The 57,671-nt window shown below is 61.8% G+C and carries 44 protein-coding genes and 1 pseudogene (1 of these 45 only partly in view); 32 read left to right on the top strand and 13 right to left on the bottom strand.

Annotated elements, in window-relative coordinates:
* Positions 1-992, top strand: partial view of a methyl-accepting chemotaxis protein gene (locus ABNT42_RS05305; RefSeq protein ID WP_348694994.1) — the 3' portion only. 556 nt of this gene lie to the left of the window's left edge; 992 of the gene's 1,548 nt are visible here — the last part of the coding sequence; its start codon lies off the left edge, out of view; the stop codon is at positions 990-992.
* A gap of 55 nt (positions 993-1,047) precedes the next feature.
* Here ABNT42_RS05305 and ABNT42_RS05300 read toward each other — a convergent pair whose 3' ends face one another.
* Positions 1,048-1,875: a response regulator gene (locus ABNT42_RS05300; protein ID WP_348694991.1), complete on the bottom strand. Its 828-nt coding sequence runs from the start codon at positions 1,873-1,875 to the stop codon at positions 1,048-1,050.
* A 315-nt stretch (positions 1,876-2,190) separates the two neighbouring features.
* On the opposite strand from ABNT42_RS05300, the gene ABNT42_RS05295 reads away from it, so the two are divergent.
* The 7 genes from ABNT42_RS05295 (at position 2,191) to ABNT42_RS05265 (ending at position 10,918) form a co-directional block, all read left to right on the top strand.
* Entirely contained in the window at positions 2,191-2,682 is a 492-nt protein-coding gene (locus ABNT42_RS05295; RefSeq protein WP_348694988.1) for a helix-turn-helix domain-containing protein, read from the top strand.
* A gap of 188 nt (positions 2,683-2,870) precedes the next feature.
* Entirely contained in the window at positions 2,871-5,732 is a 2,862-nt protein-coding gene (locus ABNT42_RS05290; RefSeq protein WP_348694985.1) for a sensor domain-containing diguanylate cyclase, read from the top strand.
* A 48-nt stretch (positions 5,733-5,780) separates the two neighbouring features.
* Entirely contained in the window at positions 5,781-6,344 is a 564-nt protein-coding gene (locus ABNT42_RS05285) for a DNA-3-methyladenine glycosylase I (RefSeq protein WP_348694982.1), read from the top strand.
* On the top strand, positions 6,341-8,047 hold the full coding sequence (gene mnmC / locus ABNT42_RS05280; protein WP_348694979.1) for an FAD-dependent 5-carboxymethylaminomethyl-2-thiouridine(34) oxidoreductase MnmC: 1,707 nt from the start codon (positions 6,341-6,343) through the stop codon (positions 8,045-8,047). The genes ABNT42_RS05285 and mnmC overlap by 4 nt, the downstream gene beginning before the upstream one ends.
* A 79-nt stretch (positions 8,048-8,126) precedes the next feature.
* On the top strand, positions 8,127-8,873 hold the full coding sequence (locus tag ABNT42_RS05275; RefSeq protein ID WP_348694976.1) for a HAMP domain-containing sensor histidine kinase: 747 nt from the start codon (positions 8,127-8,129) through the stop codon (positions 8,871-8,873).
* Complete coding sequence (locus tag ABNT42_RS05270; protein WP_348694973.1) at positions 8,870-10,573, top strand: response regulator; 1,704 nt, start codon at positions 8,870-8,872, stop codon at positions 10,571-10,573. The genes ABNT42_RS05275 and ABNT42_RS05270 overlap by 4 nt, the downstream gene beginning before the upstream one ends.
* A gap of 129 nt (positions 10,574-10,702) precedes the next feature.
* On the top strand, positions 10,703-10,918 hold the full coding sequence (locus tag ABNT42_RS05265) for a hypothetical protein (RefSeq protein ID WP_348694971.1): 216 nt from the start codon (positions 10,703-10,705) through the stop codon (positions 10,916-10,918).
* Between the two features lie 24 nt (positions 10,919-10,942).
* Here the strand turns inward: ABNT42_RS05265 and ABNT42_RS05260 are convergent, their stop codons facing one another.
* Positions 10,943-11,647: a PhaM family polyhydroxyalkanoate granule multifunctional regulatory protein gene (locus tag ABNT42_RS05260; protein ID WP_348694968.1), complete on the bottom strand. Its 705-nt coding sequence runs from the start codon at positions 11,645-11,647 to the stop codon at positions 10,943-10,945.
* A 116-nt stretch (positions 11,648-11,763) separates the two neighbouring features.
* Here ABNT42_RS05260 and ABNT42_RS05255 point away from each other — a divergent pair, with 116 nt between their 5' ends.
* The 5 genes from ABNT42_RS05255 to ABNT42_RS05235 all read left to right on the top strand — a co-directional run bounded on the left by ABNT42_RS05255 (position 11,764) and on the right by ABNT42_RS05235 (position 18,742).
* Entirely contained in the window at positions 11,764-12,930 is a 1,167-nt protein-coding gene (locus ABNT42_RS05255) for a DUF3108 domain-containing protein (protein WP_348694966.1), read from the top strand.
* 1 nt (position 12,931) lies between these two features.
* Positions 12,932-13,693 carry a DUF3108 domain-containing protein gene (locus ABNT42_RS05250; protein WP_348694963.1) on the top strand — a complete coding sequence of 254 codons (762 nt, stop codon included), beginning with the start codon at positions 12,932-12,934 and terminating at the stop codon, positions 13,691-13,693.
* 101 nt (positions 13,694-13,794) lie between these two features.
* Entirely contained in the window at positions 13,795-15,186 is a 1,392-nt protein-coding gene (locus tag ABNT42_RS05245; protein WP_348694960.1) for a hypothetical protein, read from the top strand.
* A complete protein-coding gene (locus tag ABNT42_RS05240; protein WP_348694958.1) occupies positions 15,179-15,907 on the top strand; it encodes a hypothetical protein in 729 nt (242 codons plus the stop codon). The genes ABNT42_RS05245 and ABNT42_RS05240 overlap by 8 nt, the downstream gene beginning before the upstream one ends.
* 3 nt (positions 15,908-15,910) lie before the next feature.
* Positions 15,911-18,742 carry an ATP-binding protein gene (locus ABNT42_RS05235; RefSeq protein ID WP_348694956.1) on the top strand — a complete coding sequence of 944 codons (2,832 nt, stop codon included), beginning with the start codon at positions 15,911-15,913 and terminating at the stop codon, positions 18,740-18,742.
* Positions 18,743-18,822: 80 nt separating this feature from the next.
* Here the strand turns inward: ABNT42_RS05235 and ABNT42_RS05230 are convergent, their stop codons facing one another.
* Entirely contained in the window at positions 18,823-19,362 is a 540-nt protein-coding gene (locus tag ABNT42_RS05230) for a hypothetical protein (RefSeq protein WP_348694954.1), read from the bottom strand.
* Positions 19,363-19,510: 148 nt separating this feature from the next.
* On the opposite strand from ABNT42_RS05230, the gene ABNT42_RS05225 reads away from it, so the two are divergent.
* On the top strand, positions 19,511-21,967 hold the full coding sequence (locus ABNT42_RS05225; protein ID WP_348694951.1) for a prolyl oligopeptidase family serine peptidase: 2,457 nt from the start codon (positions 19,511-19,513) through the stop codon (positions 21,965-21,967).
* Positions 21,968-22,016: 49 nt separating this feature from the next.
* The gene (locus ABNT42_RS05220; RefSeq protein ID WP_348694949.1) at positions 22,017-22,175 is read left to right on the top strand and encodes a hypothetical protein; all 159 of its coding nucleotides are present in this window, start codon (positions 22,017-22,019) and stop codon (positions 22,173-22,175) included.
* A 9-nt stretch (positions 22,176-22,184) separates the two neighbouring features.
* Here the strand turns inward: ABNT42_RS05220 and ABNT42_RS05215 are convergent, their stop codons facing one another.
* Positions 22,185-26,603: a translocation/assembly module TamB domain-containing protein gene (locus tag ABNT42_RS05215; RefSeq protein ID WP_348694946.1), complete on the bottom strand. Its 4,419-nt coding sequence runs from the start codon at positions 26,601-26,603 to the stop codon at positions 22,185-22,187.
* Positions 26,604-26,613: 10 nt separating this feature from the next.
* Complete coding sequence (locus tag ABNT42_RS05210) at positions 26,614-28,446, bottom strand: autotransporter assembly complex family protein (protein WP_348694943.1); 1,833 nt, start codon at positions 28,444-28,446, stop codon at positions 26,614-26,616.
* 163 nt (positions 28,447-28,609) lie between these two features.
* Here ABNT42_RS05210 and queC point away from each other — a divergent pair, with 163 nt between their 5' ends.
* Entirely contained in the window at positions 28,610-29,317 is a 708-nt protein-coding gene (gene queC, locus ABNT42_RS05205; protein WP_348694941.1) for a 7-cyano-7-deazaguanine synthase QueC, read from the top strand.
* Positions 29,318-32,305: a CHASE domain-containing protein gene (locus ABNT42_RS05200; protein ID WP_348694939.1), complete on the top strand. Its 2,988-nt coding sequence runs from the start codon at positions 29,318-29,320 to the stop codon at positions 32,303-32,305.
* A 106-nt stretch (positions 32,306-32,411) separates the two neighbouring features.
* Here the strand turns inward: ABNT42_RS05200 and ABNT42_RS05195 are convergent, their stop codons facing one another.
* Positions 32,412-32,801: a hypothetical protein gene (locus tag ABNT42_RS05195; protein ID WP_348694936.1), complete on the bottom strand. Its 390-nt coding sequence runs from the start codon at positions 32,799-32,801 to the stop codon at positions 32,412-32,414.
* A gap of 206 nt (positions 32,802-33,007) precedes the next feature.
* On the opposite strand from ABNT42_RS05195, the gene ABNT42_RS05190 reads away from it, so the two are divergent.
* Positions 33,008-33,217 carry a hypothetical protein gene (locus tag ABNT42_RS05190; RefSeq protein ID WP_348694934.1) on the top strand — a complete coding sequence of 70 codons (210 nt, stop codon included), beginning with the start codon at positions 33,008-33,010 and terminating at the stop codon, positions 33,215-33,217.
* A 136-nt stretch (positions 33,218-33,353) separates the two neighbouring features.
* Here ABNT42_RS05190 and ABNT42_RS05185 read toward each other — a convergent pair whose 3' ends face one another.
* Positions 33,354-34,013, bottom strand: a complete 660-nt coding sequence (locus tag ABNT42_RS05185) for a PEPxxWA-CTERM sorting domain-containing protein (RefSeq protein ID WP_348694931.1) — start codon at positions 34,011-34,013, stop codon at positions 33,354-33,356.
* A gap of 394 nt (positions 34,014-34,407) precedes the next feature.
* Between ABNT42_RS05185 and ABNT42_RS05180 the strand changes: the two genes are divergently transcribed.
* A complete protein-coding gene (locus ABNT42_RS05180; protein WP_348694928.1) occupies positions 34,408-34,890 on the top strand; it encodes a hypothetical protein in 483 nt (160 codons plus the stop codon).
* 114 nt (positions 34,891-35,004) lie between these two features.
* Positions 35,005-36,957 (top strand): GAF domain-containing sensor histidine kinase, encoded by a 1,953-nt coding sequence (locus ABNT42_RS05175; RefSeq protein ID WP_348694926.1) that lies wholly within the window; start codon positions 35,005-35,007, stop codon positions 36,955-36,957.
* Here the strand turns inward: ABNT42_RS05175 and ABNT42_RS05170 are convergent.
* Complete coding sequence (locus ABNT42_RS05170) at positions 36,954-38,459, bottom strand: HD domain-containing phosphohydrolase (protein ID WP_348694924.1); 1,506 nt, start codon at positions 38,457-38,459, stop codon at positions 36,954-36,956. The two genes, ABNT42_RS05175 and ABNT42_RS05170, sit on opposite strands and share 4 nt — an antisense overlap.
* 254 nt (positions 38,460-38,713) lie before the next feature.
* Positions 38,714-40,636 carry an alkaline phosphatase PhoX gene (locus tag ABNT42_RS05165; RefSeq protein WP_348694921.1) on the bottom strand — a complete coding sequence of 641 codons (1,923 nt, stop codon included), beginning with the start codon at positions 40,634-40,636 and terminating at the stop codon, positions 38,714-38,716.
* A gap of 261 nt (positions 40,637-40,897) precedes the next feature.
* On the opposite strand from ABNT42_RS05165, the gene ABNT42_RS05160 reads away from it, so the two are divergent.
* Positions 40,898-41,386, top strand: coding sequence for a DUF3016 domain-containing protein (locus tag ABNT42_RS05160; protein ID WP_348694919.1), 489 nt, complete (start codon positions 40,898-40,900; stop codon positions 41,384-41,386).
* Between the two features lie 6 nt (positions 41,387-41,392).
* Here ABNT42_RS05160 and ABNT42_RS05155 read toward each other — a convergent pair whose 3' ends face one another.
* From ABNT42_RS05155 to ABNT42_RS05145, 3 genes are all read right to left on the bottom strand, one after another.
* Positions 41,393-41,836, bottom strand: a complete 444-nt coding sequence (locus tag ABNT42_RS05155) for a thioesterase family protein (protein WP_348694917.1) — start codon at positions 41,834-41,836, stop codon at positions 41,393-41,395.
* 61 nt (positions 41,837-41,897) lie between these two features.
* Positions 41,898-42,593: a dienelactone hydrolase family protein gene (locus ABNT42_RS05150; RefSeq protein ID WP_348694914.1), complete on the bottom strand. Its 696-nt coding sequence runs from the start codon at positions 42,591-42,593 to the stop codon at positions 41,898-41,900.
* A 23-nt stretch (positions 42,594-42,616) separates the two neighbouring features.
* On the bottom strand, positions 42,617-44,248 hold the full coding sequence (locus tag ABNT42_RS05145) for a M28 family peptidase (protein ID WP_348694911.1): 1,632 nt from the start codon (positions 44,246-44,248) through the stop codon (positions 42,617-42,619).
* Positions 44,249-44,369: 121 nt separating this feature from the next.
* On the opposite strand from ABNT42_RS05145, the gene ABNT42_RS05140 reads away from it, so the two are divergent.
* From ABNT42_RS05140 to ABNT42_RS05090, 11 genes and pseudogenes are all read left to right on the top strand, one after another.
* The gene (locus ABNT42_RS05140; RefSeq protein WP_348694908.1) at positions 44,370-45,176 is read left to right on the top strand and encodes an SDR family oxidoreductase; all 807 of its coding nucleotides are present in this window, start codon (positions 44,370-44,372) and stop codon (positions 45,174-45,176) included.
* Between the two features lie 164 nt (positions 45,177-45,340).
* Entirely contained in the window at positions 45,341-45,748 is a 408-nt protein-coding gene (locus ABNT42_RS05135) for a hypothetical protein (RefSeq protein ID WP_348694905.1), read from the top strand.
* A 62-nt stretch (positions 45,749-45,810) separates the two neighbouring features.
* Positions 45,811-46,080 carry a hypothetical protein gene (locus ABNT42_RS05130; RefSeq protein WP_348694902.1) on the top strand — a complete coding sequence of 90 codons (270 nt, stop codon included), beginning with the start codon at positions 45,811-45,813 and terminating at the stop codon, positions 46,078-46,080.
* A 333-nt stretch (positions 46,081-46,413) separates the two neighbouring features.
* A complete protein-coding gene (locus tag ABNT42_RS05125) occupies positions 46,414-48,615 on the top strand; it encodes a DEAD/DEAH box helicase (protein ID WP_348694900.1) in 2,202 nt (733 codons plus the stop codon).
* Between the two features lie 243 nt (positions 48,616-48,858).
* Positions 48,859-50,709 (top strand): Mu transposase C-terminal domain-containing protein, encoded by a 1,851-nt coding sequence (locus ABNT42_RS05120; RefSeq protein ID WP_348694897.1) that lies wholly within the window; start codon positions 48,859-48,861, stop codon positions 50,707-50,709.
* A 363-nt stretch (positions 50,710-51,072) separates the two neighbouring features.
* Positions 51,073-51,138, top strand: a pseudogene (locus ABNT42_RS05115) (hypothetical protein); the annotation flags it as partial.
* 1 nt (position 51,139) lies between these two features.
* Entirely contained in the window at positions 51,140-52,639 is a 1,500-nt protein-coding gene (locus tag ABNT42_RS05110; protein WP_348694895.1) for a flavin monoamine oxidase family protein, read from the top strand.
* The gene (locus tag ABNT42_RS05105; protein WP_348694892.1) at positions 52,636-53,049 is read left to right on the top strand and encodes a cytochrome c; all 414 of its coding nucleotides are present in this window, start codon (positions 52,636-52,638) and stop codon (positions 53,047-53,049) included. Before ABNT42_RS05110 ends, ABNT42_RS05105 begins: the two co-directional genes overlap by 4 nt.
* A gap of 14 nt (positions 53,050-53,063) precedes the next feature.
* Positions 53,064-53,591: a RidA family protein gene (locus tag ABNT42_RS05100; protein WP_348694889.1), complete on the top strand. Its 528-nt coding sequence runs from the start codon at positions 53,064-53,066 to the stop codon at positions 53,589-53,591.
* Between the two features lie 43 nt (positions 53,592-53,634).
* Entirely contained in the window at positions 53,635-56,106 is a 2,472-nt protein-coding gene (locus ABNT42_RS05095; protein WP_348694886.1) for a TonB-dependent receptor, read from the top strand.
* Positions 56,107-56,204: 98 nt separating this feature from the next.
* Positions 56,205-57,116: an alpha/beta hydrolase gene (locus tag ABNT42_RS05090; RefSeq protein WP_348694883.1), complete on the top strand. Its 912-nt coding sequence runs from the start codon at positions 56,205-56,207 to the stop codon at positions 57,114-57,116.
* On the opposite strand, the gene ABNT42_RS05085 is transcribed toward ABNT42_RS05090, so the two are convergent.
* Positions 57,113-57,481: a nucleotide pyrophosphohydrolase gene (locus tag ABNT42_RS05085; RefSeq protein WP_348694881.1), complete on the bottom strand. Its 369-nt coding sequence runs from the start codon at positions 57,479-57,481 to the stop codon at positions 57,113-57,115. The two genes, ABNT42_RS05090 and ABNT42_RS05085, sit on opposite strands and share 4 nt — an antisense overlap.
* Positions 57,482-57,671 lie beyond the last annotated feature (190 nt).

Below are 57,671 nucleotides of genomic sequence, written 5' to 3'. Positions count from 1 at the left end.
ACGACAGTTCTCGGAACACCATCATCGGCGTGCTGGCGCTGCTGGTGGTCGTTAGTATGGCGCTGGCCATGTATGTGGCGCGCATCGTCGCCACGCCGCTGGAAGAGGCGGTAGGCATTGCCGGCCGCGTGGCCGAGGGTGATCTGAGCAATGTGATTGTGGCCAGCACGCGCGATGAAACTGGGCAGCTGATGGACTCGCTGCGGGCCATGAATGACAGTCTGCTGAAAGTGGTGGGCGAAGTGCGCAATGGCACGGATGCGATCGCTACTGCCTCGGCCGAAATTGCCAGTGGCAATATGGATCTGTCGCGCCGCACGGAAGGGCAGGCCAGTTCGCTGGAAGAGACTGCCTCGGCCATGGAAGAGCTGACCTCGACCGTGCAGCAGAATGCCGATAATGCCCGTCAGGCCAACCAACTGGCGCAGTCCGCATCGGGCATTGCGGCCGATGGCGGCAAGGTGGTGGATGAGGTGATTGCCACCATGGATTCCATCAGCGCCTCGTCGCGCAAGATCGTCGACATCATCAGCGTGATCGACGGCATCGCCTTCCAGACCAATATTCTGGCGCTGAACGCGGCGGTGGAAGCGGCCCGTGCCGGCGAGCAGGGCCGCGGCTTTGCCGTGGTGGCCACCGAGGTGCGTAATCTGGCCCAGCGTTCCGCGGCAGCGGCCAAGGAAATCAAGGAACTGATCGACGACTCGGTGGTGCAGGTGGCAAGCGGCACGGCGCTGGTGCAGAAGGCCGGCGCCACCATGACGGAAGTGGTATCCAGCGTACGCCGCGTGAGTGATGTGGTGGCGGAAATTAGCGCCGCGACTGGCGAGCAGAGCACGGGCATCGGCGAAGTCAATCGCGCCATCACCCAGATGGATGAAGTGACCCAGCAGAATGCTGCGCTGGTCGAACAGGCGGCCGCAGCGGCGGGCGCCATGCAGGAGCAGGCTGCCAATCTGGCCGAGGTGGTCAGCAAGTTCCGTTTGCGTTGAAACCGGGCGGAGTACACAGATGCTCCGCTAGCGATGCAGGGGCGCCAGCCCCTGTCTAGCGCGGGCTGGCGCTTTCTGCTGGCAGGGCCGGCGCAGCGGTGTTCTGGCTGGCCCGATAGGCGCTGGGCGTCAGTCCCGTGCTTTCGCGGAAGGCCGTGGCGAAGTTGCCGGCATTGTTAAAGCCCACCATCAGGGCAATATCCTGCACTTCGATCTCGGTTTCGCGTAGCAGATTCATGCCGCACTCGATGCGGGCGGCACGGATGTAGGCGAACACGGTCATGCCCGTGTGGGCGCGGAACAGTTGCGACAGCTTCTCGCGGTAGGTGCCTACTTTGCTGGCAATCTCCGTCAGGCTGGGTGGCGCTGCCAGATTATTCGAGATCAGCCGCTTGGTGGCGTTGACGATCACCACCTCGGGATCCGTCACCGCCACGATGGTGTCGGCAATCGCGCTGTCGGGCCGCGGCGCCTGCTGCTGGCGTGCACGCAGCGCCAGATTCAGGTGCACCTGTATGCGGGCGGCCAGTTCGCCCGGCGAGAACGGCTTGCCGACAAAATCCACCCCGCCCAGCGACAGGCCGAGTATGCGCTCTTCCGTGTTGTCGTTACCGCTGAGGAAAATGATGGGGATGTCCTGGGTGGCCGGATTGGCCTTGAGCAGACGGCAGGCCGCATAGCCATCCATGCCCGGCATACGCACATCGAGCAGGATCAGGTCCGGTTGCTGGGCCAGTGCCAGCTGGTAGCCCTGCATGCCATTAAAGGCCACCGAAACGGAATACGGCAGTTCGCTCAGCAGATCGACCAGCATGCGCTGTTCGAATGCTGAGTCGTCTACGACCAGTATCTTGCTCGATGGTGCAGGGCGGGCGGTTGGCATGGCCTCGGCAGGGTTGGCTTGGTTCGGGTTAGTTATACAGGCTTTGTCACTGCAAGTTGCATAGTAGCGCTTACCGCTGAAAAAGTTGAATAGTTTCTGTTTTCATTAGCCTTATGCTACCACTGGCTTGCAAGATTGTTGTAAATACCCCCTAGCCGGCACTATTTTTCGCACTTTTCTCCGCCAGCAAAACTGCTCTCGCTTATGGCAAAAGCAGGCATTTTTCGGATCGTCAATAATGAACTCGCCAGGCAACAATGCCGGGCTAGCCATATTGCATGTGCGATAACGAACTAGCAGACCAAGGAGTAAAGCATGAAACACACTGATTTTGGCAGCATGGCCTGCCCGATAGCCCGCAGTCTGGGCAAAGTGGGCGAATGGTGGAGCATCCTGATTCTGCGTGATGCTTTCTATGGCCTGACCCGTTTCGACGAATTCGAGAAAAGTCTCAAAATTGCCCCGAATATGCTGACGCGCCGCCTGTCCGGTCTGGTGGAAGGGGGGCTGATGGAACGCCGCCAGTACAGCACCCGGCCGCCACGCTTCGAGTACATCCTGACGGAAAAAGGGCGTGCCTTCAAACCCGTACTGCTGGCATTCATCGCCTGGGGTAACGACCATCTGGCCCCCGAAGGCGCCAGCCTGCTGGTGGTCAGCCGCGAGACTGGCAAGCCGGCCGATCAGGTGCTGGTGGATGCGAATAGCGGTCTGGCCATCAACGATGAAGACTATATGTTTGCGCCCGGCCCCGCTGCCACTGAAGGCATGCGTAGCCGCCTGATGGAAATCAGCAAAATGGCCTGAGCCAGCAAGCGACACTTGTAGGGAAGTGGTGCGGCGCGACCCGGCAGGGCAGCGCCGCTTTTTTATGCTCATTAGAAATGTTGTGGCGCCGTCTGAGGCGGCAAATTTGTGGAATAATGTGTGGCGCGCATACCTGCGCAGCGGCCATGGCTCCCGACCGGGGAGTGCACAGTAAAGGAAAGCATTGAGTGAATCTGTTTGCGCGTGACGAGGAACTGGCGCAGTGGCAGGCCGCGCTGGCCGATGCGCAAGGCGCCCAACGCTGGCCGTTACTGGAGCTGCTGGCCTGGCATCTGCGCCAGCGCGATCCCCAGCAGGCACGCCGCCTGTGCGCCGAACTGACTCCGCTACTCCCTTTGCTGCCCGCACCGCAGGCGGCGCTGGCACGCTGCCGCGTATTGCTGATCGATGCCGAGGCGGAAGGTCTGCATGGCCGGCTCGATGCAGCCCAGTTGCTGTGCCTGCAGGCGCAGCAGCAACTGGAACTGGCTAGCGCGAGCCTGCCGCGCGAAGCGGCACTGGCCTGCGCCGATCTGGAATGGCTGCAGTCCGGCATCGCCATCGACCGCGGCGACAGCCGTGCCGCCGATCAGGCGCTGGCCGCCGCCGCAGCCGCAGCGCGTCGTGCGGGCGATGCCGTGCGCATCGATGTGATCGATGCCGCCTCGGGCATCTTCGATACCTTTATCGACTGGCAGGCAGCGCAGCAACGCTGGGGTCAGCGCTTCAACACCGACTTGACGGGCGTGGCGCCCATCGCGGCCGGCTGGATCAGCGATTTTTTCGGCACCTGTGCGTTCCAGCGCAGCGAATACGGACGCGCCATCGGCCATCTGATGCTGAGTTTCGAGACGGCGCTGGCTACGGGGCAGATTCGCCGTGCGGTGGTCATCGCGACCAATATCGGCAATGCCTTCACCAGCCTGAATGCGCATGAAGCGGCATTGGACTGGATGCAGCGCGGGCTGGATCTGGCGCGGCCGACCGGCTGGCCACTGAGCATAGGCATGGGCCTGATGCAGACCGCCGAAACCTTGCGCCAGCTGGGCCAGCGCGAAGCGGCGCAGACCCTGCTGCGGGAAGCGCTGAATACTTTGCAAGCCTTGTCCGGTTCACGCGCGTATGCCGTGGCACTCGAGTATCAGGGCGATCTGGCCCTGGATCTGGGTCATCATGAAGCGGCACTGGACAGCTTTACCCAGCTAGCGGCACGCGGTGATGCATTGCGCCAGTCGGATTTTCGCAGCAGTGCACGGCGTGGTCAGGCGCACGCCCTGTCCCATCTGGGACGGGCCGACCAGGCACTGACTGCCGCGCAGGCAGCGCTGCAACTGGCGCGCGAACATGTCGATGCCTCGGCCCAGATTGCGGCGCTGAATGTACTGGCCGAGATCCATGCCCAGCATACTCTACCGCCACCACCGGCCATGCAGGCTGCCAGCCCCGTGCTGCACTACCTGCTGCTGGCGCTGGAAGTGGCCGGCACCATCGATGGTTACACGGTCTCCGGCGCGCTGCTCGACGCCATCGCGCGTGAATACGCGGCCGTGGGCAATTACGAGCGGGCCTATGCCATTTCGCTGCAGGCTGGCACGGCACGCGACCAGATCCACAGTCAGCAGGCCACCAACCGCGCCATCGCCATGCAGGTGCAGTACCAGACCGAGCGGGCGCAGACGGAAGGCGAACACCATCGCCAGCTGGCAGCCGCCGAAGCCCAGCGCGCCGAAGTGCTGCAACAGACCAGTGCTACGCTGACCCACCTGAGCGCCATCGGGCAGGAGATCACCGCCCATCTGGATGCGGCCGCCGTGTTCCGTGCGCTGGACCGGCACGTACATGGTCTGCTCGATGCTACCCACTTCTCCATCTTCCTGCTCGATGCCGAAGGCGACTGGCTGACCTGCGCCTTTGGCACGGAAGCCGGCAATCAGGTGCCTGCCGTGCGGGTGGCGCTGTCCGATCCGCAGGCTAACTCGGCCCGCTGCGTGCGCGAGCGGCGCGAGATCCTGGTGGAGCTGGGCGCGGCGGATCTGACGCCGAATCTGATACCGGGCACGCTGCCTACACTGAGCCTGCTGTTTGCGCCGCTGCGCGTGGGTGAACGGGTGCTGGGCGCGATGACCGTGCAATCGCTGCAGGCCAGTGCCTACGGCGAACGCGAGCGGCTGATCTTCCGCACCCTGTGTGCCTATGGCGCGATTGCGCTCGATAACGCCAGCGCCTACCGGCAGGTGGCGGCCACGCTGAAGGCGCTGAGCGCGACCCAGGAACAGCTGCTGGAAAAAAATCTGGAGCTGGAACGGGCCTACAAGGCGCTGGAAGAAGTCAGCCTGACCGACCAGCTGACGGGGCTGCGCAACCGCCGCTTCTTCCTGCAGAATGTAGATGCCGACGTGGCGCTCAGTCTGCGCGCGCACGATGCGGGCCAGCACCGCGAGCTGACTATCTGCGATCTCACGGCGGCCAAGGATCTGGTGTTCTTCATGGTCGATCTGGATCACTTCAAGCAAGTCAACGACCGTTATGGTCATGCGGCCGGCGATTCTATCCTCGTGCAGATGCGCGAGCGGCTGCGCGAAGTGTTCCGCGAATCCGATTATGTGATTCGCTGGGGTGGCGAAGAATTTCTGGTGCTGGCGCGCGCGACCCACCGCGAGGAAGCCCATGTGGTGGCTGAACGGATGCGCCGTGCCGTGGCCGAACGCGAATTCATTCTGCCCGATGGCGCTACGCTGGCGAAAACCTGCTCGATCGGCTTTGCCTGCTTCCCCTTCATGCCGGAGCAGCCCCGTTTGCTGTCGTGGTCGCAGGTGGTGGAGCTGGCCGATCAGGGGCTGTATATCGCCAAGCGTTCCGGCCGCAATGCGTGGGCCGCGCTGTACAGCACCGCTGCTACGCGCGGCGAAGGCATCTTCCCGCGCCTGATGCAGCAACTGGAACAGACGGTGACGGCGGGCGAGGTGCGGCTGGTGACGAATCTGCAAGGTCCGCTCAATCTGGTTGGCGAACGGCGCCGCACCGGCCTGTCGAGCGATCTGGAAAACTGAAGTGCCTGCTCCTGAGAGCCGGCCGCAACTCACGCTGTCTTTTGCATCATGACTGAAAATCTTATCCGCTGCCGCTGGGCTAATCCGGCCAATCCCCTGTATCTGGCCTACCACGACCAGGAGTGGGGCGTACCCTGCCACGATGAACGGCGCCTGTTCGAGATGCTGAATCTGGAAGGGGCACAGGCGGGGCTGAGCTGGGAAACGATATTGAACAAGCGCGCCAATTACCGCGCAGCGTTTGACCAGTGGGATGCTGAAAAAATCGCCGCGTATGATGCCGATAAAGTGGCGCAGTTGCTGGCCAATCCCGGGATAGTGCGCAACCGCCTGAAAGTGGCGGCGGCCATCACCAATGCGCAAGCCTATCTGCGTCTGCGTGCCAGTGGCACCACGCTCGATGCATGGCTGTGGGCCTATGTCGATGGCAAGCCGCTGGCACCGGAAGCCGGACCGCGTCCGGCCAAGACGGCATTGTCAGACCGGATTTCCAAAGACCTCGCCAAGCTGGGATTCAAGTTTGTCGGCTCTACCATCGTGTACGCGTATATGCAGGGTATAGGCATGGTGAACGACCATGACCCGGCCTGTTTCTGCCGCCATCAGCCATGAGTGATGATGCTATCGCGGGCGACCGCGCTGCCCGCCCGCGGGTCATCCTCGATACCAACTTCGAGGACGGCGCTCGCTTCATGGCCGCATGGGGTGTGCTGGCGCCAGATGAATCGCTGTTTTATCTGGCGCTGACGGCACAGGTGCCGCCGGCGGAACAGATCGGCGATGCACAACTGCGCGCGCTGTGGCCACTGGATTTGCCGGGCTTCCACCGCATTGTGCTTGATGAGGGACGGGTGACGCTGGATCTGCTGGTGGGCACGCCGGAGGCGGTGCTGCCGGAGATCGAAGCGCGGGTAGACCAGATCCATCTGCGCGCCGGTGTGCCGCCCATGCTGGCACGCCAGCTAGCCAGGCTGGCGCAGCCGGAAGCCGAACTACTGGCCGATGTGCCGGACGAGGCGATGAAGCTGGCCTTGCGCAAGCAGGGCTTTGTCGAACAGCCTGATGCTGTCAGTTATCGGGCGCTGTACCAGAGCCGCAAGCCACGTCTGCCCGCGCCGCCATTGCCGGCCGTACGGCAGGCCATTGTGATCGGGGCCGGCATCGCCGGTGCCTCGGCCTGCCACCGCCTGTGCGCGGCGGGCTGGCAAGTCACGCTGATCGAGCGCCATGCGCTGCCTGCGCAGGAAGCTTCGGGCAATGTGGCCGGTATCTTTATGCCGCTGCTGTCCAAGGATGACAATATACCCACCCGTCTGACTCGTGCCGCCTTCCTGTTTGGCTTGCGCGAATGGCAGCGCTTGGGCGGCGTCGGCCATGTATTCGAAGGTGCTAGCTGCGGTGTGCTGCAACTGGCGCGCGACGCCGAGCACGCGCAGGTGCAACAGGATGTGGTGGCGACGTGGAACTACCCGCAGCAGTACGTGCGCTGGCTCGACGCCGTTGCTGCCGGCGCCTTGCTGGGCGGGCCCACGCCCCATGGCGGCTGGCTGTTCGGGCAGGGCGGCTGGGCGCGTCCCGCTTCGCTGTGCGCAGCGCTGCTGGCGGCTTGCGGCACACGCTTGCGGCAGTGCTTTCACGAGGAAGCGCTGCGGCTTGAGCGTCAGGGGGATAACTGGCAGGTGTTCGATGGCAGCGGCGCGCTGCTGGGCGAAGCGCCGACGGTCATCCTTGCCAATGGCGCCGGTGCGGTGGGTATTGCGCAGGCGGCGCAATTGCCGCTGGCGCGGTTGCGCGGGCAGGTTACCCATCTGGCGCAGGAGTTGGGGCCGCGTCTGTCGCTGGCGGTGTGTCGCGAAGCCTATGTAACGCCGCCCAATCAGGGCGTGATCTGCGCCGGTGCCACCTATAGCAGCGACGATGAGCGCGAACTGCGCGCCAGCTGCCAGCAGGAGAATCTGGCACGTCTGGCGGAAATCATTCCGGGCGAGGCGGTGGCGGCGCTGGCCGAAACTGCCCCGCTGGCAGGGCGGGTGGGCTTCCGCTGCGCTGCGCCGGACCGGCTGCCGCTGGTGGGCGCTTTGCCTGACTACGATAGCAGTGGACGGATCGAACGGTTGCGCGATATGCCCGTCCATGCGGGGCTGTATAGTCTGCTGGGCTACGCTTCGCGCGGCATCATCTGGTCTACCCTGATGGCGGAACTGCTGGTATCGCAACTGGAGCAGCGCCCCTTGCCGCTGGAGGCCACGCTGGTCGATGCGCTGGTGCCGGGGCGTTTTATGCTCAAGCAGCGCCGTCGCGCTGGTGGCGGATAATGCTTGCCGCTATAATCAGAGAGCTGGCTGCGGCCAGTGCCTTTTTCCCTGTACCGCGTTGTCCATGGAGGCTGTGACGATGGATGAACACGAAGCGCCCCAGTATCAGGGTTCGCCGGAACTGTATATGTTTCTGGCGTCCACTGCACACGATATGAAAAACTCCATCAGCGTGCTGAGTGGCACGCTGGAGAATCTGCTGGCCGGTGCCATGGCCGATAGTGCTAGTGTGCCGCGCGAGCAATCCGGCCCCGATTACACCCAGCTGGCACAGATGCTGTACCAGACCAAGCGCCTGAACGATAATCTGATGCAGCTGCTGGCGCTGTACAAGGACGTGGGCAAACCGGGCTACCCGTTCGAACCGGTGGCTAACAGCATCGAGGAACTGGTGCAGCAGGTTGCGAGTCAGGCGCGCATACTGCTGCAGTCGCGCGGCATCACGCTGGAACTCGATTATCCCGAGAACGCACTGTGGACGCTGGATGAAGATCTGATCATCGGCGTGCTGGTACACGCCATCAACAATGCCATCCGCTATACGCGCGACCGGCTACGACTGGCCATCCGCATCGATGGCGACTATCTGGAAATCCGCGTGGAAGATAACGGTACGGGCTTCCCCGCCGTGATGCTGGAAGCGGGTGTCAACGCCATGAACAGCCAGCGCAGCGCGGTCAATTTCCTTAACAATAGCAGTGGTCTGGGTCTGTATTTTTCCAGTGAGGTGGCCAAGATGCACACGCATCGGCAGCGCCACGGCAGCATCGCGCTGGAAAATGGCGGCACTCTGGGCGGCGGCTGCTTCGTACTGCGACTGCCATGACGGCCACCCATCAGCTGGTAGCCAGCAATGACGTGGACTGGGCAGAGAAGCGCTATCTGCTGGTAGATGATTTCGTCGGCATCCGCCAGTTGCTGCGCGAATCGCTGCGCAACCTCGGCGCCAAACATATCGATCAGGCGGCCAGTGGCGGCGAAGCCATGGTCCTGCTGGGCAAACACCGCTACGACGTGGTGCTGTGCGATTACAACCTGGGCGATGGCAAGAACGGCCAGCAGGTACTGGAAGAAGCCCGTCTGCGTAATCTGCTGATGCCCAGCAGCGTGTGGCTGATGGTGTCGGCTGAAAAAAGTGTGGAATCCGTGATGGGGGCAGCCGAACACCAGCCCGATGCCTACATTATCAAGCCGATTACGGAAGGCGTGCTGCTGACCCGCCTGAACCGGGTGTGGAACAAGAAGCAGATCTTCAAGGAGATCGATCACGCCTATGCCGACAAGGATTTCCTGCGCGCGGCCAAACTATGCGACGAGCAGATCGCCAGCAACCCGCTGCATGAAATCGAACTGCTGCGCATGAAGGCGACCCTGCTGCTGAAAAGCGGCGAGCCGGAGAAAGCCCGCCGCGTCTACGAGAAAGTGCTGGAAGAACGCGATTACAACTGGGCCCGCTGCGGACTGGCCAAGATCATGATGAATAACGGCGAGGTAGCGGCTTCGCAGGCGATGTTCCAGTCGGTGATCACGGCCAACCGTTTCTACATCGATGCCTACGACCAGCTGGCCACCTCCTATCTGCTGCAGGGGAATACCGAGGAAGCTTTCGGCGTGCTGGAAAAAGCCACCAAGATGTCGCCTAACTCGGTGCTGCGGCAAGTCACATACGGCCACAGTGCCCTCAAGCTGGGGAATATTCCCGTGGCCGAAAAGGCCTTCCGCAAGTGCATAGATATCGGCGAATACTCGGTGCGCAAAACGCCGGAAGCCTTTTTCGGACTGGCGCGCGTGTGCGGCCAGAAGAACGATATCAAGGAAGCCCAACGCCTGCTTAACGCCGCCATCCACCAGTTCGGTGGTGATCAGGTGGTGTTGCGCGCCAAGATCACGGAAGGGCTGGTGTACCACGAAAGCGGTGACTACCGGCGCGCCCGAAAATCTGGCGAAGAACTGGAAGCCATGCTGGCGGACGAGAACAAGCAGCGTCCCGGCACGGACACCTGCATGGAAATGGCCACGCTGCTATTTGCGGTGGGCGTGAAGGAAGCTGGTACTTCGCTGCTGTGTTTTGTCGCCCGTAATAACCACGACAACCTGCCCTTACTCGATCAGGTGCAGGCGATTTTCGACAAGGCGCGCATGAGCGAAGAGGGCGCCGAGCATATCAAGACGGCGCGCAAGGAAGCCACCGATATGATGAATACCGGCGTGCTGCTCTGGAAGACGGGCAAGCTGGAAGAGGCGGTGGAATGGATGCGGGTGGCGCGCAAGGCGCTGCCGAACAATCTGCGCATACTGTTCAACGCAGCGCAGATTCTGATCTCGTTTATGCAGCAGAATGGACACGATGCGGCGCTGGCCGACGAAGCGGTGACGGTGCTGATGCATGTCGATGCACTGGCACCCGGCCAGCAGCGTTTTGCCCAGCTAATGGAGCAGCTGACCCAGCTCGCCCCCATGCAGGGCGTGGTGGCGGCGGCGGCGGCCAGCGAGTTTGAGGCGGAAAACGGCCCCCTGCCGGAATGACGATGGCACGCAACAGGCGCGCCGCTGCGCTTGTCCGCGCAGGTTCAAATGTTTACACTGAAATGCGGTGCACACCGTTCTGCGGCTTGATCTGCTGTCAATATTGAGGGCAAATAAAGGGCATAAGCTATGCGCGATATCGCTAAGGAAGTCTATTCGAAAATGAAAGTGGGCAGCGTGGCGTGGATACGCCCCGTCGCGGCCAAGGGCGATACACTGGAGACTTTCCAGACTGCCCACAGCAGCGCGCAGGCGCTGGAACAGGAAGGCCTGATCGATATCGAAAAAGTGCAGCGGCAGGCCGATGGCCTGATCGACGCGATCCGCATACAGCGGCTGGCCTGAATCCCCTCAGGCCAGAACCTCCCTTTAAGCTTTGCCGCTGGCCGTTTTCGGCTTGGCCGGCGCGCGCTTGGCTGCCGGCTTGCGGGCGGTGCTGCTGGTGCTACCAGTCGCCGCTTTGGTCTTGGCTTTGGCCGGTGCCGCCTTCGCCGATGGTTTGGCCGACGGCGGCGGCACGGTGCTGGCTACGGCCTGCTTGAACTGCTCCTGCAGCATATTCCACCACGCAGCCGGATTGGCCATCGGTGCGGCTGCCGCATCGGCGCTGGCGGCCGGTTTGCCGCTGGCAGCGTGGGCTGCACTGGCGCTATCAGGTGCCGGCTGGGCGGCTGCCGGTTTGGGGGCCTCGGCTGGCGCCGGCTTGTCCTTGTCGGCATTGCGCGCATGGTGGAAGAAGGCCGAAACGTAAGGGTTGGCGTCGAAGATGGATTTGTCGCTGCTGGCCGGCTGCTGCGCTGCCGAAGCCAGACTGGCGCCGACGGATTTCAGCGTGGCGATGGTGCCGCGCTGGACTTCCAGCGCCTGTATGCTTCCGCGCAGCATATTCATGTTCACGCCTAGCCATGCTTCCACAGCTTTCAGGTCATTGATCTTCTTATCCAGTTCTTCTACGGACAGCGTGGGTGCCGTGAGGCCGGGCACGCTCATGCTGCCCCACAGGTTTTTAACGAAATCGAGCGTATCGTGCATGACATTGGCGCCGGGGATGTTCGGCATTTGCGGATGGGTCATCGAATTCTCCAGTGGGTTTAGCGTTTAGCGTAGCAGATTACGGCAGGGCCTTCAAAAGATTTTGACAACATTTCCACAGGGGCGCGCAGGCGCGCCGAACCAGTTAAACTAGCGCCATGAGCCTTGCCACCTTCCTACGTCAACGTCGCCGCCTGCTGCTATTCTGTGTGGCCACGCTGGTGCTACATGGCGTGGCGATCGACTGGGCCAGCAACCATCTGGCGGGCGTGACGCCACGCTCGTCGCCACTGCCGCCATCGCTGATGACGGCACAGCTAAAACTGAGTCTGCCCAAACACGTGGAGACGCCGGAGCCGGCGCAGCCGCAGGCTTTACCGGCCCGCCAGCTAGCGGTGCGGCCGCCGTCCGTCGCAGCCGCCAGTAGCGCTATCGCGCCGCTCGCGCCAGCACCGGCCAGCGAGACCTCTGCCGCGGTAGAAGGCGTGCTGGCCGATGCGGCTAGTCTGCCCACGTTGACGCCGCCGGCTGTGGCCGAGCAGGTTGGCGCCAGTGCAGCGCAGACGGGAACCCCCGTGCCTACCCCGGCACGGGCCGACGGGGCCACCCCGCTGGATGCACAGGTGCCGGAACAGCTGTCGATGCGGCGCTACAAAGTGAATCTGCCCCCCTCGGCCAATTTTGATATGGATGTGGCAAGGGTGGATGCCGACGGCACGCGCTGGAGCGGTTCCGCCGATATGCGCTGGCATACGGATGGCAGCCATTACCGCGCCTCGGTACGGGCCGGCATCAACCTGCTGGTAACCCGCCTGAATCTGCTGGTGATGCATAGCCGCGGCAGTATCGACGATTATGGTATCGCGCCGGAAAACAGCACGCAGAAGCGCGCCCGCCGTGCCGAAACGGCCACCCATTTCAATCGCGAGAACGGTACTATCACCTTTTCCGCTTCCGAGCGCAGCTTCCCCTTGCTGGTGGGGGCGCAGGATATGACGACGGTGCCTTTCCAGCTAGGCGGCATAGGCCGTGCCGACCCTAACCAGTTCGCCACCGATATCGATATGCAGGTGGGCGAGGATCGCACGGCGAATATTTTCCGCTTCCGGCTAGTGGGGGAGGAAGAACTAGTGACGGGACTGGGCAAGCTGAAAACCTGGCATCTGACCCGTCCACCCCGTCCCGGCAGCTATACTTCAACTCTGGATATCTGGCTGGCGCCGGAACTGAACTGGCTGCCCGTCCAGTTGCGCAATACCGAGGCGAGTGGCGCGCTGACTACCCAGACGGTTAACCGTATCAGGACTAACGTAACGGAAGAATAATATGCATCCATCGTTCCACCGTCGTCTGCTCATTCTTTGTGCAAGTGCGCTATTGGCCGCTGTATCGCTGGCCCGCGCTGCCGAAGGCGAGCATCCTAGCGTCAAGCGCCCCTTCAATCTGGCGCCATCGGCAGACCTGAGCTACAGCATCAAGGCCAAACAGCGCGGCATTGGCCTGAATGGCACGGCTACCGTGCAGTGGCGCGCAGCCGATGGCAGCTATTCCGTGGCGACGGAGAGCCGCGTCAGCCTGCTGGGCAAAATACTGGAAAACCGTAGCGAGGGCAGTGTCGACGATTACGGACTGGCGCCCGTGCAGTTCTATGAAAAGCGCTTCCGCAAGGACCCTAGCCACACCAGCTTTAAACGTGATGTCAAAACCATCACATTCAGCGAAAGCGACGACAGTTACCCGATCAAGGGCGGTGAACAGGATCGCACCAGCATTCAGTGGCAGCTGGCTGCGCAAGCGCGTGCCACGCCGGACAAGTTCAAGGCGGGCAGCGAATGGGCATTTTTTGTGGCTGGCCGGCGCGATGCCGAGGTGTGGCGCTTCAAGGTGATGAAAAATGAGGCAGTCCAGATCGGCACGGGCGAGGTCAATGCCGTCCATCTGGTGAAGGCGCCGCCACCCGACGCGCAGGGCCAGCAGGTGGATCTGTGGCTGGCACCTTCGATGGAATGGTATCCGGTGCGGGTACGCTTCAATGACGACGATGGCGACTTCGTTGACCAGACGCTGGAAAAGGTCGTGCGCAAGTAAGCTCCTGCTATACTGACGCCCCCGCAATCGGGACGGGTCTGGCCATGGAGTTGTCGCCTGAGGCACTGTTCCGGTGTGTGTTGCGTACCAATTGATAAACAATGATAGAACCTATAACAAGCGAGACCACGCCTGACGGGGCGCTGGATCAGCAGCAGGATGGCCTGCAAGCTCACTTCAAACCGAATGTGTCGGTGGACGAGATCGAACAGGTCTACCACCTGAAACGCGCGCAGCCGCTACTGCAGGTGTTTACTGCCCTGTTCCACGGCGGGTTTGATGGCGTGCTGGTACGTCTGCTGGTGCTGCGCGAGCTGGCCTCGGATACCAGCTCGTCTACCTTCTCGCGTGCCGATATCAATACCCGGCTGGCTTATCTGCTGCCGGAAAGTCTGGAAACGGTGCTGATGCGCCTGCGTAGCAACCAGTTGCTGGCGTGGGATGCGCAGCAGGCCGTTTACCGCGTCACGCCTATGGCGCGCAATGTGCTGTCGGCCATCGATGGCCTGCTGGCGCTGGGTAACGATGAAGATGAAGCCGATATGGGTTTCCTGCTGTCGCAGGTAGCCGGTGCGCAGGTGATGGGCGGCGTGACGGTAGAACAGTTGCAGCATTTGCTCGGTCGTCTGGTCGATCTGACGGAAGAATTCTCCGACGCGATTGCCTCCGGTTCGGAATTCCGCCTGCGCGCTTCGCAGGCCAAATGGCATATGGCGTGCGACTGGGTGGAAAAAGGCTCGGAAATCCTGCGTGCCATTACCTCCGATGAAAATGCCGATGCGGCCACCCACCGTGCGGCGCAGGCCATCGGCCGCGCCCAGTCGGCGCTGCTGAATATGCAGGGCATGTTCTCGCGTGCGCTGAACCAGATCGAGCGTCAGCGCGTGCATCTGGGCCAGTCCGGCCTGTCCACTACGGACATCAAGCGCTGGCTGCTGCTGCACGAAGATCTGGCTTCGCTGGCGATCGATGCGATCGATCAGCCGGTGGTGCCGCTGTTTATTACGCCAGCCGAAATGATCGACGTGGCGGAAACCGAACTGCTGGCCGACCGTGCTACCAGTGCTGTCAGTGGCGGCCTGCCGGCTGGTACCGACGCCCCGACCACCGTGAGCGACGCGCCGCAGATGCAGCGCGAACTGGACGACTGGCTGGAGCGCCTGTCCGACTTCGCCGCCTTCGGCAAACAGGCCACGCAGAATCTGCCGACAGGAGTCGATGCATCGGAAGCCGCGCCGGAAACCATGCCGGTACACGAGACTCTGCTGCCAGCCACCTTTGCCGTAGCCTCCTACCGCGCGTCGCTGCTGCCGCTGCTGGGTGATGCCGATGAAGCACGCCTGCAGGGCGCGACCGCCGAACTGGCACGCTTGCCGGTGAAATTTGCACCGACTGATGAAATGGTCGAGCTGCCCGATTTGCATGTGGCAGCAATGTCCATGGCCTCCCTCTCACTTATTCTGAATCCGGAAGGCGACAAGTCCGATGAATGACGATTCCCAAATTCTGATCGCGCGCCTGCTCACGCACCAGAGCCTGCGCCGCGATGACAAACTGGTTAAACGCGTGCTGTCGGACGAGCAGTTCCGCGCCGAAGTCGATGCGCGTCTGCTGGCCACGGGCCTGAAACTGCTGGATAACGTGTACGCCGATCATGTGACGCTGGCGCTGCACCGCGCTATCGAGCCGAAGATTTTCGGCGCGCGCGATATCTGGCAAAACAATAATTTCGGTCTGTCACGCGACGGCGTGGCCTTGCTGGTGGTGCTGTGGGCGCAGATTATTCTGCCCAAGCGCGAGCGGCAGGAAAGCCACGTTCACGCAGACGATGACCAGAACGATATGTTCGGGGTAGAGAAACCGCTGCCACGGGCAGAGGATACTTCCATCGGCATCGCCTACAAGGCGCTGCTGGCCGACTTCGGCGACAAGCTGGGCAAGAAAACCCGTCTTGATATGAATCTCGGTATCCTCGCCAAGCTAGGCTTCATCGAACGGCGCGGCGACGTGATCGTGGAAGGCCCGCTGCTGGACCTGATGATGGATACCGACCTGCTGAAAGAGCGCATCATCAATGGCGCGCTGGCCGATGTGTTCAAGCGTTCGCCCGCGCAGATGATTCCTGTGCCGCGTCAGGCCGCCGCGCCGGAACCGGAGCACGAACCTGAAGCTGCCGATAGCGCTGCCGATACCGAACTTCCCGACGAGAGCTAAGCCATGTTTCACATTAAATCGTTAGAGCTGGTCCACTGGGATTACTGGCAACGTATCAAGAATATTCCGCTGGACGCGAAGATCATCACTATCGCGGGCCAGAACGGTTCCGGCAAAACCACGCTGCTTGATGCGCTGCGCACGCTGTTCGGCCTCGATTGCTCGATGGGCCGCACGTATAAGCACTATGCCCGCCACAGCGGCCAGCAGACCGCATGGCTGCGCGCCGTGGTGGATAACCGCGCCGTCGGCAAGCAGCTATCCAACCGTCCGTTTCGTAGCTCGGGCTTCTTCAGCGACGATGAAGTGACGCTGTTCTGCCAGATCCAGAAAAACGGTGGCGACTGGAAGCGTCAGTACCTGATGCGTCCGGGGAACGTGCAGATCGAAGACATCGGCGAAGTCGGCAACGACTGGCTCGGGGTGGAAAACTACCGCAAGCGTCTGGCCAGTGCCGGCCTGTCGCCCGCCATGGCCAAAGTGCTGGCGCTAGAGCAGGGCGAAACGGACAAGCTGTGCGAATACGCGCCGCGCCAGCTGCTCGATCTGGTATTCCAGGTATTCGGCGACAAGGAAGTGCTGGACGCTTACGACGAAGCCAAACGTCACCAGCGCGACACGGAAACGGAGCTGAAACGCTTCGAGGCCGAACTGGAATCGTCCAAGACCAATCTGGAAGGGTTGCGCCTGCGCGTGGCCAATTACCACCAGTGGGAGTCGCTTAACAAGGAACGCCGCAATCTGCAGGAAGAAGTGCTGCCGACGCTGGAATACCACGAAGCACGCGAGAAGCACGGCACCATCAGCCGTCAGCTGCGCGATGCGCGCAAGCCGCTGATGCAGGCTGACCAGCAGCTGTCGGACAAGCGCAATGCGCTGGCTGCACAAGCCAAGGCACTCAGCGATGCACAGCAGACGGAAACCGTGCTGGAACAGGAATCGACCGCGCTGCAAAGCCGTTTGTCGCTGATTAACGGCAAACTCAAGCCGCTCGACTCGCTGCTGGAGCAGAAGGCCCGCTTGCAGAAGCTGGCCGCCGATGCCGGTGCCGATCTGGCCGAAGTGGCGCAGCAGTTGCAGGAAAAGGAAATCGAACTGGCACGCCAGCGTCTGGCGCGCGATGCCATCGCCAGCAAGATCGCCAGCGAGCAGGCCACCATCGCGGCGCTGCAGGGCAAGACCGCCATGCCGGAGCCGGAAGTGCAGCGCGCCATGCGCCGCGCGCTGAACGACGCTGGTATCGGCCACGCCATGCTGTCCGACATCGTCGAGGTGACGGATGCACGCTGGCAGGGCGCTATCGAAGGTGTGCTGGGCGGCTATGCGTCCGTAGTGCTGCTGGATAAAGCTTCCGATGCGTCGGCGGCTTATCGTCTGGCGGAGAAGGAACGCTATCGCCACTTCATCGTGCCCGATCTGGTACACGCACCGACCGTCAAGGATGACAGCCTGATGTCGGTGGTGAAGTTCTCGGCCAAGGTGCCCGCATGGCTGGTGGAACAGCTGACCCGCATTACCCGCGTTGATTCGGTCGATGCAGGCGCCAAGCTGGGCAGCCATGAAGAATGGATTACGCCGGACGCCTACCACCGCGAGCGTCGCGGTGGCCGTTCGCTGTTCGTGGAAGCTTCGCGTTACCGCTTCGGTTCCGCTGGCCGTACCCAGCGTATGGAAGCCATCCAGAAAGGCCTGCCTGCGCTGGAAGCGCAGGAAGACGCGCTGACGCTGGTGGTCTCCAAGCTGGCCTCGGAAATCAGCGCGCTCAAGACCCGCCTGGCCGGTGTCGATGCGGCCAAGGAGCTGGCAGCACGGCAGGAAGAATTCGATGAAGCGGCGCGCAACGCCGTACCGCTGCGTGCCGAGCGTACGGAAGTGGGTGCACGTCTGGGCGAACTGCAGACCCTGATCAAGAACGCTGTGGTAACGCGCACCCGTGCCGATACCACGTGGCAGAACGCCCGCTTTGCGCTGTCCGAAGCGGAAGCCGGTATGCGTCTGAACCATCGCCGCCAGCTGGAACAGCGTAGTGACCATGCGCGCGCGCTGCTGGCGCTGCGCAAGAGCTGGCGCCATCTGCCGAAAGGCTGGAAGCGTGCGGCCCGCCGTCTGGCGCTGGCTGACGAGCATCAGAACACCCATCAGGTGCACCTGCGTATTCACAGTCTGGAAACCAGTCTGGCGCGCAGTGACTGGGAACTCGATGCTACCGTGATCGACCAGTACCAGCGCCTCAATGACCAGCTGCATGGCCGTCAGGCCGAGACGGAAGAGCGCCGCTATCAGAACAACCGCGCCATCGAAGCCACCGGCAACGCCCGTGGTGCCTACATGGAGCGGCTGCGTTACACCATCAAGACCTACGCCAAGAACATCAAGGAACTGGGCGAACTGGCCGGCATCGAAGTCCATGCCGATCCGGTACGTCTGGAGAACGACGACATGCTGCTGGCGCAGGCCGGCCTGCATGTGCGCTTCAAGTTCGACGGCAAGGGCATCATCGGCATGAACGACGGTGAAGCGTCGGGCGGCCAGCAGGTGATGAAATCGCTGGTGCTGCTGATTGGTCTGCTGAAATCGGAAGATGGTTCGGGCGGTTTCGTGTTCATCGATGAACCGTTTGCTCACCTGGATATCCGTAACATCCAGCTGGTGGGCGAGTTCCTCAAGAATACCGATGCCCAGTACCTGATGACGACGCCGCTGACCCACAACACCGACGTGTATGATCCTTCCGAACTGACGCTGATCACCAGCAAAAAGAAGAAGGATACGGAGTGGGCCCAGCCTATCTTCGTGCTGCAGCGCCGGACGGCCGAGGCCACACAGGCTGCCTGATAGCAGCCCCGCCGCAAAGCAAAACGCCCGGAGCAGCAATGCATCCGGGCGTTTTGTTTTGGCGATCTAGTCCAGCGGACTTACTTGATATCGAAGATGTCGATCGGGCGCGGCACCGGCTTGGTGTTACGGCGCCAGCGGATCAGATGGACCGAGAAGTACAGGTAGAACCCGCCCAGCAGGCCAAACAGCGCGGCGGTGACGGGCTGGCCGAGGAAGTCCGGATCAAGCGGCAACTGGTTATGCATGTGCAGATAGGCTTCGAACAGGCGGTAGATCAGGCGGCTGATGAACAGCATCAGGATCAGCAGGCTGAGACGGCGGTTCGGCGTGTAGAAGAAGCCCTCCGCGGTGTTTGTCAGCCGCGTGGTGCGCACGTTGTGGCGACCCAGCAGCACGCCGACGGCAGCACCGGCCGCCAGTGCGCCTAGAGCTTCCCATTTGCCCAGCAGGGTAGCGGCAATCACGCCCAGACTACCGGCGCTGATCACGGCCGTGCTGTAGTGGCGCCACAGTTCCGAGCGGGTGCGCCCCAGCAGCGTCTTCAGACGGGAATAGATGCGCCACACGGCCAGAGGCACGAGCAGCAGCAGGGTGAGGGTGGTCATTTCGATATTCATTGCAACAGCGTCTTGAGTCAGTCGAGAAGCGCGATTGTACGCCAGTCCGGCCGGCTATTGCCTTGACAATCAATTCTGCCGTCAGCAAACTGGGCTTTAAGCTCTGCCGTTGCAGCCCCGCCGCGTTATCGCGGTGATAAGGAAAACCATGAATCAAGCTTTATCCAAGCTGCCGTTGACGGCAGACCTGCTGGCCCCTGCACCGCATACGGCAGCTGCCGCCGATGGCTATGGTCTGCCGCCACTGGCGCTACAGCAGATTGTCGATGCGCCGCGCGCGCCGTCCATGAGTCTGAGCCCCCAGCGTGATCTGCTGGCTGTGGTGCAGACGCCGGCCTTGCCCGGCATTGCCGAAGTGGCGCAGCCGGAACTCAAACTGGCCGGCTTACGCATCAATCCCCGTATCTATGCGCAGTCGCGTTTCTCGTTCGGCACCGACCTGTCGCTGCTGGAAGTGGCCACGCAGAAGCCGCGCCGCGTACGTGGTTTGCCGCGCAAGCTGCGGCTGGCCGATATGAGCTGGTCGCCCGACCAGCGCTATCTGGCGTTTTCCCATGTGGCTTTCAAGGGCGATAAGGGCGCAGTGGAACTGTGGCTGCTCGATATTGCAGCGGGCAAGGCGGCGCGTCTGTCGGCCCAGCCCCTATCGGCCGTGTTGACGCGCGGTTTCAGCTGGCTGCCCGATAGCAGCGGTCTGCTGGTGCACTGGCGTCCGGCCGGGAGTGGCAAGGCGCCCGTGTCAGACGGCATACCGCGCGGCCCCGTCATGCAGGATAGCGAGGCGGCGGCCGGTGTGCGCCAGTTGCGCACCTATCAGGATCTGCTCAAGAACGAACATGATGCGCGCCTGTTCGAGCACTACATCACCGTGCAGCTGGTGCGGCTGGATCTGTATGGCAAAGCCCAGCCTATCGGTGCACCGGCCGCCTATGCGCGCACGGCGATTGCGCCCGATGGCCAGCACATCCTGAGCCAGTGTGTAACGCGGCCATATTCCTATCTGGTGCCGGCATCAAATTTCGGCGAGCGTATCGATGTGCTGGATCTGGCTGGCCGCGTGCTGCATACGGTGGCCGATCTGCCGCTGGAAGAAGGTCTGCCGCCGGGAAACGATGCCGTTTCGGCCGGTGTGCGCAATGTGGGCTGGCGTGCCGATGCCGAGGCCACGCTGGTCTGGGTGGAAGCGCAGGATGGCGGCGATCCGGCGCGTGCCGTGGCCGATGGGGTGCGCGATGTGGTGTACTGCCATGCGGCGCCGTTTGCTGCACCAGCGCAGGTGCTGGCGCGCTTGCAGATGCGCTATGCCGGTGTGGCGTGGGGACGCGGCGATGTGGCGCTGATCAACGAACGCTGGCACAAGACGCGCGATTTTCGCCAGTGGCGCATCCAGCCCGATCATGCGGACGTGGCTGCGCAGCAGGTGTATGCCGGTTCCTATGAAGACCGCTACAACAGTCCCGGCTCGCCCGTGCTGCGCGCCGATGCGCGCGGCTTTGCGCGCCTGCTGATAGGCGAGAACAACAGCATACTGCTCGATGGTGCGGGTGCCACGCCGGAAGGCGACCGGCCTTTCCTCGACCGGCTGTATCTGGATACGCTACACAAGCAGCGCCTATTCCAGAGTGCCGCGCCGTATTTCGAGAATGTAGCTGCGGTGCTGAATCAGGACGGTACGCTGATCCTGACCTCGCGCGAAACCCCGACCGAGCGGCCCAATTACTATCTGCGCGATCTGCGCAAGCCGGAGGGCCAGCAGTTACTGGCGCTGACGCATTATCCTCATCCGACGCCGCAATTGCGCGACGTGCAGAAGGAGCAGATTCGCTACCAGCGGGCCGACGGCGTGGAGCTGACGGCCACGCTGATGCTGCCGCCCTACTATGACGTGCAGCGCGATGGCCCGCTACCGCTGCTGATGTGGGCCTATCCGCAGGAGTTCAAATCTACCGGTGCGGCCAGTCAGACTACCGGCTCGCCGTACCGCTTTAATGCCGTAAGCTACTGGGGGCCGGCGGCGTTTCTGGCCATGGGTTACGCGGTGCTGGATAACCCGTCCTTCCCTATCGTGGGTAGTGGCGATGCAGAACCCAACGACAGCTATCTGCCGCAACTGGTGGCCGATGCCGAAGCGGCGGTGGAGGAGGTGGTGCGGCGAGGTGTGGCCGAGCGCCACCGGATTGCCATCGGCGGCCATTCGTACGGCGCTTTCATGACGGCCAATCTACTGGCGCATACCCGTCTGTTCCGCGCCGGCATAGCCCGCAGCGGTGCCTACAACCGCACGCTGACGCCGTTCGGCTTCCAGTCGGAAGAGCGGCCTTACTGGAAGGCGCCCGAGGTGTATCAGGCCATGTCGCCGTTTAACTATGCGGATCGCATCAAGGATGCGCTGCTACTGATCCACGGCGCCGAAGATGCCAATTCCGGCACCTTCCCCGTGCAGAGCGAACGCATGTTTCAGGCCATCAAAGGGCTGGGTGGTACGGCACGGCTGGTGATGCTGCCCAATGAGGCGCACGCCTATCGGGCGCGCGAATCCATTCTGCACATGCTGTACGAGACCCATCTTTGGCTGGAAAAATACGTCAAACACGCGCAGCCCTGAAACGCAGCAGGCGTACAATCAAGGCTACCCTGATGTGAGGAGAGAATTCATGCTGACGTCTGCTGCCATGCCTGCATCCGTATCCCATGCGGCTGCGCTGTACCTGCACCGCGCGCCGGACCCTGTGCCGGCCGATGATCCGGCGCCGCCAGCCGTGCCGCATCCGGTGCCGCAAGATGATCCTGTGCCGGATCACCATCCCAGCTAGCCGGAAGCCTTAGTCGAAGGCCCAGTTGTACAGCACGTCCAGCGCATTGTTGGTGCCGGTCTGGAACTGCAGGGTAATGCGCGGGTTCAGCTTGTATTTGAGTTTGACCAGACTGGTCGCCGTGCCCGCGCCCTGTTCGAAGCTCAGATAAGCCCGTGCCGAAAGCCGTTTGCCCACAGTGACCACGGTCGATTGCAGCCCTGTGGCCGAACCAGCCGCCGTGCCGGCCGCTTGTTTGACGCCCAGTTCGTCCACGCCTAGTGCATTGGCCAGTCGCCCTTGTCCGCCGCCGAACAGCGCGCCGGCAGCGGTACTGAGCAGCGCCATATCGTTACCGCCCGTGCTGTCGATGCCGTGCCCGAGCACCAGCCACGCCAGTTTGTCGCTATCGGGCACACTGGGAGTGGATACCAGCTTGGCGACGGGAGCCAGCGCGGTGCCGCGCACTTCCACGCCGGCTTCCACATTGGTTTCGCTGACAGCTTCGCCCTCCGGGCCATGGCGCACGGCTAGTATGTTGAGACCCGGATTATCGTAAGCGCCGCTGAAGTTGATCACGCCCCGTTCGATGCTTAGTTGTTTGCCGTAGGCGGCATACGTGCCGTTGACGACACGGATGCTGCCTTGCACACGCGGTGCGCGCCGCTCGCTGACGCGGATGCGCAGCGTGCCCGCCAGCTGGGCATTCAGACCTTTGCCTTTCAGGTTGAAGGCGTCGCCGAGGTCGGCTTCCAGATCAATATTCAGCGGCATGCCTTGCGGTGCTTTGCCCGCTGCCGTGCCACGGCCAAGGATGATCACGTCGTCACTGAGCGTCGGCGTGTTTTCATTCGCCAGTTCGATGCTGGCGCGTTCGGCGCGGTATTTGCCGTTCAGCTGGAACTGTTTGGCGTCGCGCGTCAGGCTGCTGCTACCGCTGACCACCAGTATGCGGTCGGGGCGGGCCAGTACTTCCAGCTTATCGGCCACCAGCTTGAGGTTCATGCTGGCCTGATTGTCGGCATAGCGCATCCAGCCGTCCGCACTGGCGCGGCCTTCCGCACCGTCGAAGCTGAGGTTCTGCAGGGTCAGCTGGTCGCCATTGATGCGCGCTTGTAGCTGGCCGTTACGCAGCTTGATGCCTTGTTCGGGTAGCGTCAGCAGCAGCTTTTCGCCAGTCAGATCGCCGTTCAGCTGCGGTGCTGCGAAGCTGCCGCTGCCGGCCACATTCAGTTTCAGCACGCCGTCCACTTCCATGCCCGGCTGGCCGGCCAGTGGGGCCAGCCATGCGATCGAGCCCATGTTCGCACTGCCCGTCAGCGTAAAGGGGCTGTTCTGGTTCAGGTGGCCGTCCACCAGCCGCGTGCTGGCGTCGAAGCGTGCCTGACCGGCGCGGCTGCCATCGAGATTAAGCTGCAGGCGCAGATTGCCGTCCGTGAGGTCGGCGCGGGCATCGAGCATGCGCAGGCCTAGCGGCTGGGGCAGATCGGCGCCCGTGATGGTCAGATCGCCCGACTCGCGGTACACCCGTAGCATGCCATTCAGTGCCGGTGCGGCGCCGTTGCTGGCCGCTTGCAGATCGAGCGCCCATTCGGCGCCGATAGTCAGCGTGCTGCGCACGAACTCATGCCACGTCGGCGAGAGCTGGGCCAGATAATTGACGGGGATGCTTTGTGCCTGTCCCTTGCTGCGCCAGCTGGCGCCGTTCTTTTCCAGCTGGTCGAGCCGGATGCTGCCTTCCGGTAGTTGCAGGCTGGCGCTGCCCACGCTGATCTGCTGCGGATGCAGCAGGCCGGCCACGCCGCTATCGCGTTCTGCCACCACCTTGAGCGCGGCAGGAGCGGCCAGCGTGAAGGCGTAGCGGCCGCGGTTCTGCAGGGTGCTCAGGGAGCCGCTCCAGCTATCATTGGCCCAGCTCCCGGCCAGTTTGATGCTGGCGTCGAAGTCGCCATTGCTGGCGCTGAGCTGCAAGGTGTGGGCACTGCGGCTGCCGCTGGTCTGTACGCGTAGCCGGTTCAGGTTGAGCGAAGGGGAACCGTAGCGGTTAATGTCGATATCGGCCACCATCGGCACGTCGCTGGTGCTCTCCGTGCTACCTAGCGTGGCGCTGCCGCGGATGCTGGCGATCTGGCGCGCACCGGGCAGGTGCAGGTTGCTGCCGTCGAGGGTAAAACTCAAAGCCGGTTTGGCGGCGGTACCGGCCAGTACGCCAGCGGCCTGCAGTGCGCCGCCGAATTGCGGGCCGAGCGGGGCCAGCTGCGGTGCTGCCAGCTTCCATTCGAGCCGGTCGCCAGTCTTGCCGAAGCTGCCCTTGGCACTGAGCGCCATGCTGGCCAGATGCAGATCAATATCGGCATTGCTGATGCGCTGGCGGTCGGCCTGCAGTGTCGCGCGGCCAGTCAGGGGCGAGGTGCCCAGTGTCGATGGTTGCAGGGTCAGGCTGAGGGCCGCACGCCAGTCCTGCGCCAGTCTGGCATCGGCGCGGAAGTCGGCCTGTATGTTGCCGCTCTGGGTGCTGCCGAAAGCGGCCGGATCGAACTTCTGCAACGTGCCTTGCAGATTCAGTTCGGGACGTTTGCCCGCGCCGGCCAGCGTGAGTTCGCCGCTGGCACGCAGACGGCTATCGGGATTCGGACGCTTGCTGGCATTCAGCATCAGGCCCCGTGCATCGAGTTCGAAACTGCTGCGCGGTGCTGCCATGCTGCCGCTGACGGTGCCACTGGCGCTGGCCGCGCCGCCGATGTCGGCATGGAAGGCGTTCAGTTGTGGCGCATCTACCAGCCAGCGCAGTTGTTCGCCTGCGGCGCCGAAGCTGCCTTTGAGGCTGGCGCTGTTCTGTGCTAGTTGCATGCGCAGGTCGACATCGCTCAGGTGGCGCGCGTCGGCACGCAGTTTGCCGCTGGCCGTGAGCGGGTGGCCGGCCAGCTTACTGGCTTGTAGGTCGAGCGTGGCGCTGGCCTGCCACGCTGGTGCCAGCTTGCCATCCACGCTGATGCTGCCATTCAGGTCCCCTTGCGGCAGTTGCGGGCCGAGGGCAGCCGGATCGAGATGTTGACTGCGCAGGGTCAGGGTGAAATCGCGCTGGCCTTGCAGGCTGGCCTGTCCGTTAATGGCGAGGCTGCCTTGGCGTGCCTGCAGGCGCGCCTGCTGTAGTACGAATTTGCTGGGGTTAAGCAGCGCTTGCAGTTCCAGTTGCAAGTCTTTCTGTACCAGTCTGGCCGAAAAGGTCTGTTGTTTTGCCTTCCCTAGCAGGCCGATGTCGCCTGCGAGGCTGGTGGCGTGCAGGCTGCTGTGTAACTGGCGCAGATTGAGTTTGTCCGTGTGCAGGGCAAACTGCACGCTCTCCATGTCGCCATCGAGATTCTTGCTCGCTAGCTTGCCGCTGCCTGTGAAGCGGCCTGCGCCACCGAGGTCGATGACCACGTCGTCCAGACTGGCCGTGTTGCGGCGGTTTTTCAGGCTGCCATTCAGTCGTGCTGCCAGTGCTTGCAGAGGCAGCGCCTGCTGATCGATGGCGCCGACTTTGCCGCGGTTATGCAGTGACAGGCGACCACTCAGCTGCTGCTGCGCCGAGATACTGGCTTGTAGGTCCAGATCCAGCAGGGCGGGCGGTAGACCAGCCTGCAGGGCGGCGGGATTGATGGCGCGCGCCTGTAAGGTCAGGCTGCGCAGGGGCAGGGTGTCGAACGGCGTGGTGACGGCGCTGGCCGTGGCAGTGGCGTCTTGCAGGCTGGCTTGCGCCTGCAGTTTGATGGCGGCCAAGCTGCCACTGGCATCGAGTTTTCCGCTGGCGCCGCTGGCATGGACCAGCGTGGCGCGGCCCTGCAAGGAGAAGGGGGCGCTGGCATCCAGCTTCAGTTGCGCGCCGATGTCGCCGTAGTCAGTGCTGGCGCTGGCCTGATGCAGCTGCCACTGCTGCGGGCCGGCATCGAGTTGCAGGCGCAGCTTGCGGATCACGTCCTTGCTGGCGGGGTTGGTGCCGATGAGGGTGAGGAGTTCGATGCGGGCATCGGCCAGATGCAGTTCGAATGGCAAAGCCAGTGACGCCGGCAGGCTTGCTGGCGCGGACTCTTTCAGGCTCTGTACCGTCAGCGCCGCCACCCGCAGTTCGCTGACCGACAGGCCGGCCGAAAAATACTGCAGTGGCGACCAGTTGATATCGATCTGGTCGGCCGTGATGACACTGTCCTCGCTGCGGTACACCAGATGGCCGATGTGCATGCGATGGTACAGCGAACCGGAAACCTCGCTAACGGTGATCTGGCCGCCGCTCGCACTAGCGATGCGCTGTACCAGTTGCTGCAAGGTGGATTCGCGACCCAATAGCCAGAAGACGCCAGCCAGCGTGACGACCAGCAGCAAACTGCCGATCAGCAGGCGGCGCGGCCAGCGTCGCTGGCGCGGTACTGGCTGGGGGCTATCGGGCGAGGTCGGAGGCGTAGCGCTCATTGGAAAATCATCAGAAAGTGAAGCCCAGCGAGAAGTGCAGGCGGTACTTGTGCACAGCGTGGCCGTACGCCATGTCGACATTGATCGGGCCGACGGGACTCTTCCAGCGCGCGCCGATGCCGTAGCCGGACTTCGGTCGCAGCGTGCTGAAGGTATCGCTGGCATTGCCCGCATCGTAGAACAGTGCTGCACCCCAGCTAGGACGGAACCAGTGCTGGTATTCGGCACTGGCGGTGGTCAGGTAGCGCCCGCCCGTGATGGCATCGCCCACCCGTACGCCCAGTTCCTGAAACGCGTAGCCGCGCACCGATTGGTCGCCACCAGCGCGGAACAGGTACACCGCCGGCACGCCGTTCTTGCTACGCGAGGCCAGCGCGCCCGCTTCCGCACGCAGGATCAGGTTGTCGCTGCTGCCTAGCGGTGCATACAGCACGCCGCGCGCATAGCCGCGCACAAAGGCCTCGTCTGTCAGCAGCGGCAGCAGGGCGCCGCCCAGCTGGGCGTTCAGGGCATAGCCCTTGGTGGGGAACAGCAGATTATCCAGCTTGCGCCAGGTGACGCCGTAGGTGAGCGGCAGGCTTTTGCTGGTGCTGGACGGGATGCCGTCCAGCGTTTTGGTTTCCGTCAGCAGTTCGACCGACAGATTGCGCTCCAGTAGTGGCGTGCCCCAGCTGCGTTTGGCCGCCACGCTGGCCACACTGGTGACTTCGCCCGAAATGTCGCTGCGCTCGAAGGCGGCACCGATGCTGTCGTTATAGCCTTGCGCAGTCGTGGGGAAATACAGCGTGCTGTGGGCTGACTGTTTTTTGGTTTCCAGCGTCATTGCGCTTTTCATACGCAGGCCGAATACGGAGAGATCGTCATAAGTCAGCGAAGCACGGTTACCCGTATTGGTACTGAAACCCAGACCAGCGCTGACGTTGCGCTGCTTGTTTTCCACCACACGTACCAGCAGGGGCAAAGGCGCCATGCTGGCTGCGCGGCTGGCCGGTGCTTCCGCTGCGGCCAGCTGTTCGTTCAGCAGGGCGCTGCTATCTGCGCTCACTTCCACGCTGCTGAAGTAGCCGCTATCCTGCAAACGGGTCTGGTAGGCCTGCAGGGCCGCCTCGTTGTAATAGTCGCCGGGTTGAATCTGGTTCAAGTTGGCCACTACCGACAGCGGGTAGCGCTGCAATCCTTCCACCCGCAGGGCGCCGAAGCGCAGTTCTGGCCCGCTGTCGAGTACTACGCGCAGCAAGGCAATGTGCTGGTCCGGATCGACGGTGGCACTGCTTTCGGCAATCTGGGCACGTGGATAGCGGCTCTGTACCACCTGCCGCAGCAACCCGCGCTTGGCCTGCTCCCAGTCGTTCTGGCGGAAGATGGCCCCCTGTTTGAGCGACCAGCTAGCCTTGAGCGCAGCCGGATCGAACTGCAGCGCTGGTGCCAGCCCCGCGACGTTGTCGAAGCCCTGCAGTTCCAGTTCGACCTCGCCCACCCGCACCGGCTCGCCCGGGCTGACGCGGATCTGTACGGTGGGACGCTCGCCATCGCGTTCCAGCGTGGCGCTGATTTCGGGCGAGTAATAGCCTTCCGTGGCCACCAGTGTACGGATTTGCTCGGGCGCTACCCGCACCAGCCGCTGTAACTGCTCCAGATCCATGCGCGGGCTATCGCGGAAACGTTGCAGATCGAGATTCTGTTCCAGCAGGGCGTCCAGCGGTGCCGGTGCGCTGATGCGCAGAGCATAATCGAGCTGGGCCTGTGCCGGCGCCGCAGCAATCACCAGCACCGTGGCAGCCAGCAGCCGGCCAGACGCGGTTGGCGTTACACTAGGCGCGACATTCGCCACTACTTTTGCCACAACTTGTGCCAAAATTCGTGATCCTGCTGATAATTTTGCGGGCAATGCCGGTAGCATGAGATTCCATTAGGGGTAAAGCAGATTGCCATGTTACCGGATTGCCCCAGATGATGGCGTACTAATAACGTTGCATACCCTTGCAAGCACTTGAAAGAACACTGTAATGCTGCCTACCGATTCCGCCCTGGTCCTGTTTAGTGGGGGCCAGGATTCCACCACCTGTCTGGCCTGGGCGCTGAAACACTACGCCCGCGTGGAGACCATAGGCTTCGACTATGGCCAGCGCCATGCCATCGAGCTGACGGTGCGGCCGGCTGTGCGCGAGCAGTTGCGCGCCTTTTCGCCCGAGTGGGCGGCGCGGCTGGGGGAAGATCACATGATCGACCTGTCGCTGTTGAAGGACATCGCGCAGACGGCGATGACCCACGATATCGCCATCGAAACCCAGGCCAATGGCTTGCCGAATACCTTTGTCCCCGGCCGCAATCTGCTGTTCATGACGGTGGCGGCCACGGTGGCTTACCGGCGCGGCCTGTCGGTGCTGGTGGGCGGCATGTGCGAGACGGACTTCTCCGGCTATCCGGACTGCCGTGACGACACCATGAAGGCGCTGCAGGTGGCGCTGAATCTGGGTATGGATAGCCGCTTCAAGCTGGAAACTCCGCTGATGTGGCGCGACAAGGCGCAGACCTGGGAGCTGGCACAGGAACTGGGCGGCAGCGCGCTGGTGGACTTGATCCGCAGTGGCACCCATACCTGCTATCTGGGCGAGCGCGGCGCTTTGCATGACTGGGGCTACGGCTGCGGCACCTGTCCGGCTTGCGAGCTGCGCGCCCGTGGTTACCAGCAGTTTGCCGGTGGCGGGGTGTAGATGAAGACGCGGCCAGGCCAGCGTTTGCAGAGCGTGCTGTCACCGCACATTCTGTCCTCGCTGGTACTGGCCATTTGCGTTGCTGCCACCGCCGTGCTGTGGCAGGGCGCACGCGCCGATGCCGAGCGCGATGCGCGCAGCGAATTCGAGATGCAGGTGCGGGTGCTGTTGAATAATCTGGATCAGCGCATGCGTATCTACGCGCAGGTGCTATATGGTGTGCAGGGCCTGTTCACCAGTTCGGAGCAGGTTAGCCGCGACGAATTCCATACCTACCTCGCTGGCCAGCAACTGCAACAGCATTTCCCCGGCATACAGGGTATAGGCTATATGGCCCTTCTGGTGCCAGAACAGCTCGACGCGTATGTCGAGCGCGTGCGCCGCAACGGCGTGGCCGGCTACCGCGTGCATCCGGCCGGCCTGCGCGACTGGTATGCCGCTATCACCTATCTGGAACCAGCGACGGTGGCCAATGCCCGCGCCATCGGTTTCGATTCGGCCTCCGAACCAGTGCGCCGTGCTGCGCTGGAGCAGGCGCGCGATACCGGCCTGCCGGCACTCACGGCGCGCATCCGGCTGATACAGGAACTGGAACAGGAAGCTCCCGTGCAGGCCGGGTTCCTGATGGCGTTGCCGCTCTACCGTCACGGCGCGCCTGTGGCGACGGTGGCGCAGCGCAGGGCGGCACTGACGGGCTGGGTGTATGCGCCGTTCCGCATGGATGATCTGATGGCAGGGCTGGGTGGACCGAGTGTCAGCAGGCTGGATGTAGAGATCTACGATGGCAGCAGCATCAGCGCCGCCACCCGCATGTATGACAGTCTGCCCGATAGTCTGCAGCGCAGCCGCGTCAGCCAGCGCCAGTTCGCGATAGGGGGACGGGTCTGGACCTTGCAGATTAGTAGCGCCGACAGCAATGTCGCTGGCGAGCGCAAGGCTACCTTGCTGGGCCTGGCGGGGCTGCTGTTCAGTGCTTTGCTGGCCGGCTTGACTTTCCAGCTGGCCCAGAGCCGGGTCAGAGCGCGCACCGCCCAGAACTATGCGGAAGCTCTGACTGGCGACCTGCGCGAGCGCGAAACGCTGCTGCTGGACCTGGCCAGCGAGGAGCAGCGCAGTCAGGCCACGATCCGCAGCATCCTCGATGCCACCATGGACGGCATACTGGTAGAGGACCCGCAAGGGGAAGTGCTGAACGTGAACCGGCGTCTGCGCGAAATGTGGCATTTGCCCGAACATCTGGACTGGCAGAGCGATGGTGCGGCGCTGCGTGCCCATATGGCGCAGCAGTTGCGCCCGCCCGTACAGGCAGCCTTGCTGGTATCGGTGCCGGATTGCACGGCAGGCTGGCCGGCCGAAGGAGAACTCAGTGTGCTGTATCTGCGTGACGGGCGGGTTGTCGAGCAGCACACCCGCCAGCTGCAACTGGGCAGCACGGCGGCGCGGCTGCATTCCTTCCATGATATTACCGAGCGTACCCGTGCGATCCAGCGCGAGCAGACTCGCCGCCAGGTGCTGGAGCTGCTGGCCACGGGCGCGCCGCTACAGTCTATTCTGGAAAGTGTGGTGCGCGGCGTGGAAGCGGGCAACGAGGACATGCTGTGCAGCGTGCTGCTGCGCGAAGGCGACGGCAACCACCTGCTGGTGGGCGCGGCGCCCAGCCTGCCCGTATTCTTCAACGCGGCCGTGCACGGGCAGGCACTGAGCGATATGCCGGGGCCCTGCAGTCAGGCGGTGCAACTGGGGCGGCGCGTGATCGTGGCCGACATCGCCAACACGCCGGCGCTGGGCGAATACCGTCAGCAGGCCATGCAGGCGGGGCTAGGTTCGTGCTGGGCCGATCCTATTTTCGGTGCCAGCGGCAATGTGCTGGGCGCGTTCGCCATCTACCATCGCAGCGCGCGCCTGCCTTCCATGGCCCACATCACCCTGATCGAACAGGCGGCGCAACTGGCCGGTATCGCCATCGAACAGGCACGCGCAGCGCAGGCGCTGCGGGCTGGTGAAGCGCGCTTCCGCAGTCTGTACGACCATGCGCCGGTGGCACTGTGGGAGCAGGACTGGTCGGGCGTACGGCAGGCGCTGCACGAACTTGATCTGGCCGGCATCGACGATCTGGCCGGCTACCTGCAAGCCCATCCTGCCCAGCTGGAGTATCTGGCAGCGCAGGTGCACATCGTCGACGTCAATGCGGCCGGTCTGGCACAGGTGGGGGCACGGGCCGACCGGCAGGATCTGGCGCAGCTGACGCTGGCGCAAATTTTCGATAGCAGCGCCATGCCGAATTTTGCCCTGGCACTGGCGGCGCTGGTGCAGGGCCAGTCCATCTTCAGCTGCGAAGCCAGCTTCCGCCGCCTCGACGGGGTGGCGCGGCATAACGAACTGACCTTGCTGGTGATGCCCGGCCATGGCCACAGTCTGGATTTCCTGATTGTCTCCACGGTCGATACCACCGAGCGGCGTCGCATGCATGACGAACTGCATCAGCTGGCGACGACCGATGCGCTAACGGGCTTGCCGAACCGGCGCGAATTCATGCACCAGCTGGAACTGGAGCATAGCCGATTGCAGCGTGCCCCCGAGTCGCCAGCCAGTGTGCTGCTGCTCGACGTCGATCATTTCAAACGCATCAATGACGAATATGGCCATGCTGCGGGCGACCGCGTGCTGCAGCAACTGGCCGAGCGCATGAATGCAGGGCGGCGCAAGATCGATATGCTGGGCCGTATCGGTGGCGAAGAATTTGCCATGCTGCTGCCTGCGACGGCGCTGCCGGCCGCCGAGTTGATGGCGGAGCGGCTGCGGGCGCGGGTGGCGGAGCGGCCTATGCAGCTGGAGGATGGCGTGGAAATAACCGTGACGGTGAGTATCGGACTGGCACGGCTGGATGCCGCCGAGGCACAGGGCGCCCATGCACTGAGCCGCGCTGATCAGGCACTGTATGCAGCCAAGCGGGCTGGCCGTAACCGGGTGTTGCTGGCGCAGGATTGAGTGGCGTGGTGCAGGAGGCGGATCGGCCGGGAGTGTTAGTCCCGGCCGCTTCCGGTTGAAACTGGGGAGAGTGCAGCAGCCTTGCCGGTGCTGTCTGGCCGTGTGATTAGACGGCCTGATTCAGCGCCACATGCTGGCGGCGTTGTTGACGTTTGCGGATGTAGTAGTAGATCCCGATCACCACCAGCAGGGGCAGCAGCAGTGGCGATACGGCCATGATGCAGATGAAGGCCAGCAGTGCCATGCCACCTACCATCAGTACCCCCAGACCGGCGAACAGCACACCCAGGAAGATCGCTACACCGACGCAGACTACGGCGGCGATGGCCATGCCGCCGCTGGCAAACAGCACACCCAGCACGGCGCCCAGCGGGCCATCGATCTGATCGCCATCGATGTTGACGTTGATGCCGTCGCCAAACATTACCTGCCACGCGGAAATGGTCAGGAAAGCGAGCAGCGTTGCGATGAACAGATATTTGGCAGTGCGTTTCATGATGGACCCCGATTCTGGTTAAGTTCTTATGTGCCGTCTGGCATGGTTGAACTGTACGCGCCGGGTCTTTGTCCAGCCAGCGATGTGCGACAAACTGGCGTTTTGACGGGATGGAATGCATGCAGGCGGCACCGGATGGTCATGCCTTGCAATAGACCGGGGCCGGCCTATACTGAAAGTTCGAGTTCTGTCAGGAGGGTCGTATCATGGTTGCTGTAGAGCGTGTGCGGGCGGTCTGGCGGCGTCTGCGCCTGTCCGGTGGCGGGCCGAAAAGTCCCCCTTCGGCACCCCCAGCCATCCCGCCCATCATCATCAACCCTTATACGTACCAGATGCCGCAACCGGCCATCGATCCGCGCAGCACGCCGCTGCGTCCGCCACCACTGCCGCCAGCGCGGCCCTGCATCGCCCTGTAGGGCAAAAAAAATCGGGGCCGGTAAGGCTATCCCTGACGGGAGAGCTTACCGGCCCCTAAGCGCTATGCTTGCTCAGCTCTATGGCCAGGCTTGCTGCTCCGGCTGAGGCCGGAGCGGGTCTGTCATACGCTATTGATTAATAGAAGCATTCTTCGCTGCTTGGGCGGCGACGACGGCTGGCAAAGCCTACCAGACCCAGACCCGTCAGCAGCATGGCATAGGTTTCCGGTTCCGGTACGGCTGCTGCAAAGGCGTGGTTATCCGATTCGAAGGCATTGGCGCTGGACGCAAAGGTTACGCGCGAGATGGTGGTGCCCTGATCGGTGAAGAAATTCATGTAGAAGCCGTGGCTCTGGTTGCCGTCGGCCAGCAGCGAGGCTGCTTGCGCCATATTGCTGCCGTTGATCTGCAGGATGGCAGTATTGCCGCTGTACACGGTCACCACGTTATAGTTGTCTGGCGAACCCATGTAGTAGCCGAAGTAGCTGGCACCGTTGCCGCTAAAGTTGACGCTGGACGAAGACACTTGACCATGGCTGACGCCTACCGAGAAATATCCCGTGCTGTCGTTGGGTGGCGGAGCCGATTCGCCGGGATAGCCGCCGGCCGGGATGATGGCATTGATCGAATCGTAGCTGGCGAAGCCGGTAGGCAACTGGCCGTCGTCGAAGGTGATGGTGGTTACGCCGGAAACTGCCGAGGTGTTGCCGCTGGTGGCGGTGTAGCTGATACCAGCGTGGGCGCTCAGAGCGGCGCCAGTGAGAGCGATGGCCAGCAGGGTTTTGGACAGAGACATGATCGGTTCCTTATCTATCGGCTAGCTAATTCGGGGCTAGCAACATTCGCAGTAATTATTAATATTAACAACTGGAAACTGGTGATTCTGTAATGATAATAAAGATATTCGTACGGCAATGTCCAGTGCTTTTTTGGCAGCAAAGTGTGGTTTGTAGGCTGGCTGGAAGCTTAAGTTTCACTTAAGTACATGATTTCAGGAAGTTTTTAGGTTTTTTTATCTGCTGCAAAAATTTCCAAATATTATTTTATTTCAGCAACTTTTGTTGCGTTTACGGCCTTATAGTTGTCGTATATTTCACAAACTGCTGATCTGAGTCAGGCCTGCAGCAGCATTGTTGATCTGGCGCACAGCGCGTATCATTTCGCTCCCCAACGATCAGACAGGACCGCCCATGGAACAGCCATTACAGGATGACGATAGCCCCGTACAGGAAGCCCGACTGTGGCAGGGCAATGGCTGGACCGCCCGCGTCATCAAGAACGAGGATGATGATGGCTGGGCCGTGGCCATGATCAAGGATGGCGAGCCGGAACCGGCACTGGTGGGGCCATGGACCATGGGGCGCGACAAGAAGAATCCCAAGCCGCTCGATCTGCCAGCCTTTCATACGCTGGTGAAGACGGCCAATGAAGTGCTGCGCCGGCATGAACAGCAACTGCATGCGCAACTGCACAAGCAGGTGCTGGTGAACGAGGAAGCAGGCCAGATCAAGGTGCTGCTCGATATCGTGCCGGACGAGGATGACCCGTATGCCATGCTGAGCGCGATCGATGCCGATGGCGAACAGTTGGCGCAGGTCCGGGTCGCACCCGATTTCAAACTGAGCGTGAGTAGCGCTGCCGCGTGGATCGCTGGCGGATACCGTCGTCCCTGAACCACGCCAGCCTGCGCAAGCGCGCCTGCGCAGGGCATAGCGTCCCTGCGCTATGGTCGCGAGCGTGGGGAACTGCTAGTATTTTCCTGTTCACAGACCGATTCAGGAAAATCGATGGAAAGTCGTCTCGCCCGCCTCGAAGCAGTACAAGCGATGTTGCTGGAAATTGGCCAGAAGGCCAGTAGCTGTACCGATATCAGCGAATTCCTGCAATCCGTGCACGCGGGGCTGGGGCGCATCATGTATGCGGCGAACTTCTTCGTGGCGCTGAGCGATCCCGATGGCCCCGTCAATCAGGTACGCTTTGTCTACTTCGTCGATGAACTTGATGATGCACCGGAGCGTGAACAACTGTTCGAACTGGTGGCCGGCGAATCGCCCACGGCGGCGGTGATCATCCATGACCGCAGCATGGTGATGACGGCGGCCGAACATCAGGCGCGGCGCGAGCACAATGCCAGTTTCGGCATAGGCACCATCGCCGAGCACTGGATGGGCTGCCCGCTGCATGATCTCAACCATCAGGTGCTGGGCGCGATGGTGATGCAGAGCTACGATAAGGAACACACTTACAGCGACGAAGATCAGGCGCTGTTCGCCCAGATCGCCAACCATGTGTCGAGTGCGCTGCAGGGCTTGCGCAGCATGGACCGGCTGGAACGCGCCGTGCAGGAGCGCACCGCGCTGCTGGCGCATGAAGTGGCCGAGCGGCGCCGTGCCGAAAACATCCAGCGCGCGCTGTACGAGCTGGCCAATCTGTCGGCCACGGCTACCGGCGGCAGCCGCCTGAATATGCGGCTGCACCAGATCATCAGCGAGCTGGTACCGGCACAGAACTTCCTGATGGCGCTGTACCATCCCGATACGCAGGAAATCAGCATTCCCTATTTTGTCGACGAGAAGGACGAGCAGGCGCCCGTCAAGCGCTTCGATTTCGGGCTGGGTATGTCGTCCTACATCCTGCAGCGCAAGCAGGCGCAGATGCTCGATAGAGCCGGTCTGGAAGCGCTGATCGCCAGCGGCGAACTGCAACAGCCGCTGGGCAGCATCGAGATCGCCAGCTGGATGGGCGCGCCCATGCTGCTGGGGGATACGGCCTACGGCGTGATCATCGTGCAAAGCTACGATGACAAGGTGCTCTACACGCAGGCCGATCTGGACATCCTCGCCTTCATGGCCAGCCATGTGGCCGTGGCGATTGCGCGCATGCGGGCCGACCGCGAAATCCGTCGCGCCAAGGAAGCGCTGGAAGAACAGAACGCTGCGCTGGAAGACGCGCTGGAGTCGCTCAAGGAAGCGCAGGGCGAACTGGTGCGGCAGGAAAAGCTGGCCTCGCTGGGCCGGCTGGTGGCCGGCGTGGCACACGAAATCAATACTCCACTGGGGATCTGCGTGACGGCGACCAGCCATCTGGTGGAAGAACTGCGCCTGACCCGCGCGGAACTGGCCGAGGGCACGCTGGACGAAGAAGGCCTGCAGCAGTTCTTCGGCATCGTCGATCAGTCACTGCGCATCATGACGACCAACACCCAGCGCGCGGCGGCCCTCGTGCGCAGTTTCAAGCAGGTGGCCGTGGACCAGTCGGCCGACGATATCCGCAGCTTCAATCTGCGCCGCTATCTGGATGAAGTGCTGCTGTCGCTGCAGCCCAAGCTGAAAGGCAAGCCCGTCACGCTGGAAATCGACTGCCCCGAGCAGATCAATATGGCCAGCTTCCCCGGCGCGCTGTCGCAGGTGGTGACGAATATGGTGGTGAACTCGCTGGTGCACGGCTTCGAGCAGGGCGAGCCCGGGGTTATTCGCATCAACGTGGTAGTGGATGGCGATCTGGTCGAACTCAATTACAGCGATGACGGCATCGGCATGGATAGTGCGGGGCTGGCCCAGTTATTCGATCCGTTCTACACCACCAAACGGGGCACGGGCGGCAGCGGGCTGGGCGCGCATATTCTGTACAACCTCGTCACGGGCGCGCTGGGCGGCACCGTCAAGGTACTCAGTTCGCCGGGACTGGGGCTGCACTACAAGCTGCGCTTCCCCAAGATCCAGCGCAAGGTCGCAGCCTAGTCAGGGAAGCGCTGGTTGATGGCCAGTGCTTTATCGATGTTCTGCACCAGCAGATCGACATAGTGCGGGTCGAGGTGCTGGCCCGCCACCGAGCGCAGGTGAGCAATCACCTGTTCCAGCGGCCACGCTTCCTTGTAGCAGCGCTTGTGCATCAGCGCGTCGAACACATCGGCCACGGCCACGATACGGGCGTACAGGTGAATCTCCTCACCCTTCAGACCTTGCGGATAGCCGCTGCCGTCATATTTCTCGTGGTGCTGGTGGGCGATCACCGCAGCGGCCTTGAGGATGGGGCGCTGCGAACCGTTCAATATCGACAGACCCACGCTCGGGTGCTGCTTCATGATTTCCCATTCGTCCGCATCGAGCTTGCCCGGTTTGAGCAGCACCGCATCGGGCGTGGCGATCTTGCCGATATCGTGCATCGGCGCCGCATGCTGCAGCACCGCCGTCTCTTCTTCGCTCATGCCGCTGGCGCTGGCCAGCAGGTGGCATACTTCGGCCATGCGGCGTACGTGGTTGCCCGCTTCGTTGGAGCGCGATTCCACCACATCACCGAGACGCAAGATCAGCTCTGCCTGAGTATCGGTGATTTCCTGCGTCAGCAGGATGTTATCGAAAGCGATGGCCACGCCCGAGCAGAACACTTCCAGCAGCTTGGTATCGAGCTCGGAGATTTCTTCCACCCCTTTCAGGATCAGCAGCGAATGCTTGCCGCTACTGTTGGGGAAGTAGCCGATATAGGTATCACCTTCGATATGGGTAATCTTGTTGACCTTGGATTGATCGAGTCGTGCCAGCAGCTCGGGGCTGAGCAGGGGGCCATCGATGTCGCCGATCTGGGCCAGAATTTCGTAGGCGTTTTCGCCGCTGATGGCGGTGGCTGCGCGCAGGCGCAGCAGCATGCTCTGTTCCAGTCGCAGTAGTGCCACCACTTGCTGCAGCAGGCCGTTGGCGAAATCCTGCAGATTGCGCTGCTGGAAAATATGCGCCGAAGCAGCGATCACCCGCTCCAGACCTTCGCGGTAATGCACCTGCTGCTGGCGCGCTTCTTCCACTTTCATGATGTCGCGGTAGGCGCGCAGGGCGGCGAAAGTGGTGGTGAACAGCTTGGTGCGATCGAGTTCGGTCTTTTCCTTGTAGTCGTTGATGTCGTAGTTGACGATCACGCGTTCTTCCGGCGCCTGACCCGGCTGGCCCGTGCGCAGCACGATGCGGGTGAACTGGTTGTCCAGATCTTCGCGCATCCAGCGCGCCACTTCGAGGCCGCTGTCTTCTGCTTCCATCACCACATCGAGAAACACCAGCGCGATATCGGACTCGCGTGCCAGCACTTCTTTGGCTTCTGCGCCGCTATAAGCATGCACGAAAGTGAGGGCGCGTCCGTCCAGACGGAAACGGCTCAGGGTGAGCTTGGTAATGTCGTGGATGTCGGGTTCATCGTCGACCAGCAGGACTTTCCATGGCGCTAGTTTAGGCGACGACGGAGACAGAAAGGACATAAGAGCGAGTTCCGCAAAAGGGCACGAGGTTTGGGTTATCCGATTGTAGACCGGGCTAATCGCCGTTGACAACAGGCAACAATCAGCCTTGTGGCGGACTGTTGCAGAGAGCGCAGCGGCGTGCTCAGAGCAGCAGCAACAATACTTCGTTTTAGGCAATATTGCCATCGCATTTACACAACAAGGCCGTGCCGCCATGAAAAAAGCCCGCAAGGAGCTTGCGCTCGTTGCGGGCGGGGGACAGCTGGGGGAAATCAGCTCAGGGTCGGCAGACCCGTCAGGTAACCGACGGCAGCGCCGTAGCGGTCACGGTAGTTGGCGCGGATCAGCGGATCCAGCGTGGCTTGCACTTTGCCATGCAGGGCGGCTTCCCAGTCGCCGGCATGCTGGAAGTTGCTCATCACGTAGGCGAAGCCGTTGATATCGTCCACTGCGTGCAGGCCGGTCGATTCGGCGCCCGCCGGGTTGGACAGAATACGGGTCAGCGCTTTGGTGTCGACGTTATAGGCCCACAGGAAGTTATTCACGTGCAGGCCGCTGTCTTCGCCGATGAACAGGGTACGCAGTTTTTCCGAGAACTTGATGTTGTCCGGATTGGCGACTTTGTCGGCGTTAGCCAGATTGCCCAGCGCATCCGGCGTGGCCAGATCTTCGCCCACCAGTGCCGGTATGGCAGCCATGTCGACCGGTACCCATTCGCTGTTGATGGCGGCGCCCGTATCGTCGGTCTGGCCACCTTTCATATTCAGCGCATACACGGCGCCGGCATTCGGGCCTTTGACGGCGATGCCGCCCGAGCCATTGGTCATAGCGGCCTGAATATAGGCCATGGCCGAGTAGGCGATCTTGTCTTTGACATTAACGGTGGTGCCCTCCATCTTGGTGAAGCCCATGCTGCCGCCTTTGAAAGCAGCGTAGCGGTGAGTTTCCAGGAAGGCAGCAGCCTTTTCTTTACCGGCGACAAATTTCACCCAGTTGGTTTTGCCGCTGAATGGAATCTTGGTGTAGCTGGCATCGGCCGGATCGGTGGTTTTCACGCTGACGATGTCGGCCGCTTTCAGGCTGTCGGCCAGCGCTTTGATTTCGGCGCTGGTGGCGCTGCCCAGTTTGATCCACGAGAGCTTGGCCGAGCCGCCGTTGTCGGCCGTCAGCTGGGTCCATTTGGCCACGTACAGGGTGCCGCTGGACAGGTCCTGTGCCTTGTCGGCGACGAACATGAACAGGCCGCCGTTGGTGGCGTCATCGCCCATCAGCGCGGTGCGTTCGTCCGGCATCACCTGTATCAGTTCGTGCGAGATACGGCCCATGCAGTAGTGCTTCTTGATGCTGCCCGTGCCATCCGGATGGACGGTGACTTCCGGCAGGTGGCCGTAGTGGTAAGGGTTGGCCTTGCTGGCGTCCCCGTACAGATTGGTGCTGAAGTTGGCGAACTGGGTGTTCTTCTCGATGACAGTTGCATCCGGCTCGTATTCTTCGCTCGACAGGTGGGTGTTCCATGGCGAGCGCGAAGCGCCACAGGTAATCCACAGGCCGTTGACGCTGCTGGTGTCGACGTTGTGGTACTTCACCAGCGACAGTGCGCCCGTGGTCGGACTCTGGTCCAGCGTCAGCACGGCGATCGGCGAAGGCAGCATGCCGTACATGGAATCACCCTTGACGTTGCGGGTGGCGTATTCGAACTGCACTACGGCGAACACGGTATTGCCTTTTACGCCGCTGACGGTGGCGCTGGGCAGCTTCAGCAGCGAGGAACCGTCCGGGCAGTCGGAGAAGAACTGGCGCTGGTTAGCGTCGGTACGGTCCAGTATCGGCTGGTTCTTGATGTCGTAGTAGCCGCCGGCCAGTATGGTGCCGCCGTTGCCGTTGGCAACCATGGCACCCGTAATGAAGAAGGTCTGATAGCTCAGTGCGTAGGACAGCGTTTTGCCGTTCGAATACACCGCGGTGAGCGAGGAGGCCACAGTGGTGGTCGCCATCTTGGCCGGATCGGCCAGGGTTGGTGCCGCCATGCCGCTGAAGCTCATCGACATCAGCGTTGGCGCTGCAGCGGCCGTATCGCCACCACCGCAAGCGGACAGCAGGGCCGCAGTGGCGCTGCCACCGGCTAGCGGCAGCAGCGGTGCGCCGGAAAGGAACTTGAGAAGATTGCGACGGGTCGGATCGAGCGAGTCGGTCATGGGGAATCCTGTTGTGGTTAATGCCAGTCTGGGCGCGCGCAGGCGCGCAACGGTGCGAGGGGCTGGCTCGGCCTCGGCGGGCGCAATCTTAATGATTTGTTATGACAGCAGCATGACACGCGGCCAAGCGCGGTGATTAGCGCGGGCCGGGCGATTTGGTAACAAACTTATTCAGGCGGGGCAGGGCGTGCTAAAACGGGCTATATTGCAGCTATATTGTTTGCAGCGTTTTACGCTGTATGGATAGACTAGGAGTCTCTCATGCGAGGAATTAAATCCAGCCTGCTGGCAGTGGCGCTGCTGGCCAGTGGCGCCGCTTCGGCGCAGGTGAGCGTCAGCTATACCAAGCCGGAAGATTTCGCCGATGTGCCGCGCAACGCCATCGACCGCGAGCGCGTGCTGAAGGATTTCAGCACGTATTTTAATACGTGGAATGCCCGTCTGCCGGCAGGGCAGACGCTGAAGCTTGAAGTGCTGGATATCGATCTGGCGGGGCGCATGTGGCCGCGCCGCAATGGCGGCGAAGATATCCGCGTGCTCAACGACGGTGCCGACTGGCCGCGCATGCGCCTGCATTACACGCTGGAGCAGAACGGCCAGCCACTGCGCAGCGGCGATGCGGACCTGTCGAATATGAGCTATATGCAGCGCATCAACCGCTACTGGGAAACCGATACGCTGCGCTACGAAAAGCAGATGCTGGACGAATGGTTCGACAAGACCATTGTGCCGAAAGTCGCGGCCCGCTGACGCTGCCTAGTCCAGTCGGTTCACGTTGGGGAATTTGGCGCGGAATTCTTCCGGCATAGGCGTGACCTTGCTGGTCTTGTAGTTGAAGAAGACAAAGCCATATTTGGCCATGGCCACCAGCGTGCGGTCAGCTGGACGGGTGACGCGGAAGATGATGTCGCCGCCATAGGTATTGAAGTCCATCACGCCCACTTCGAAGGTCAGCACATCGCGCGCATGGGCTTCGGCGCGGTACATGGTGGACAGATCGGTGACGATGATGCCCAGCCCCGTGCCATCGACTTCCTCCACGCCGAATTCGTACAGAAAGCGCGCGCGCGCTTCCGACAGCATGGAGATCATTGAGTCATTGCCGAGATGATTGCCGGCGTTGATGTCGGTCACGCGGACCGTGAGCTGGGTGGAAAAACAGAACTGGTTTTCAGGGAAATCGAGCTGCAGACGGGCCATGCTTACCTCGGAACTAGTCTCACTTAGGAAGACTTCATTCTAGCGCACGGCCCGCCTCGCATCACAGCTGTTCGGCCAGGAACTGTAGTGTATGCCCTCTAGCCTGCGCTGCACTGCGCTGGTGGTAGGAGCTGCGGTGATTGCAATTAAAGCCATGCTCGGCGTCCGGATACACATGGATTTCCACCTGCTCGTTCGCGTCGAAGGCCTCGGCGATGCTCTGCACGGCGGCCAGCGGAATGTGGCTATCGAGCGCGCCGAAGTGCATCAGCACGGGCACCTTGATGTCGCCAGCACGATCGAGGCCGAGCTGGATGCCGCCACCGTAATAGCACGCGGCCGCATCCACCACGCCGTTGGCAGCCGTATGGTAGGACAGTTTGCCACCGAAGCAGTAGCCCAGCGAGGCAATGCTGGTCACGCCTTCCATCGCGCGCAGCACCTTGGCGGTGGCTGCCACGTCGGCCTGCGCCAGTGCGAAGTCGGTAGCATTCATCAGCTCCACTGCGCGCTCCCAGTCGGCGCCCACATAACCGAGTTCGATGCGTTCGCCCTGACGCCAGAAAATGTCCGGTGCCAGCACCACATAGCCATCGGCCGCATACTGGTCGGCCACGTTGCGGATATGCTGGTTGACGCCGAAGATCTCCTGCAGCAGCACGATGCCGGGCCCTTTGCCGCCGCGCGGCAGCGACAGGTAGGCGCCGAAGCTGCCGTTGGCGCTATCGATAGTGATCCATTTGCTGTTGGTTTCCATGCTGTGCTCCCTTGATGACTGTCTCAGCGTTTGACTTTGCCGAAGGCGTCGCCGGCCTTCCAGCTCTGCATTTCCGGCGCGTTACCCACGGCATAGCCCAGATTCAGGGTGAACTGGGCCTGTTGCACCATGCCCGACAGATCCCAGCTCGGATGGTATTCGTCAGTGATCTGGTGGTAGTCCTTCTTGAACGAGACCATTTTGGCGCTCGAATGTTCCTGATCGTGCTCGAACTCGAAATGGCCGTCGCCCGAGAATACTGCCGAGCCCACGTTAAAGGCGGGTACGCCGGCCTTGGCAAAGTTGAAGTGGTCGGCGCGGAAGTAGGCACCGGACAGGTCGGGGATGGTGGGTGCCAGTTTCAGGCCCATCTTGCGCGCCACCTTGGCCGCTGCGTCGTACAGGCTGCTGCGCTCGGCGCCAGCCACACCCATGTCCACCGTGCGGCCGACAAAGTTCATGCTGTCCAGATTCAGATCAGCCGTGGTCTGGTTAAGTGGCCATGCGGGATTGCGCACATAGGCGGCGCTACCCAGCAGGCCCTGTTCTTCGGCAGCGGGCCAGAGGAAGACCTGAGTGCGTTTGGCCGGACGCTTGACGGCTTCGGCCGCCATGGCCAGCAGGGCGGCGGCACCGGACGCATTGTCGATGGCGCCGTTCCAGACGTGGTCACGGCCATCTTCCTTGCTCACACCTTCATCCATGCCCAGATGGTCCCAGTGGGCCGAATACACCACGGCCTGCTGCTTGAGCTTAGGATCGGTGCCGGGAATGATGCCGGCCACGTTGAACTGTTCGATCTGACGGATGGCACTGCGGATTTCCGCATGCACGCTGAGTTTCAGGTCAACGGGACGGAAGTCGCGCCGTTCGGCCTGCGCGCGCAGCGCATCCAGATCGAAGCCGCCCGCGGCGAACAGTTTGCGCGCCACGTCTTCCTGCAGCCAGCCTTCGATCGGGTTGCCGGAGCCGGCCAGATGGAAGCGCTCGTGGCTGAAGCCATTGGCAGGTACACTCCACGGGTAGGAGGCCGACGGGGTGGTGTGGATCAGCAGGGCACCGGCTGCGCCCTGACGCACGGCCTCTTCAAACTTGTATAGCCAGCGGCCGTAATAGGTGTAGGCTTTGCCGGCGAAGCGGTTCGGTTCTTCGGCTGTCGGCTGCGGGTCATTGACCATCATGACCAGAATTTTGCCTTTCATGTCGACGCCTTTATAGTCGTCCCATTTTTCTTCCGGGGCGACGGCGCCATAGCCGACGAACACCAGTGGCGCGTCGATGCTGATATCGGTTTTGCCGCCAGCTGTGCCGAATACGATTTCGCTGCCGTTCTGCGGGGTGATCTGCTGGCCGGCGCCATTCTGGAAGCGCACAAAGCTGTTGGCCAGCAGTTTGGTGCCTTCGATCTGCACCGGCATACGGTAGCCGCCGCTGGCCAGCGGCTTCAGGCCGATGGCAGCTGCCTGGGTTTCCAGATAGCGCACGGCCAGATCGCCACCGCGCTGGCCGGTGCCGCGTCCTTCCAGCAGATCGTCGGCGAGGAAGGACAGGTGGGCGCGCAGCGGCGCTTCGCTGACGGTCGGTGCGTTCTGTGCGTGGGCGTGGAAGGAAGCCAGTGCGAGACTGGTTGCGATGGCGAGGGCCGGAATGCGCATGTTTACTCCATGTAGTGTAATTCGGTGCAGAGGGCATTATCTTACTTTACTTGTGGTAGCAACTGCACGTCGTGTAGCTGTAAAAAATTAGGCTTGGCTCAGTTTGAATTAGGGGAGAACTATGAAAGTCATCATCATTACGGGCAGTTCGGACGGCATCGGTGCGGAAATTGCGCGCCAGCTGGCACGCCGCCATGGCGGCGCAGTGGCACTGGTACTGGCGGCACGCAAGGCCGATCTGCTGGAGCAGGTGGCGGCCGACTGCGCTGCCAGCGGCGCGCAGACACTGGTGGTGCCGACCGATGTTTCGGTGCAGGCCCAGTGCACGGCGCTGATCGAGGCCTGCGTAGCGCGCTTCGGCCACATCGATGGGCTGATCAACAACGCTGGACGTTCGGCCCATGCGCTGTTCGAGGAAGTAGAAAATCTGGCGTGGTACGAAGAACTGATGCGAATAAATCTATGGGGCAGTGTGTGGTGCACCCATGCCGCGCTGCCGTACCTGAAACAGTCACGCGGCAGCATCGTTGCAGTGTCCTCGCTGGCGGGGCTGGTAGGTGTGCCCGGACGTACAGCCTATGGCGCCAGCAAATTCGCCATGGGCGGCTTCTTTGAAGCGCTGCGGCCGGAACTGCGCAGCGCCGGTGTCAGTGTGACCATTGCCTATCCCGGTGTGGTAGCGACGCAGATCCGCCATCGCGGTTTCAATGCCGCCGGTGGTGAGCTAGGTAGCAGCAGCCTGAAAGAAGACAAGGCCATGTCGGTGCAGCAGTGCGCGCAGCTGATTATCGATGGTATGGAAGCGCGCCAGCGCGAGGTGGTGATGTCGGCCAAGGGCAAACTGGGACGCTGGCTGAAACTGATCGCGCCCGGACTGGTGGAGCGCATGGCGCTGGCTGCCGTGAAAAAGGAAGTGCAGCCCCATTGAAACGGAGTGCTGGCGCAGCGCGCGCCGCCAAGCGCTATTTGTAAGCGAGTGTAAGAGTCGGTAAGAGCTTGTAATAGCCGTCAACTGCTGGGGGAGGGAGGCCGTTTTTTGCTCATGCGACACGGGATTGTCCCGATGCCGAAACCTAGAAAAGGAAATACATCATGACCAAAATCACCGCTTCCCTGATCGCCGGCCTGTTCGCTACCGCAGCATTCGCACAGACGCCTGCTGCCACCACGACCACCGCACCGGTGGCACAACCAGCCGCAGTGAAAGCTGAAGCGAAAACCGAAGCGAAAGCCGCCACCAAGGTAGAAGCCAAAGTAGAAGCCAAGACCGAAGCCAAAGCGGCTGAAGTCAAAGGCGAAAGCAAGGCAGCCGAAGTGAAGCCGGCGCACAAGGTCGCTGAAGTTAAAGCGGAGCACAAAGCAGCCGAGGTGAAGACCGAAGCAAAGGCAGCTCCAGTCAAGGCGGAACTTCAGGCTAAAGAATCCAAGGGCGCAGCACCCGCAGTCGTTGAAAAAGTTGCTGCAAAAAGCGAAGTCAAACCAGCAGTCGTAAGCAAGTAATCAAGCAGTAATCCAGATCGATTTAATCATATAAACTGTATATACCGTTAAGAGGAATTATCATGAAAAAAGTTATCGCTACCCTGATCGCTACCCTGTTCGCTGGTGCTGCTTTCGCTCAGACCCCTGCACCTGCTGCTTCGGCTAGCGCCAAAGCATCGGCTCCTGCCGCCACCGCTGCAGCCGCTTCGGCACCAGCCGCTTCGGCGCCAGCCGCGCCAGCCGAGAAAAAGGTCAAGCATCACAAGAAAGCAGCTTCGGCCTCGGCCAGTGCATCGGCTTCGGCTCCTGCAGCAGCCCCAGCAGCTTCGGCACCAGCAGCCAGCAAGTAAGCTGCTAGCCGGCTAGATCAAGCAGCAAGCGTAATACCCTGACCGCCAGTACGAGCTGGCGGCACTAAGCTGACCTTCAGCTTGCAGTACCCGAAGTAGTAAAGTACGACGTGCCACCCCGGATCCGTATGGCCTGGGTGGCGCAGGACAACGGAAAGCACAGGGCACGCCCTGTGCTTTTTTATGTCCGTGTGAAATCGCTGGAAATACTGTGATTTCGGCCATGTTTTCGCGATTTTTCGGCAAAATCGGGCTTAAACCTGCCAGACAGAGTAAACTACGCACAAATTTCTTTCGCAATTAGGCGATTCGAACATACTTGTGAGTGACGCCATGTCTGTATCCCCCCAATCTTCCATTCCCCCCGTAACCCTGTTTTCCGATCTGGACCTCAGTGCCCCTTTGATCAAGGCGCTGAAGGAAGTCGGTTACGAATCCCCGTCGCCAATTCAGGCGGCGACCATTCCGCTGCTGCTGCAGAACCTTGACGTGCTGGGTCAGGCCCAGACCGGCACCGGTAAGACGGCAGCGTTTGCCCTGCCTATCCTGTCGCGCATCGACATCCGTCAGACTACACCGCAGGCGCTGGTGCTGGCACCAACGCGCGAACTGGCGATTCAGGTTGCCGAAGCGTTCCAGACCTATGCCGCGCATATTCCCGGCTTCCATGTGCTGCCTATCTACGGTGGACAGAGCTACGGCCCGCAGCTGTCGGCACTGCGCCGCGGCGTGCACGTCGTGGTCGGTACGCCGGGCCGCGTAATCGATCACCTCGATAAAGGTTCGCTTGATCTGTCCAAACTGAAAACGCTGGTGCTGGACGAAGCCGACGAAATGCTGCGCATGGGCTTTATCGATGATGTCGAGCGCATCCTGCAGGAGACGCCGGAGTCGCGCCAGACGGCGCTGTTCTCGGCCACCATGCCTTCGGCCATCCGCCGCATTGCCAACACCTATCTGCGCAGCCCGAAAGAAATCACGGTCGCAGCCAAGACGGGCACCAATGAAAACATCCGCCAGCGCTACTGGCTAGTGAGCGGCATGCACAAGCTCGATGCGCTGACCCGCATTCTGGAAGCGGAAGACTTCGACGGCATGATCATCTTCTCGCGCACCAAGCTGGGCACGGAAGAACTGGCGCAGAAGCTGCAGGCGCGCGGTTTCTCGGCCGCCGCCATCAATGGCGACATCCAGCAGGCCCAGCGCGAGCGTACCATCCAGCAGCTCAAGGACGGCAAGATCGATATTCTGGTCGCTACCGACGTAGCGGCCCGTGGTCTGGACGTGGAACGTATCAGCCACGTGGTCAACTACGATGTACCGCATGATCCGGAAAGCTATACCCACCGTATCGGCCGTACTGGCCGTGCCGGCCGTAGCGGCGAAGCCATCCTGTTCATCACTCCGCGTGAAAAAGGTCTGCTCAAGTCGATCGAGCGTGCCACCCGCCAGCCTATCGGCATGCTCGAACTGCCGACCATACAGGCGGTGAACGATGTACGTATCGCCAAGTTCAAATCGCAGATTAGCGAAACGCTGGCGCAGGGCGAGCTGGAACAGTTCCAGTCGCTGATCGAGGACTTCGAGCGCGAACAGAATATTCCGGCTATCGAAATCGCGGCGGCGCTGGCCAAGATGGCGCGCGGCGACGTGCCGCTGCTGCTGGATAAGAAGCAGCAGATTCCTGCCGCCAGCTGGGACGAGCGTCCGGGCCGTCAGGTAGGTTTCGAGCGTGCGGATCGTGGCGAGCGCACCGAGCGTGGCGATCGCGCCGAGCGTTTCCCGAAAAAGGAACGCGTGATGCGCGCACCTGATCCGGGCATGCAGACCTTCCGCATCGAAGTGGGCTACCAGCATGGCGTCAAGCCGGGCAATATCGTGGGCGCGATTGCCAACGAAGGCGGCATCGACTCCAAGCACATCGGCCGTATCGAGATCTACGACGACTACACGGTGCTCGATATGCCGGACAACCTCGATAGCGAAGTGCTGTCTCATCTGGCCGGCATCAAGGTCGCTGGCCAGCAGTTGCGCATCAGCCGCGATGGCGAAGCGCCAGCCGAAGCACCGCGCGCTCCAGCTAAGGCGGCCAGCAAGCCGGCTAAAGCCGCTGCGCCAGTCAGCCCAGCTGCCTCGCCGCTGGCCAAGGCCGCACGGGTGGATGCGAACGAGCTGGAAGAAGCTGCTCCTAAAAAGAAAAAGGAAAAGCCCGGCAAGATCGCGATTCCCATGAGCGCATTCCGCATCGAAGTGGGTAGCAACCATGCGGCCACGCCCGCCAACATCGTCGGTGCGATTGCCAACGAAGCAGGGCTGGAGGCCAAGCATATCGGCCGTATCGAGATCTTCGACACCTACAGCATGCTGGAACTGCCGGACGGTATGCCGCCCGATCTATTCAAGCATCTGGGCAAAGTCTGGGTTGGTGGCGCGCAGCTGAAAATCAGCCATGCTGACCGCATGCCACCGGAATCAGGCAAGCACACGCCGCCGAAAAAACCGGCGGCTGCGACCAAGCCTAAGAAAAAATACTGATCGTATTGTTCTTCTCTCTGACAGGGCCGCAAGGCCCTGTTGTCATTTGTGGCCCTGCACGGACACAGTGCAGGGTCCCTGCTGCGTTGCACCAATAGCTAGCTTTTTTGCCACATCCGGCCTCCATCACGCCTGCGACACCCTTGCAAGGGGCTGGCGCGCTTATTGCATAGATCAAGCAAAAAGCCCAACGAAACGCCAAGGGGAGCGTCTATATGGCTGGAAAAAACTGCCGGAGTGCCGATGTTGCTACGCAATGAGCTGCTGCATTACACGCAGCCGGTAGCGCGCACTCTGCGCATTCTGTGGATAGATCCCAGACAGCGCCACGCCTATCTGTTCGATGTGGCGGGACAGGATAGCGAGGTAGAGCGCTGCACACTGGCGCGCATCCATGCCGATCTGGCGGCAGGGCGGGCCACGCGCGGCACCAGCGATCCTTATCTGATGATACGGGGCGAGGGCGAAGCTCAGCCTGCCCCTAAACATCTGGCGCTACGCGACCGTGCGTGGCAGATCATCGCGCCTTTAGTCGCGCAGGAACCCGCTATCTATCAGGCCCAGTTGCGTGGTGCACTGGTGGCACAGGCGACTCGTCTGCATGGTGTATCGCACCCCACCGTGTACCGCTATCTGCGGCGCTACTGGCAGCGCGGCCAGACGCCGAATGCGCTGCTGCCTGATTATGCTAACTCCGGTGGCCGCGGCAAGCTGCGTCAGGCTTCGGCGGGCGTCAAACGCGGTCGCCCGCGCAAAGATGGCGCTGCCACCAGTACGGGCGTGAATATGGATGAGGAGATGCGCCGCGTGCTGCGCGTCGCCGTGGCACGCTACGCTGCCACCCATGCGCGGTTTTCCCGGCAGGGCGCTTACCGCCATATGCTGGCAGAGTTCTTCTGCACCCGTCAGATCGATGTTAACACGGGCCGGATTACCGCTGTACAGGCTGTGCCCCATACTAGTCTGCCCAGCTTCGGCCAGTTTAATTACTGGCTGGATTACGATGACGACCGTCCGCTGCAGGTGCAGCGTCGCGCCGCAAGCGCAAGCGCAAGCGCAAGCGGCAGCGCTAGTTCCAGTGCTTCTGTCGCACAGGGTACACCAGACGGGCTGCCCGCTACGGGGCGTCCCGGTGCCGCGTTCTGTCTGAGCGTGATGCAGGCCGAGCTACAACTGGTGTCGCGCGCCGACCGCCTGCAGTGTATAGGCCGGCCATGGCTGTATATTGTGACGGATGCCTACAGTCAGCTCATCACGGGCTATTACGTCGGCTTCGGTGGTGTCAGTCGCGCCCACGCGCTACTGGCACTAGCCCATTGCGGTGCCGATAAAGCCCGCTACTGTGCCTCTTACGGGCGCACTCTCGACGCTGCGCAGTGGCCAGCGCGACACCTGCCCGCCAGCCTGAAGCTGGCGCCGGAACTGGGTACGGGAGGCGAGTTCACCGCGCTGCTGAACAACTTCAATCTGCCCGTGTGCGTAGCGCTCGACACGCCACAGGCATGGCTGCCCGTGCTGGAGCGACGCTTCCGTCTGCTGCCTGCCAGCGCGCCTGCAACAGTACCTGCCAGACCGGGACGGCTTGACGGGGTACTGGATCTGGATGAATTCCACCAGTTGCTGCTGGATGCCATCCTGTATTACAACAGCCGCAGCATGCTGCATAGTGCCACGCCGCTGCAGCACTGGCAGCAAGGCATGGCGCAGCATGGCAACGCTCTGCGTACCTATCCGGAGCATCTGCTGCGCTGCAGCCTGCTGCCGGTGACCGAAGCGCTGGTAGGTAGCGAAGGCATACAGCTTTTCAACCAGTTCTACACCTGCATGCGGGCGTTCGACGACGGCTGGTTCGAGCGCGCGCGTACGCGCGGGCCATGGAAGATCAAAGTGGCATACGATCCGGCCGATATGGAAACCATCTATCTGCTTGATGCCGCAGCACCCATGCAGTATCACGCCTGCCATCTGCGCGAGAGCAGTGCGCCCCAGCAGCTGGCGCAAGTGGAATTTGCACTATTGCCGCGCACCTCTTTGTATTCGGCCAGCCCCTCTCTACGTGCTACTACGCACAATTACGCCAGCTATGTGAACTAGGCTGGTGCATTTCTGCTTTCCTGCCAGCTGTCTGCTTTTCCCTTGCTGATTTTGAGCCGCATGCGCATCGCCTTGGTGCGCGTCTTGTGATTTTCTGTTTGCCTGCGCGGTGACTGAAATAGGGGTAAGAAAATAAAGTTTTTTTCTGCAGCCTTGCATGACGCTTACGCGCCAGTCAGAAAGTAAACCATATGAATAAAGGGCTGCTTTCAATGTGAAGCAAGTTTATTTGTTTATTCATATGTGGCACACCGATTGCTAGATGGTAGTTATCGCGGCATCACTTGCGCATCAGACTTTTAGCAAATCGGTGAGGAAGCAGATGGAAAGCAAGACAGTAAAACAGTTTAAATCGTTTAGTTCATTCACGCGCAGGGACTTCCTGTATCGCGCGGCGGCGGTGGGCGGCACGGGGTTGCTGCTGAATACCATGAATGCTTGGGGCATGGGCATAGGCTCCACCGCCTCGGCACCGCCAGCCCTGAGCGGCAGCGGCAAAGGCAAGAAGGTGCTGATACTGGGCGCCGGTCTGGCCGGCATGACGGCCGCCTACGAGCTGGGCAAACTGGGCTACCACTGCCAGATACTGGAAGCACGCAGCTTTGCCGGCGGTCGCTGCCAGACTGCCCGCAAAGGTTTTAGCCTGACAGAGCTGGGTGGCGAGAAGCAGACCTGCGAATTCGATCAGGGCCATTACATCAACCACGGTCCATGGCGCATTCCCCTGCATCACCAGTCTACGCTGCACTACACCCGCCTGTTCGAAGTACCGCTGGAAGTGATGGTGAACGATAACGATCACGCCTTTGTGTATTCGGAAAACGCCGGCCCGTTTGCGGGCAAGCGCATGCGGGTAGCAGAGATCAAGGCCGATATGCGCGGCCATGTATCGGAACTGTTAGCCAAATCCGTCAAGAACCGCCAGCTCGATCAGGAACTGAGCGAAGACGACAAGCGCCTGCTGCTCGACTATCTGGCACACGAGGGGCAACTGGCTGGCGCCGATTTGCAGTACAAGGGCCGCAGTGGCCGTGGCTACGCTGTCAATCCCGGCGCCGGTGTCTCGCCCGGTGCCGGCACGCCGTCCGATCCGCTGGGCTTCAAGGACCTGCTGGCCTCCAAGCTGGGCAATGTGTACAGCGCGGTGCAGGATTTCCCCATGCAGAACACCATGTTCCAGCCCGTCGGCGGGATGGACGCCATCGCCAAAGCGTTCGAGAAACGCGTTGGCAAGAATATCCGCTATCGCTCGGAAGTGCAGACTATCCGTCAGAACGACAAGGGCGTGACCGTGACCTACAAGGATACGGGCAGCGGCAAACTGGCCAGCATCAGCGCGGACTACTGCCTGTGTGCGATTCCGCTCTCCGTGCTGCGCCAGATCGATACCGATTTTTCGGACAAATTCAAAAAGGCTATCGCGACGGTGTCGTATGCACCGGTCGGCAAAATCGGCCTGCAGATGAAACGCCGCTTCTGGGAAGAAGACGAGCACCTGTATGGCGGTCATATCCTGACCGACCTGAAAGGCATCAACACCATCTCGCTGCCATCGACCGGATGGCAGGGGAAAAAAGGCGTGCTACTGGGTTACTACCAGTACCAGACGGCCGCCATCGAAATCAGTGCTCTGTCGCCGCAGGAGCGCGCCGCGTTTGCGGTAGCAGCAGGCCAGAAGATCTTCCCGCAGTACAGCGAAAACTTCGAGACGGCGTTCTCCGTTGCGTGGCACCGAGTGCAGTACAACCTCGGTGGCTGGGCGGAGTGGACCGAGAAGACCCGAGCTGCTGCCTATCCCACGCTGGTGGAAGGTGAAGGCCGTGTTCTGCTGGCAGGGGAGCATCTCAGTTATCTCACGGGCTGGCAGGCCGGCGCGATCGAATCGGCCTGGCAGCAGATCGCCAAAATTCACGCGAGGGCAAGTGTATGAAAGAGGGGCTGTTCAAAATCGCGCTGCTAGTAATAGCCGCCATCGCTGCCGGTGCCACGGCACCGGCGCGCGCCGACGGTATGGATGGCAAGGCGCTGTTCCTGAAGAACTGCGCGGCCTGCCACCAGCCGACCGGCAAAGGCATACCGGGCGCTTTCCCTGCGCTGGCAGGGAACAAATTCGTGCAGGGCAAAAGCACCGATGTGGCCACCGTGCTGCTGAAAGGACGGGGCGGTATGCCGGACTTCAGCGAAAGCCTGAGCGATCAGGATATTTCCACCATTCTCAGTTTCGTCCGCAGTAGCTGGGGCAATCAGGCGGCACCGCTGAGCGAGGCCGAAGTCATGGCCCTGCGCGATGTGCTGCAGGTAGAACCATTCAGTAACGGTCAGATGTCCAACAAACATTGAAAGAGCACAGAAAAATGAAAACACCACAAAACCTGAAACGCGTTCTGGCCGGCCTGATGGTACCGGCAGCAATGGCACTGGCCTGCCAGAGCGCCGCCGCCGCACCGAAGGCGGCCGAGATCGTGCGCCACAAAATACCCGGCTCGGACTTCCCCATCGCCCTCGCAGTCATGGTGCCGCCCACGGCGACGCTGCACTTCGTCAGCGGTCAGGTGCCGGCGGTAGTCGATAGCAGCGCCGCGCCCGATTCCATCGCCGCCTTTGGCGATACCCGCACCCAGTCGGAAACGGTGCTGAAGAAGATCAAGGAAATCCTGCAGGGCATGAAGCTCGATATGCCGGACGTGATCAAGATGACGGTGTATCTGGTCGGTGATCCGGCCAAGGGTGGCAAAGCGGATACCAAAGGCTTCATGGAAGCCTACACCCAGCATTTCGGCGGTAGCCAGACCAGCCTGCCCGCGCGTGCTGTGGTGCAGGTGGCGGCGCTGAGTAATCCGGGCTGGCTGGTCGAGATCGAAGTACTCGCTGCAAAAAAATAATTCACCCCAGTTTCTAACGACTTTTAATCAACGAGGAATCACTATGCACAAGGCTAAATTGAAGATCGGCGTCGCCGCCGTGATGTCCACCCTCGTCATAGGCTCTGCCTATGCCGTTGCTCCAGCAGTTGATGCAGTAGCCGGTGCCGCAGCCGCAGCCGCCGATGTGGCGGGCGATGCTGCCGTCAGCGCAGTGATTGTGACCGGTACCCGTGCCACCGGTATGAAAGTAGAAAATAGCGCGTCGCCGATACAGGTGCTCGATGCCACCGCTCTGCAGCGTACCGGCCAGCCAGATCTGATTCAGGCGCTGGCGCAGAACCTGCCATCGTTCACGGCGCAGGCGTTTGGCGGCGACACCGCCAACCTGACGCTGTCGGCCCGTCTGCGCGGCCTCAGCCCGAACGATACGCTGGTGCTGATTAACGGTAAGCGCCGTCATGGCACGGCCAATCTGGCCGTGCTGGGTGGCCCGTATCAGGGTGGTGCAGCAGCTGACCTGAACTACATTCCCGTGGCAGCGATCGACCATATCGAAGTGCTGCAGGATGGCGCTGCGGCGCAATATGGCTCCGATGCGATTGCCGGTGTGATTAACATTATCCTGAAGTCGAACAACCGCGGTGGCACGGCCACTGTGACGGGCGGCGGCTATGTCGATGGCGGCGGCCGTACCGGCGATGGTGCATTCAATGTGGGCATGGAGCCGTTCAAGGACGCTTATCTGAGCATCACTGGGGAATCGAAATACCACGGTTATAGCGATCGTGGCGGCATCGATCCGCGCGTAATCAATCCGGCCAATATGGCGGCCTATCCGGGCATGTTCCAGCAGCCGGGCTACCCGCATGTGAATCACATTTCCGGCGATGCGCAATACCACCTGAATGTACTGGCAGCGAACTTCGGCTATGATTTTGCACCGGGTAGCCAGCTGTACGCGATTGCCACCTATGGCCACAAGGAAGCGCGCGCCTACGAGAACTACCGCCTGCCTAGCCGTCTGCCGCTGGTCTACCCTACCGGTTTCTCGCCCAAGGAAACACTGAAGCAGGACGACTTTGCACTGACGGCCGGTATCAAAGGCACGCTGGCCGGCTGGAATATGGATCTGAGCAGTACCTACGGCAAGGACACCAGCAAGATCGGTGTGGCAGATTCGGGCAACGTATCGCTGTTCAAAGACACGGGCTCGACTCCGACCAACTTCCGTGCCGGTGCCTTTATTGCCAGCCAGCTGACCACCACGCTGGAAGCGAGCAATGAATTTGCCATCGGCTGGGCCAAGCCGCTGACCGTGGCCACGGGTCTGGAACACCGCATCGATAAGTACGAAATCGAAGCCGGCGATGCCGCATCCCGCTACAAGGAAGGTTCGCAGTCGTATCCGGGCTTCTCGCTGACCGACGCCGGTTCGCACCGCCGTACCAATCAGGCGGCGTATATCGATTTCGCCGGCAATCCGGTAGCGGATCTGACGCTGGATCTGGCCGCGCGCTACGAGCACTTCAGCGATTTCGGCAACGCCAAAGTGGGCAAGTTCACCACCCGCTACGACTTCACCCCGGCCTTCGCGCTGCGCGGTACCTTCAGTAACGGCTTCCGTGCGCCGACGCTGGCCGAGGAATACTATTCGGCTACCAACGTCAGCCCGACCAGCGCCTTCGTGCAGCTGGCGCCGAATTCGGCCGGCGCCAAGCTGGTGGGAGTGGATGGCCTCAAGCCTGAGCACTCGACCAACTTCAGCCTCGGTATGGTGCTGAACCCGACCAGCAATCTGGCCATCACCCTCGATGCCTACCAGATCACCATCCGTGACCGTATCGTCGGTTCCGGTGCGCTGTACGGCTCCGGTGGTTCGGTGAATTCGCCTGCCGTGGTAGCGGCGATCAAAGCCAATGGCAACGTGCTCGATAGCACCGTCAGCCAGACCGGTATTAACATCTTCTCGAACGCCGTCAACACCCGTAGCCGCGGGCTGGAGTTCGTCGCTACGCTGGCCGAGAGCTATGGCACGGCGGGCAAGGTGGACTGGTCGCTGGCCGCCAACTACAACAAGGTGGAAGTGGTGAAGATCAATCAGGCGCCTAAGCAGCTGCTGCCGCAGTCACTGCTGGACCAGACCGCCATCTCCGATCTGGAAACGGCTTCGCCGAAAATGCGCCTGAATCTGGGCGCGCTGTGGAAGATCGGTAACTGGACGGTCAACCTGCGCGAAGCCATCTACGGCCCATCGTCGAACTATGGCAGCGAAGACGGTTCGGTGTATCACAAGACGGAAATCTCCACCACGGCGATTACCGATCTGGAAGTGGGCTACAAGATCAACAAGGACTGGTCGCTGGCGGTAGGTGCCAATAATCTGTTCAACAAGTATCCGGACGGGATCAATCCGCTGCTGCTGGCTGACCAGCGTGCTGCCGGCGACAATGCGGCAGTGACGGTATTGCCTTCGTTCTCGCCATTCGGCATCAACGGTGGTTACTACTACGTGCGCGCCAACTACAAGTTCTAAGCTGATCTGGGCAATGCGAAACGGGGCGGCCGCCAGCGCAAGCTGGTGGCCGTTTTTCTTTGGGTGTAGCATGGCGCATTCTGTTGTGGAGGCGCACGATGCTGAAAAAAATGCGTAAAACCCTGCTGGCTGCTGCAGTGGCGGGCAATGTGGGGGCGGCAGCTGCCGCCACCGTCACTGTGCCTATGAGCTTGCAGGATTATCTGGCCCTGCATGGCCCGGCGCCTACTGCCCACGTGGCGTATGGCGCGGCGCCTTCGCAGTATGGCGAACTGTTTGTGCCCGCTGGCGCCGGGCCGTTTCCGCTGGCGGTGATCATCCACGGCGGCTGCTGGACCAAGGAGTTTGGCGGCATTAGCCAGATGCGCAATATGGCTGCCGCGCTGACGCAGCAGGGTATCGCCGTGTGGAATATCGAGTATCGCCGCTTTGACGAAGCGGGGGGCGGTTATCCCGGCATGTATCAGGATGTGGCCAGCGCCATGGACCAGTTGCGCCAGCTGGCGCCGCAGCATGCGCTGGACTTGCAGCGCATCGTGCTGGTGGGGCATTCGGCCGGTGGCCATCTGGCCCAGTGGGCGGCTGCACGCGCGCGTCTGCCCCATAGCAGCCCGCTGTACGTGGCGCAGCCGCTGGCTGTGCCGGTGGTGATCAGTCTGGGCGGGCTGGCTGATCTGCGCAATGAGGAACGCCTGATCAAGACCAGCTGCGACCGCGATATGGTGCAGCTGACCGGTCACCCGAGCGCCAGCCGCCTCGACGTATTCAGCGATACCTCGCCGGCAGAAATGCTGCCGGCCGGTGTGCGCACGGTGCTGATTCATGGTGAACTCGATGTGATCTCCCCCACCCGGGCGGGACAGGATTACGCGCGCCGCGCGCAGGCGGCCGGCGATGCGGCCGAAGTGATCGTGCTGCCGGGCGCCAGCCATTATGATGAAGTAGCGGCCAGTTCGCCCGCCTGGCTGATCGTGGGCGGCCAGATCCGCCGTGCGCTAGGTCTGCCTTAATAGCGGTCGTATTTGCGGGCGTCGCCCTGTACCTGTGCGGCCGGATATTTTTGCCCGTTCAGGGCGATTTTCTCCACGGCGGCGGCGTGCAGGTCCACCCCTGTCTGGTCGGCCAGCTGCACCAGATATAGCAGCACATCGGCCATTTCGTGGCGGATGCCGGTGCGGGCCTGCTCGTCCAGTTCATGCTCGGCTCCCGTCACCAGCCACTGGAAGTGTTCCATCAGCTCGGCCGCTTCGACCGACAGCGCCATGGCCAGATTCTTCGGGGTATGGAAGGCTTGCCACTGGCGCTCGGCGGCAAACTGGCGGGTCAGGTCGCGCAGAGCGATCAGGCTATCCTCGGGCGGGCGGGAACTGGTCATGATGGTGGGCTGGTGGTGTGAACAGGGGCGCAAAGTCGAGGCCCGATGATAGCACCGGTGCCGCACCATCTGCGCCGTCGATGACGTTTTTGCACCATTCACTCCCTGATTTCTACCGTTCGTCGCTTTTGCCTGCCGTTCCGGCGTGCGCTTTTCTATAGTGGCGACACTATTCAATAAGGGGGAACTC

The sequence above is a fragment of the Duganella fentianensis genome, assembly GCF_964031615.1.
Lineage (GTDB): Bacteria > Pseudomonadota > Gammaproteobacteria > Burkholderiales > Burkholderiaceae_D > Rugamonas > Rugamonas fentianensis_A.
This window is presented reverse-complemented; position numbering and strand designations above follow the sequence as displayed.

Coding starts and splice junctions, on each gene's coding strand:
- ABNT42_RS05300 (WP_348694991.1), bottom strand. CDS start 1,875: ATGCCAACCGCCCGCCCTGCACCATCGAGCAAGATACTGGTCGTAGAC.
- ABNT42_RS05295 (WP_348694988.1), top strand. CDS start 2,191: ATGAAACACACTGATTTTGGCAGCATGGCCTGCCCGATAGCCCGCAGT.
- ABNT42_RS05285 (WP_348694982.1), top strand. CDS start 5,781: ATGACTGAAAATCTTATCCGCTGCCGCTGGGCTAATCCGGCCAATCCC.
- mnmC (WP_348694979.1), top strand. CDS start 6,341: ATGAGTGATGATGCTATCGCGGGCGACCGCGCTGCCCGCCCGCGGGTC.
- ABNT42_RS05275 (WP_348694976.1), top strand. CDS start 8,127: ATGGATGAACACGAAGCGCCCCAGTATCAGGGTTCGCCGGAACTGTAT.
- ABNT42_RS05270 (WP_348694973.1), top strand. CDS start 8,870: ATGACGGCCACCCATCAGCTGGTAGCCAGCAATGACGTGGACTGGGCA.
- ABNT42_RS05265 (WP_348694971.1), top strand. CDS start 10,703: ATGCGCGATATCGCTAAGGAAGTCTATTCGAAAATGAAAGTGGGCAGC.
- ABNT42_RS05260 (WP_348694968.1), bottom strand. CDS start 11,647: ATGACCCATCCGCAAATGCCGAACATCCCCGGCGCCAATGTCATGCAC.
- ABNT42_RS05255 (WP_348694966.1), top strand. CDS start 11,764: ATGAGCCTTGCCACCTTCCTACGTCAACGTCGCCGCCTGCTGCTATTC.
- ABNT42_RS05250 (WP_348694963.1), top strand. CDS start 12,932: ATGCATCCATCGTTCCACCGTCGTCTGCTCATTCTTTGTGCAAGTGCG.
- ABNT42_RS05245 (WP_348694960.1), top strand. CDS start 13,795: ATGATAGAACCTATAACAAGCGAGACCACGCCTGACGGGGCGCTGGAT.
- ABNT42_RS05240 (WP_348694958.1), top strand. CDS start 15,179: ATGAATGACGATTCCCAAATTCTGATCGCGCGCCTGCTCACGCACCAG.
- ABNT42_RS05235 (WP_348694956.1), top strand. CDS start 15,911: ATGTTTCACATTAAATCGTTAGAGCTGGTCCACTGGGATTACTGGCAA.
- ABNT42_RS05230 (WP_348694954.1), bottom strand. CDS start 19,362: ATGAATATCGAAATGACCACCCTCACCCTGCTGCTGCTCGTGCCTCTG.
- ABNT42_RS05225 (WP_348694951.1), top strand. CDS start 19,511: ATGAATCAAGCTTTATCCAAGCTGCCGTTGACGGCAGACCTGCTGGCC.
- ABNT42_RS05220 (WP_348694949.1), top strand. CDS start 22,017: ATGCTGACGTCTGCTGCCATGCCTGCATCCGTATCCCATGCGGCTGCG.
- ABNT42_RS05215 (WP_348694946.1), bottom strand. CDS start 26,603: ATGAGCGCTACGCCTCCGACCTCGCCCGATAGCCCCCAGCCAGTACCG.
- queC (WP_348694941.1), top strand. CDS start 28,610: ATGCTGCCTACCGATTCCGCCCTGGTCCTGTTTAGTGGGGGCCAGGAT.
- ABNT42_RS05200 (WP_348694939.1), top strand. CDS start 29,318: ATGAAGACGCGGCCAGGCCAGCGTTTGCAGAGCGTGCTGTCACCGCAC.
- ABNT42_RS05195 (WP_348694936.1), bottom strand. CDS start 32,801: ATGAAACGCACTGCCAAATATCTGTTCATCGCAACGCTGCTCGCTTTC.
- ABNT42_RS05190 (WP_348694934.1), top strand. CDS start 33,008: ATGGTTGCTGTAGAGCGTGTGCGGGCGGTCTGGCGGCGTCTGCGCCTG.
- ABNT42_RS05185 (WP_348694931.1), bottom strand. CDS start 34,013: ATGTCTCTGTCCAAAACCCTGCTGGCCATCGCTCTCACTGGCGCCGCT.
- ABNT42_RS05180 (WP_348694928.1), top strand. CDS start 34,408: ATGGAACAGCCATTACAGGATGACGATAGCCCCGTACAGGAAGCCCGA.
- ABNT42_RS05175 (WP_348694926.1), top strand. CDS start 35,005: ATGGAAAGTCGTCTCGCCCGCCTCGAAGCAGTACAAGCGATGTTGCTG.
- ABNT42_RS05170 (WP_348694924.1), bottom strand. CDS start 38,459: ATGTCCTTTCTGTCTCCGTCGTCGCCTAAACTAGCGCCATGGAAAGTC.
- ABNT42_RS05165 (WP_348694921.1), bottom strand. CDS start 40,636: ATGACCGACTCGCTCGATCCGACCCGTCGCAATCTTCTCAAGTTCCTT.
- ABNT42_RS05160 (WP_348694919.1), top strand. CDS start 40,898: ATGCGAGGAATTAAATCCAGCCTGCTGGCAGTGGCGCTGCTGGCCAGT.
- ABNT42_RS05155 (WP_348694917.1), bottom strand. CDS start 41,836: ATGGCCCGTCTGCAGCTCGATTTCCCTGAAAACCAGTTCTGTTTTTCC.
- ABNT42_RS05150 (WP_348694914.1), bottom strand. CDS start 42,593: ATGGAAACCAACAGCAAATGGATCACTATCGATAGCGCCAACGGCAGC.
- ABNT42_RS05145 (WP_348694911.1), bottom strand. CDS start 44,248: ATGCGCATTCCGGCCCTCGCCATCGCAACCAGTCTCGCACTGGCTTCC.
- ABNT42_RS05140 (WP_348694908.1), top strand. CDS start 44,370: ATGAAAGTCATCATCATTACGGGCAGTTCGGACGGCATCGGTGCGGAA.
- ABNT42_RS05135 (WP_348694905.1), top strand. CDS start 45,341: ATGACCAAAATCACCGCTTCCCTGATCGCCGGCCTGTTCGCTACCGCA.
- ABNT42_RS05130 (WP_348694902.1), top strand. CDS start 45,811: ATGAAAAAAGTTATCGCTACCCTGATCGCTACCCTGTTCGCTGGTGCT.
- ABNT42_RS05125 (WP_348694900.1), top strand. CDS start 46,414: ATGTCTGTATCCCCCCAATCTTCCATTCCCCCCGTAACCCTGTTTTCC.
- ABNT42_RS05120 (WP_348694897.1), top strand. CDS start 48,859: ATGTTGCTACGCAATGAGCTGCTGCATTACACGCAGCCGGTAGCGCGC.
- ABNT42_RS05110 (WP_348694895.1), top strand. CDS start 51,140: ATGAATGCTTGGGGCATGGGCATAGGCTCCACCGCCTCGGCACCGCCA.
- ABNT42_RS05105 (WP_348694892.1), top strand. CDS start 52,636: ATGAAAGAGGGGCTGTTCAAAATCGCGCTGCTAGTAATAGCCGCCATC.
- ABNT42_RS05100 (WP_348694889.1), top strand. CDS start 53,064: ATGAAAACACCACAAAACCTGAAACGCGTTCTGGCCGGCCTGATGGTA.
- ABNT42_RS05095 (WP_348694886.1), top strand. CDS start 53,635: ATGCACAAGGCTAAATTGAAGATCGGCGTCGCCGCCGTGATGTCCACC.
- ABNT42_RS05090 (WP_348694883.1), top strand. CDS start 56,205: ATGCTGAAAAAAATGCGTAAAACCCTGCTGGCTGCTGCAGTGGCGGGC.
- ABNT42_RS05085 (WP_348694881.1), bottom strand. CDS start 57,481: ATGACCAGTTCCCGCCCGCCCGAGGATAGCCTGATCGCTCTGCGCGAC.